Annotated in this window: 43 protein-coding genes (1 of these 43 only partly in view); 16 read left to right on the top strand and 27 right to left on the bottom strand. The window is 37.5% G+C overall.

Features of this window, described 5'->3' with window-relative positions; genetic code table 11:
• Nucleotides 1–619 precede the first annotated feature (619 nt).
• The gene (locus H6F39_RS04730) at nt 620–1,612 is read left to right on the top strand and encodes a folate-binding protein YgfZ (RefSeq protein WP_190396313.1); all 993 of its coding nucleotides are present in this window, start codon (nt 620–622) and stop codon (nt 1,610–1,612) included.
• Between the two features lie 79 nt (nt 1,613–1,691).
• Here the strand turns inward: H6F39_RS04730 and H6F39_RS04725 are convergent, their stop codons facing one another.
• From H6F39_RS04725 to speY, 8 genes are all read right to left on the bottom strand, one after another.
• The gene (locus H6F39_RS04725; protein WP_190371782.1) at nt 1,692–2,276 is read right to left on the bottom strand and encodes a DUF5331 domain-containing protein; all 585 of its coding nucleotides are present in this window, start codon (nt 2,274–2,276) and stop codon (nt 1,692–1,694) included.
• A gap of 318 nt (nt 2,277–2,594) precedes the next feature.
• Nucleotides 2,595–3,569 (bottom strand): cysteine synthase A, encoded by a 975-nt coding sequence (locus H6F39_RS04720; RefSeq protein WP_137906941.1) that lies wholly within the window; start codon nt 3,567–3,569, stop codon nt 2,595–2,597.
• A 253-nt stretch (nt 3,570–3,822) separates the two neighbouring features.
• Nucleotides 3,823–4,410 (bottom strand): Crp/Fnr family transcriptional regulator, encoded by a 588-nt coding sequence (locus H6F39_RS04715; protein ID WP_137906942.1) that lies wholly within the window; start codon nt 4,408–4,410, stop codon nt 3,823–3,825.
• A 107-nt stretch (nt 4,411–4,517) separates the two neighbouring features.
• Nucleotides 4,518–6,374, bottom strand: a complete 1,857-nt coding sequence (locus tag H6F39_RS04710; RefSeq protein WP_190371783.1) for an ABC transporter ATP-binding protein — start codon at nt 6,372–6,374, stop codon at nt 4,518–4,520.
• A gap of 20 nt (nt 6,375–6,394) precedes the next feature.
• Nucleotides 6,395–8,575, bottom strand: coding sequence for a tetratricopeptide repeat protein (locus tag H6F39_RS04705; protein WP_137906944.1), 2,181 nt, complete (start codon nt 8,573–8,575; stop codon nt 6,395–6,397).
• A gap of 477 nt (nt 8,576–9,052) precedes the next feature.
• Complete coding sequence (gene psb34 / locus H6F39_RS04700; protein WP_137906945.1) at nt 9,053–9,232, bottom strand: photosystem II assembly protein Psb34; 180 nt, start codon at nt 9,230–9,232, stop codon at nt 9,053–9,055.
• Nucleotides 9,233–9,330: 98 nt separating this feature from the next.
• The gene (locus H6F39_RS04695; protein ID WP_190396312.1) at nt 9,331–10,524 is read right to left on the bottom strand and encodes an RNA-guided endonuclease TnpB family protein; all 1,194 of its coding nucleotides are present in this window, start codon (nt 10,522–10,524) and stop codon (nt 9,331–9,333) included.
• Nucleotides 10,525–10,978: 454 nt separating this feature from the next.
• Nucleotides 10,979–12,127, bottom strand: coding sequence for a deoxyhypusine synthase (gene speY / locus H6F39_RS04690; protein ID WP_190371785.1), 1,149 nt, complete (start codon nt 12,125–12,127; stop codon nt 10,979–10,981).
• A 186-nt stretch (nt 12,128–12,313) separates the two neighbouring features.
• Here speY and H6F39_RS04685 point away from each other — a divergent pair, with 186 nt between their 5' ends.
• The 3 genes from H6F39_RS04685 (at nt 12,314) to cobO (ending at nt 13,815) form a co-directional block, all read left to right on the top strand.
• Complete coding sequence (locus tag H6F39_RS04685; RefSeq protein WP_137906947.1) at nt 12,314–12,679, top strand: DUF433 domain-containing protein; 366 nt, start codon at nt 12,314–12,316, stop codon at nt 12,677–12,679.
• Nucleotides 12,673–13,029 (top strand): DUF433 domain-containing protein, encoded by a 357-nt coding sequence (locus tag H6F39_RS04680; RefSeq protein WP_236097062.1) that lies wholly within the window; start codon nt 12,673–12,675, stop codon nt 13,027–13,029. Before H6F39_RS04685 ends, H6F39_RS04680 begins: the two co-directional genes overlap by 7 nt.
• A 108-nt stretch (nt 13,030–13,137) precedes the next feature.
• The gene (cobO, locus tag H6F39_RS04675) at nt 13,138–13,815 is read left to right on the top strand and encodes a cob(I)yrinic acid a,c-diamide adenosyltransferase (RefSeq protein ID WP_137906948.1); all 678 of its coding nucleotides are present in this window, start codon (nt 13,138–13,140) and stop codon (nt 13,813–13,815) included.
• A gap of 83 nt (nt 13,816–13,898) precedes the next feature.
• Here cobO and H6F39_RS04670 read toward each other — a convergent pair whose 3' ends face one another.
• The 4 genes from H6F39_RS04670 to H6F39_RS04655 form a co-directional block, all read right to left on the bottom strand.
• Entirely contained in the window at nt 13,899–14,606 is a 708-nt protein-coding gene (locus H6F39_RS04670; RefSeq protein WP_190371787.1) for a hypothetical protein, read from the bottom strand.
• Between the two features lie 487 nt (nt 14,607–15,093).
• Nucleotides 15,094–16,077 (bottom strand): RNA polymerase sigma factor, RpoD/SigA family, encoded by a 984-nt coding sequence (locus H6F39_RS04665; RefSeq protein WP_137906950.1) that lies wholly within the window; start codon nt 16,075–16,077, stop codon nt 15,094–15,096.
• 574 nt (nt 16,078–16,651) lie between these two features.
• Nucleotides 16,652–18,382 carry an ATP-binding protein gene (locus H6F39_RS04660; RefSeq protein WP_190371813.1) on the bottom strand — a complete coding sequence of 577 codons (1,731 nt, stop codon included), beginning with the start codon at nt 18,380–18,382 and terminating at the stop codon, nt 16,652–16,654.
• Nucleotides 18,383–18,462: 80 nt separating this feature from the next.
• The gene (locus tag H6F39_RS04655) at nt 18,463–19,257 is read right to left on the bottom strand and encodes a glutathione S-transferase family protein (RefSeq protein WP_137906951.1); all 795 of its coding nucleotides are present in this window, start codon (nt 19,255–19,257) and stop codon (nt 18,463–18,465) included.
• 410 nt (nt 19,258–19,667) lie between these two features.
• Here H6F39_RS04655 and H6F39_RS04650 point away from each other — a divergent pair, with 410 nt between their 5' ends.
• Nucleotides 19,668–20,411, top strand: a complete 744-nt coding sequence (locus H6F39_RS04650; RefSeq protein WP_190396311.1) for a fasciclin domain-containing protein — start codon at nt 19,668–19,670, stop codon at nt 20,409–20,411.
• A 271-nt stretch (nt 20,412–20,682) separates the two neighbouring features.
• Here the strand turns inward: H6F39_RS04650 and H6F39_RS04645 are convergent, their stop codons facing one another.
• Nucleotides 20,683–21,234 carry a ferritin-like domain-containing protein gene (locus H6F39_RS04645; RefSeq protein ID WP_137906953.1) on the bottom strand — a complete coding sequence of 184 codons (552 nt, stop codon included), beginning with the start codon at nt 21,232–21,234 and terminating at the stop codon, nt 20,683–20,685.
• 353 nt (nt 21,235–21,587) lie between these two features.
• On the opposite strand from H6F39_RS04645, the gene H6F39_RS04640 reads away from it, so the two are divergent.
• Both H6F39_RS04640 and H6F39_RS04635 read left to right on the top strand, forming a co-directional pair.
• Nucleotides 21,588–22,268 carry a HEAT repeat domain-containing protein gene (locus H6F39_RS04640; RefSeq protein WP_137906954.1) on the top strand — a complete coding sequence of 227 codons (681 nt, stop codon included), beginning with the start codon at nt 21,588–21,590 and terminating at the stop codon, nt 22,266–22,268.
• Nucleotides 22,269–22,339: 71 nt separating this feature from the next.
• Nucleotides 22,340–22,906 carry a phycobiliprotein lyase gene (locus H6F39_RS04635; RefSeq protein ID WP_137906955.1) on the top strand — a complete coding sequence of 189 codons (567 nt, stop codon included), beginning with the start codon at nt 22,340–22,342 and terminating at the stop codon, nt 22,904–22,906.
• Nucleotides 22,907–23,043: 137 nt separating this feature from the next.
• Here the strand turns inward: H6F39_RS04635 and H6F39_RS04630 are convergent, their stop codons facing one another.
• Entirely contained in the window at nt 23,044–24,555 is a 1,512-nt protein-coding gene (locus H6F39_RS04630; RefSeq protein WP_190371789.1) for a site-2 protease family protein, read from the bottom strand.
• Between the two features lie 624 nt (nt 24,556–25,179).
• Nucleotides 25,180–26,412: a carboxyl-terminal processing protease CtpA gene (ctpA, locus tag H6F39_RS04625; RefSeq protein ID WP_137907033.1), complete on the bottom strand. Its 1,233-nt coding sequence runs from the start codon at nt 26,410–26,412 to the stop codon at nt 25,180–25,182.
• 128 nt (nt 26,413–26,540) lie between these two features.
• Here ctpA and H6F39_RS04620 point away from each other — a divergent pair, with 128 nt between their 5' ends.
• The 5 genes from H6F39_RS04620 (at nt 26,541) to H6F39_RS04600 (ending at nt 29,363) form a co-directional block, all read left to right on the top strand.
• On the top strand, nt 26,541–26,696 hold the full coding sequence (locus H6F39_RS04620) for a hypothetical protein (RefSeq protein WP_162501171.1): 156 nt from the start codon (nt 26,541–26,543) through the stop codon (nt 26,694–26,696).
• A gap of 109 nt (nt 26,697–26,805) precedes the next feature.
• Nucleotides 26,806–27,453 carry a cytochrome b6 gene (gene petB, locus H6F39_RS04615; protein WP_028083689.1) on the top strand — a complete coding sequence of 216 codons (648 nt, stop codon included), beginning with the start codon at nt 26,806–26,808 and terminating at the stop codon, nt 27,451–27,453.
• A gap of 173 nt (nt 27,454–27,626) precedes the next feature.
• Nucleotides 27,627–28,109 (top strand): cytochrome b6-f complex subunit IV, encoded by a 483-nt coding sequence (gene petD, locus H6F39_RS04610; RefSeq protein WP_028083690.1) that lies wholly within the window; start codon nt 27,627–27,629, stop codon nt 28,107–28,109.
• Nucleotides 28,110–28,409: 300 nt separating this feature from the next.
• On the top strand, nt 28,410–28,853 hold the full coding sequence (locus tag H6F39_RS04605) for an anti-sigma regulatory factor (protein WP_137906957.1): 444 nt from the start codon (nt 28,410–28,412) through the stop codon (nt 28,851–28,853).
• Nucleotides 28,854–28,991: 138 nt separating this feature from the next.
• On the top strand, nt 28,992–29,363 hold the full coding sequence (locus H6F39_RS04600) for a hypothetical protein (protein ID WP_137906958.1): 372 nt from the start codon (nt 28,992–28,994) through the stop codon (nt 29,361–29,363).
• Nucleotides 29,364–29,415: 52 nt separating this feature from the next.
• On the opposite strand, the gene rimI is transcribed toward H6F39_RS04600, so the two are convergent.
• A complete protein-coding gene (gene rimI, locus H6F39_RS04595) occupies nt 29,416–29,910 on the bottom strand; it encodes a ribosomal protein S18-alanine N-acetyltransferase (protein ID WP_190396310.1) in 495 nt (164 codons plus the stop codon).
• A gap of 139 nt (nt 29,911–30,049) precedes the next feature.
• On the opposite strand from rimI, the gene lysA reads away from it, so the two are divergent.
• The 3 genes from lysA (at nt 30,050) to H6F39_RS04580 (ending at nt 33,291) form a co-directional block, all read left to right on the top strand.
• Nucleotides 30,050–31,462 carry a diaminopimelate decarboxylase gene (gene lysA, locus H6F39_RS04590; RefSeq protein WP_137906960.1) on the top strand — a complete coding sequence of 471 codons (1,413 nt, stop codon included), beginning with the start codon at nt 30,050–30,052 and terminating at the stop codon, nt 31,460–31,462.
• Nucleotides 31,463–31,555: 93 nt separating this feature from the next.
• Complete coding sequence (cdaA, locus tag H6F39_RS04585) at nt 31,556–32,545, top strand: diadenylate cyclase CdaA (protein ID WP_168359988.1); 990 nt, start codon at nt 31,556–31,558, stop codon at nt 32,543–32,545.
• Complete coding sequence (locus H6F39_RS04580; RefSeq protein ID WP_137906961.1) at nt 32,542–33,291, top strand: isoprenyl transferase; 750 nt, start codon at nt 32,542–32,544, stop codon at nt 33,289–33,291. The genes cdaA and H6F39_RS04580 overlap by 4 nt, the downstream gene beginning before the upstream one ends.
• A 178-nt stretch (nt 33,292–33,469) precedes the next feature.
• Here H6F39_RS04580 and H6F39_RS04575 read toward each other — a convergent pair whose 3' ends face one another.
• From H6F39_RS04575 to dnaK, 9 genes are all read right to left on the bottom strand, one after another.
• Complete coding sequence (locus H6F39_RS04575; protein WP_137906962.1) at nt 33,470–33,736, bottom strand: DUF3143 domain-containing protein; 267 nt, start codon at nt 33,734–33,736, stop codon at nt 33,470–33,472.
• Between the two features lie 57 nt (nt 33,737–33,793).
• Nucleotides 33,794–34,240, bottom strand: coding sequence for a J domain-containing protein (locus H6F39_RS04570; RefSeq protein WP_137906963.1), 447 nt, complete (start codon nt 34,238–34,240; stop codon nt 33,794–33,796).
• Nucleotides 34,241–34,373: 133 nt separating this feature from the next.
• A complete protein-coding gene (locus H6F39_RS04565) occupies nt 34,374–35,009 on the bottom strand; it encodes a flagellar motor protein (RefSeq protein WP_190371790.1) in 636 nt (211 codons plus the stop codon).
• Nucleotides 35,010–35,101: 92 nt separating this feature from the next.
• Nucleotides 35,102–36,937 (bottom strand): hypothetical protein, encoded by a 1,836-nt coding sequence (locus tag H6F39_RS04560; protein WP_190396309.1) that lies wholly within the window; start codon nt 36,935–36,937, stop codon nt 35,102–35,104.
• A 143-nt stretch (nt 36,938–37,080) separates the two neighbouring features.
• Nucleotides 37,081–40,155: a tubulin-like doman-containing protein gene (locus H6F39_RS04555; RefSeq protein WP_137906966.1), complete on the bottom strand. Its 3,075-nt coding sequence runs from the start codon at nt 40,153–40,155 to the stop codon at nt 37,081–37,083.
• 17 nt (nt 40,156–40,172) lie between these two features.
• On the bottom strand, nt 40,173–41,321 hold the full coding sequence (locus H6F39_RS04550) for a VWA domain-containing protein (protein ID WP_190371792.1): 1,149 nt from the start codon (nt 41,319–41,321) through the stop codon (nt 40,173–40,175).
• A gap of 360 nt (nt 41,322–41,681) precedes the next feature.
• Nucleotides 41,682–42,506 (bottom strand): Uma2 family endonuclease, encoded by an 825-nt coding sequence (locus H6F39_RS04545; RefSeq protein ID WP_137906968.1) that lies wholly within the window; start codon nt 42,504–42,506, stop codon nt 41,682–41,684.
• Nucleotides 42,507–42,644: 138 nt separating this feature from the next.
• Nucleotides 42,645–43,637, bottom strand: coding sequence for a DnaJ C-terminal domain-containing protein (locus H6F39_RS04540; RefSeq protein ID WP_137906969.1), 993 nt, complete (start codon nt 43,635–43,637; stop codon nt 42,645–42,647).
• 134 nt (nt 43,638–43,771) lie between these two features.
• Complete coding sequence (dnaK, locus tag H6F39_RS04535; protein ID WP_190371793.1) at nt 43,772–45,832, bottom strand: molecular chaperone DnaK; 2,061 nt, start codon at nt 45,830–45,832, stop codon at nt 43,772–43,774.
• A gap of 349 nt (nt 45,833–46,181) precedes the next feature.
• Between dnaK and H6F39_RS04530 the strand changes: the two genes are divergently transcribed.
• Nucleotides 46,182–46,559 carry a hypothetical protein gene (locus H6F39_RS04530; protein WP_190371794.1) on the top strand — a complete coding sequence of 126 codons (378 nt, stop codon included), beginning with the start codon at nt 46,182–46,184 and terminating at the stop codon, nt 46,557–46,559.
• Between the two features lie 626 nt (nt 46,560–47,185).
• Here H6F39_RS04530 and H6F39_RS04525 read toward each other — a convergent pair.
• Nucleotides 47,186–47,410 carry a type II toxin-antitoxin system HicA family toxin gene (locus H6F39_RS04525; RefSeq protein ID WP_137906972.1) on the bottom strand — a complete coding sequence of 75 codons (225 nt, stop codon included), beginning with the start codon at nt 47,408–47,410 and terminating at the stop codon, nt 47,186–47,188.
• Between the two features lie 2 nt (nt 47,411–47,412).
• Nucleotides 47,413–47,444: the 3' portion of a type II toxin-antitoxin system HicB family antitoxin gene (locus H6F39_RS04520; RefSeq protein WP_137906973.1), read on the bottom strand. It continues 175 nt past the right edge of the window; only the last 32 of its 207 coding nucleotides appear in the window; its start codon lies off the right edge, out of view; the stop codon is at nt 47,413–47,415.

Genomic DNA, 47,444 nt, shown 5'->3' with positions numbered 1-47,444 from the left:
GATAAATAAAGATTTTTTAATGCCGCAAATTCTGCTTTAATATCTAATTGCCATTCTGGAAGTTCTTGAATGCGATAATCTAAATAATGTTGAGAAAATAAGGGTTTATTTGTATTTTTTGTATTTGTCATAATTGGAAATCGAAAAAATATATAGATGGGGATATTTTATCCTAGATATAACCCGCCCAAAAATAAACTTCCGGGCTAATAACCAAAGTCCGTTAAAAAGGACTAGAAATTTCTTTTATTCGTCTAAATACGACTATCGCTATTAGAGTCAGAATTAAATTAATTTTGATAGCGCAGTTATTTTAATTAAGTCCTATACTCAATTATATCGCCTCCAATTCTAACACAAATTAACACAAATTAACACAAATCCATGCTGGGCAACAAACAGGAAAAAAATCAAAGATATTTACAGCAATTTTCATTTATTTATGCCACAATCTAAATTAATCTACTTATTTGCGCCTTTGTGTCTTAGCGCGAAACTTTGATTAAAACGTGGTTCATTAACCTAAAAATGGCCGTAACTGCAACTTCTCTTGTTTGCGTCTGGATCATCTCTGGCTGAGACCAATTCATTTTTTTAACCAAACTAGACTGAGAAAATTATGTTAACATCTGCAATTAACAATCAAAATGCAAATCCTATCCAATTAATCAAAGAAGGTGTAGCTATAAGCGATCGCTCTCACTGGGGTCGTATCCGTGTTTCTGATGATGACAGATTACGCTTTTTACACAATCAAAGCACAAATAATTTTCAAGTCCTCAAACCCGGTCAGGGCTGCGATACTGTCATGGTGACATCTACAGCCCGGACGATTGATTTAGTCACTAGTTATGTATTAGATGATGCTGTTTTGCTCCTAGTTTCCCCTAACCGTCGTCAGCTAATCATGCAATGGTTAGATCGTTATATCTTCTTTGCAGATCAGGTCAAATTAACTGATATTACCGCAGAAACGGCAACTTTTACCCTGATGGGACCCCAAAGCCATGGTATTGTCGAAAAATTGGGAGCTGGTGATTTAATTGGTCAACCAGATGGTAATTTCATATCAATAGATGGAGTAATAGTTGCTGTTGGTAGCGGCTTGGCTACACCGGGATATACTCTAATTTTACCAGTCACAAAAAAAGAAATATTGTGGAATAAAATCCTGAGTTATGGTGCTGGAGAATTGAGCGATCGCGCCTGGGAAATGTTACGAATAGTACAAGGTCGTCCCGCTCCAGATGCCGAACTTACGGATGATTATAACCCCTTAGAAGTTGGTTTATGGCAGACAATTTCCTTTAACAAAGGTTGTTATATCGGCCAAGAAACCATTGCCAGATTGAATACATACAAAGGTGTAAAACAATACCTTTGGGGTATTCATCTCCATGGTGCGGCTGAACCAGGAACAATCATCACCATTGGCGACGAAAAAGTAGGTAAACTCACCAGCTATACAACCACCCCGGATGGTCATTTTGGACTAGGTTACATCAGAAGTAAAGCTGGTGGAGTTGGTTTAAAAGTGCAAATTGGGGAAACAGAGGGAGAAATAGTGGCTATTCCCTTTGTTTCTCACGAATATCCCTTGAATAACGGGTAATTAACCAACTTAATCCTAAATTCTCTATTGCAAGCTACACAGAATTATCAATGAATTAATCCTGATATTTTATACAGCTTTATCCATTTCCTCTACCCCGACAAAATTCATCTATCCAAGAAGGTAAACTACTGCTAGGATGAGACGTAGTAAAGAGAATATTTTGGCTGGGAATTTTGGAGATTTCAGTAGCTATTTGTTCCCTTTCCACGGGAACAGGTAGCCTAACTAAAGAATGATCATAAACTGGCGTGGCCACTGCAACCACTGAAACACCCGTATTCATTTTCAATAACACTTGTTTGCGTTCTTTAGCTACAGATAAATCTGTCAATGGGATACGAATAGGAGAGGTACTAACAATCTCATTTTTCGCTGTAGAACGCTGAGATTTCAAGCTATTTAATTCCTGTTCAGGATTGAAGTGTAAACCTAAAGCCGCAATTATTTGATCAGGATTATTATTTAAATCCAAAATAAAAGGCAGGATTTTTTTTAACTCTGATTCTAAAATAGATAAAGTGGCGATTATGTAACCCGAAGAAGGACGACGTATACCATCATAATCTTTCCAAATTCGCATTTTAACTAGCCAAGAACGATTTTGCTCATAATAACTCAGCCACTTAATTTTTAATGATTGACGTAGATGCTCAATATCCATTTATTCCCTCCTTTCTAATTTGCACCTGACAGAATTTATATATTTTCAGTAATTTTTATCCGTTCTATAAAACTTACCCAAAATTACCAGAGTCTATAGGACTTAGCCCTGAAGAATGTTCCCATAGCCTCTCAAACATAAGACTAAAATCCTGACTACGATCTCATATATTAAGCTGTTATGCAGCTAAATTGTACAATCCTAATCTGGCTAAATCTTCTGGTGCGGGCATCCTGCCCGCTATAATTATACAAGTTAAATGCAGTACAGATGATGCCAGTTGCGTAGTAATTCCGCCATTATGCAGCGCTAAAAATCTTAATTAATCATCAGTCCTTTACTTGCTAACCATTCACTATTAAATATGCGTGATTGATAGCGAGAACCACTATCACACAAGATAGTAACAATAGTATGTCCAGGTCCTAATTGTTTGGCTAAAGCCACAGCCGCAGCCACATTAATCCCTGTTGAACCACCCATTAATAAACCATCTTTTTTTAATAGTTGATAAACGACACGCAAGGCCTCTAAATCATCAATTTGGATAGCATCATCAATAGGCGCGCCTTCCATATTAGCTGTAATTCTGCTATTACCAATACCTTCAGTAATGGAATTACCTTCTATTTTGATTTCCCCGGTTTTGATATAACTGTATAGTCCACTACCCAAAGGGTCAGCAACCACACATTTAACGCCGGGATTTTGCTCTTTTAAGTACATAGCCACACCTGCATAAGTACCACCCGTACCAGTCGCCGCTACCCAGCCGTCTATTTTACCATCTGTCTGTTGCCAAATCTCTCTACCTGTGGTTTGATAATGGGCAAGACGATTAGCTAAATTGTCAAACTGATTAGCCCATAAGGCGTTTTCCATTTCTGCTGCAATTCTCCCAGATAGTTTGACGTAATTATGAGGATCTTTGTAAGGTACAGCAGGAACAGGACGAACTTCCGCACCCAAGGTAGTTAAAGCATCTATTTTTTCTTGAGATTGGGTGTTGGGAATAATAATCAAACATTTGTAACCCTTGACATTGCAGATATGCGCCAGTCCAATTCCCGTATTTCCCGCAGTCCCTTCGACTACTGTACCACCAGGTTTGAGCAGTCCTTTTTTTTCCGCATCTTCGATGATGTAAAGCGCAGCCCGATCTTTTACAGAACCACCAGGGTTTAGAAATTCCGCTTTGGCTAAGATATCACAACCTGTTTCTTCACTAAAACTGTTTAAGCGAATTAGTGGTGTGTTCCCAATTGTACCGACAAATCCATTTTTGGTATCCATATTGAATTTACTTGATTTCTTCCCAATTAAATTTTGACATTGATTGAGTGAGAGTTGGGGAAATAGAGTTTTTGATTTTATATAGGACTTCAGCAGGTGTCACAAAAAACTATATTTTTATATTTTTTTGTCTGTAGTCCGGGCTTTAACCCTGAGCATATTCCCCAAGTTACCCGCAAACACTTAGGAGATCATCCTATTTGTGTAAGTCCTTTCATACTGCAATCTCTAGTATTTGGGTAGATTGATCATTTTATATTTCATAATACCAAATATCTTCTTGTTTCACTATAATCCGGTGCTGAGAAAGTCTATTAATTAGTCCTTCCTGTTCTAATTGTCCTAATATACGAGTGATGGTTACACGAGTGGAATTGATCAGTATTGCTAAGTCTTCATGAGTTAAAGGCATATCAATTAATCTTCCTGCTTGTACTTCTGAACCAAATTTTTTTGATAACCATGCTAATAATCGTATCAACATGGTTTCTACTTTTTTGTGACTGCGAATTACCATTAATTCTTCCGCTTTTTGAATGTGATTAAGCAAAGTATTTGTCAGTTGCGTCCAATCCTCTACAGGTATAATAATCGCTTCTACCTTGCTTAAACACTCTATCTGATAAGGTTTCATTGTTGATAGCATTTCCCCAACTAGATCCCCCGGCCCCCATAATCCTAAAGCTACTGTCGTTCCATCTTCTAAATAAGTATAAGTTATGACAAATCCTGCTTCTATTTGCCATAAAGCATTCTTTTTACTCGGCAATAAAGATCGCCTGGTAAAATGTTGTTGGCTATTGTGAGTAGCTGTTTGCGCTAGACTTGTGTATAATGACATCAGTATCTATATTACTTTTCTCCGATACAGTAACCGTATTATAGATAGATATGGTAATAAAAAGCTATTGTCTAGAAATTTCTATAATTTCTATTTAATTGTTCCATTTAATTGTGCCGGTTTCTCACCCGTGCAGGACTACCTGTAGGAATTGCAGCAATTAATTTTTGCGTGTATTCTTCTTTTGGTTCAAGATAAATACTTTCAGATGTACCTGATTCTACAATTTTCCCTTGATTCATGACTAAAATGCGATCGCTCAAAAATTTCACTACACTTAAATCATGGGAAATAAAGATATAAGTGAGTTGAAAATCTTCTTGTAATTCTTTCAATAAGTTTAAAACCTGCGCTTGTACAGAAACGTCTAAAGCTGAAACTGACTCATCACAAATAATAAACTTAGGATTCAAAGCTAAAGCGCGGGCAATACAAACCCGTTGACGTTGACCACCGGAAAATTGATGAGGATATTTTTTCATATCATCCGCACTTAAACCCACCCTTACCAAAAGTTCCACTACCCTAGCTTGTTGCTGTTGTTTTGACTTACCCACACCATGAATTAACAGCGGTTCTATAATCGCTTCCCCAATTTTTATCCGGGGGTTGAGGGAACTAAAAGGATTTTGGAAAATAATTTGCATTTCCCGTCGTAAGTGCTGCAAAGTTTTCCCAGTTGAATGGGTAATATCTTGTCCATCAAATAATATTTTACCGCTCATGGGTTCGATTAGTCGCAGCAAGGTTCTACCCAAAGTAGTTTTACCACAACCCGATTCTCCCACCAATCCCAAGGTTTCTCCAGGAAAAACATCAAAGGAAACCCCATTTACAGCCTTATGGTAGCGTTTTGTTTCTCCAAATACTCCCCGCACAGGGAAACCTACCTCTAAGTTCCGCACGGTTAATAGCGGTTGTTTGGCACTAATATTTGCCAGTCTTTCCTGAAATTCTTTCTTAGTAATTTCCGCTGGTTTAACTGGTTCTTTAGCCTTAATTGTGACTTCTCCCCACTCATTTTTGACTACACTCATGTAGTCAGAAACAGTTAGGAGTTTGCGGGGACGATGGTTAAGGCTGGGACGACAAGCTACAAGTCCTTTAGTATAAGGATGTTGGGGGTGATTAAAAATTTGTGCGGCTGCTCCATATTCGACTATTTTACCTTGATACATTACCGCTACTTGGTCAGTAATTTCCGAAATTAATCCCAAGTCATGACTAATAAAAATCATAGCCATATTGCGACTTTTTTGTAATTCAGACAACAATTCTAAAATTGTTGCTTGTACAGTCACATCTAAAGCTGTAGTTGGTTCATCCGCAACTAACACAGAAGGATTACAAGAAATTGCCATAGCAATCATAACCCGTTGTAACTGCCCCCCTGACAATTGATGAGGGTAGCGATCTAGCATTGCTTCTTTATGCTGCTTTATTAATTGTGCTAATTTAAAACTGTCCAGTGCAGATAAATCATAATTAAGATACTGTTGTTGAATTTGCTCATCACTAGGTAAGAGTTTAACCTCTTGTAAACCAGCGATCGCAATTGCTTTGGCTTGAATTGCATTCACATTTTGATGACGCATAATTGCCTCTTGCAATTGAAACCCAATAGTATAAACTGGATTTAAAGAACTCATTGGTTCTTGAAAAATCATAGCAATATCACCACCTCGATAAAGCTGCATTTCTTGAGGTGGTAAAGCTAATAAATCCAGCGGTTGGCCATTGGTTGGAGAAAACCAAATTTCCCCCCCACTAGCTTTACCCGGATATGACAACAAACCCATAATTGCTAAAGCTGTCACTGACTTTCCACTTCCCGACTCTCCCACTATACCTAGAGTCTCACCCTGATGTAACCGAAAGCTAATACCATCTACGGCTTTAACCTTCCTGCTATCACTAATAAATTCAACTTGTAGATTACGAACCTCTAGCACTATTTCTTTCATATTATCAATTACCAAAAAATTTACAATTTACCTAAAATATCAGCTAATAAATATCCCGGAAGTTTAGACAAAGCTAAATTTTGTCCTTGAATGCCTAACTCATTATGGAAAGTCCGAATTATTTTAATAATGTGGTTGATGGTTATTTGATAATTTTCTGTTTGTTTACTAAATCCATTTAGGGCTTGTAAATGATTTTCTAAAGCAACTTCTAAATGTCGAGAAAGCATTTTTTTATCTCCATTAAAACCCACATTGGTAACTAAATAATAATTAGCTATTCCCAAAGTATTATGTGTCAACCACAAATCAAAACTTAAATTTATATTAGTTAATGAGTGAGCAGTATTCACAGCTTCTTCATAAGAATTAATACATAACTTAATAAATTTTTGTTGATCTTCCTTTGTTGTTGTCCGCTGATTTGCTAGATGCCAGTAAGCGATACCGAGATTATTTTGAGTAGCAGCATAAGCATGGGGTGAATTTGTTGATGTTCGATATTTTAGCACTTCAGTGTAAATCTGAATCGCTAATTGGAGATTTTCCGTTGGTTGTTCATATTGAGAAAGATTCCAATAAGCCGTACCAATGTTATTTTGAATCATCCCATATTTTAGGGGTTCATCTGTCGGTTGATAGTGAACAACGGCTAATTTATAAGCAGCGATCGCTTTTTTAATATGTTCTACAGGCCGATTATACTGCCCTAAATGCCAGTAAGCTGTACCTAAGTTATTCTGACAAGCAGCATATTTTAAAGGTTCTATTTCCTCCTGTCGGTAACGAAGTGCTTCATGGTAAGCCATAACCGCCAAATTCCAGTTTTCCACTGGTTCAGAAAACCTGGCCAAATCACCATAAGCCGCTCCCAAGTTATTTTGGATACGAGCATAAGTTTCTGGTTGAGTATCACCCGTAATTAGCTTCAGTGCTAATTTATAAAAATCTATACCTTGCTGAATATAAATTTTCGCTTCTTCTGAATTATCACGGATGCGGTGCAACATCCAATAAAGTGTCCCCAAATCATTCAAAATATCTGGAATTTGTGGAGAACTTTCATCATAGGTAACCGCTTCCTGATAAGCGAGAATTGCTATCATTAAGTTTTGGAGAGTTGCTTGTCCTTGCTCAATGCGCGAGCGATATAAATTACCCAAACTTTGATAAGCAATAGCGAAGCACTCACCAGGAATTGCTAACTCATTTCCCCTGGCATTTTCAATGTGTAATTGCTCAATTTCCCATAATATTTGTTGTGTTTGTCCGCTATCATCAGTATTTAGTGTTTCTTTGATTAATCCATGTAATTCCTGATTAATATGAGATAAAGAAGCAAAACTTTGCTCAGTGGTTATTTCAGAAGCTTGAGCAGGAGATTTTTCAGGTATTTGTGTTAGTAAATTTTCGTTTTTAGTTGCAGATAAATCTGGTTGATTTGTTTGTCTGATGTCTTTATAAATTTCCTCTTCATCAACAAATAAATCCTGCAAATTTTCCCCATCTAAACGGACAGAATCTGCGAAATCCTCTGCATAAACTCTATTATCTACAGTTGGTGTCGGTTCTCCGGCAAATATAAATACACCAGTTCGACAATGCCAAAATTTGGGTGCTGATTGCTGAATTGCCGATAACCAAGGACGAGAAACCCAAAATAACAAACTGGATTCTAAAAAACTACTCGATTCCTGACCCGATAGATATGCTTCACTTAGTCTGAGATAATTCAAGAATAACCGTTGTACTGCTACTGGTTCTTTAGTCAGCATTTCTACCCCCACAATCTGAAATCCTGGGGTTGGTAAAGGACGGCCAGAATTATTTTTTGAACCTCCCACAATGGGGGGTGGATAATTAACTAACCATTGATTTATTTGCGCTATGGGATTGGGATCACTGACATTTAATCGCCAAGTGACTAATCTTGGATAAGCTTGAGTGCTAAACTCTTCTCTATTCTCTTGCTGATAGAGGATATTTCCCACTGGATAAGCTAAGAGTGAGTGTAAACGCGCTGCTATGCGATTTCTTAACTTTAAATCGTCACATATAGCAAATAGAATTTGTCTACGCAAACCCAGGCTCAGGGACAGCTTTAGGCGTTGATAGACTTGCTGATTCTTAATATTTTTTGTGTGTAGAGTTTCATTCACGCTTCTATGTATTTGGCTTTGAGCCCTTTTTTCTGTATACATCCTGACTGAATAAATTCATTGAATATTAATGTCACATCTGACGATGTTGATTTTCACCAAGGACAGCAAGTATCTTCTTGCGGGTAATGTTAGCTAATGCCTCCGGCACGCTACCGGGAATGTCAATGTTTAAGATCCGTAAATATGCAAAGGATACCGATTTAACCCTAACAAGCCTGTCTAATCGTCTGGTTCTAGAGTAGAGAACCAGCTTCTTATCCTACTCCCTCGTAGGTCTTTAACTCTGGTCTTTAACCTAGTCAGTCAATCAGATGTGGGCGATTTTCCCCGCCTTTAGGTCTGGGGTTTCTAACTGAGATATTTTCTTTTTCAGGATTAATTAAGGTTTTCCGGCTAGATCGAAGTTAAAAAAATATAACTATACTTGCTATCGTTCCATCTTAACAAAAAATCAGGCTCTTTGTGAAAGCAAGAACCTGAGATCAAGAAAAGTTAAAATTTATAAAAGTTCTACAATCAACCGACATTGGAAACAGTAAAGGCCACAAAAACTACTCCCCCAACTAAAAGCGCCGCCGCAATTCCTAAGATAATATAATTACGCTTTTGAGCGTTCGTTGGCGGTTCCGCTTGATAAACCTTGGGTTCTTTGGGGAAATTATTAAGACGGCCGCCTTCTTCCGTTGTATAGGGCATAAAGTTATTCCTTGTTATCTTCTTTTACTTAATGTTACACAAATTTGACATTACTCTCTTGACGCTCCCTGCCCTATAGAGGGACGGGGATTCTTGTTTCAACGAGCAACCTTACCCAAACTTGTTACCAAGTCTGGGTAGAGGGTCGTCTCTCCACAAGCGTTAAAAGTTCCGGTGCGCCCCACCGTACTTAGATCATAGCCAGTTTGTTTTAGTGCTTTTGCTAGTATATTTATTGCAGCATTGTGGTCACGGTCAAGAATACACCCACATTTACAAACATGAGTTCTAACTGAAAGTGATTTTTTAACTATTTCTCCACAACTAGAACAATTTTGAGAAGTATATTGAGGTGCAACTGGTACAACCACACGCCCATAAACTTTACCAAAATATTCTAACCATTGAGTAAACAATGACCAACCAGCATCACTAATTGACTTGGCTAATTTGCTATTTTTAACCATATTTTTCACTTGCAGTTTTTCAAACGCCACTAAATCGTTAGATCTAACTACGCACAATGCTGTTTTCACAGCAAAGTCTTTACGTTGACGTGAAACTTGCAAATGTTTTCTACCAAGACGGTTAATAGCTTTTTTGCGATTATTAGAACCTTTCTTTTTGCGACTAACTTTTTTCTGTAATCGTTTTAAAGATTTTTCTGATTTCCGCAAATGCCTAGGATTATCAATTTTATCCCCTTGAGAATTAGTGTAGAAACTGTTAAGACCAACATCTAAACCAACGGTTTTACCTGTAGCATTGATGTCAATATTCCGTTCTGCATCTACACAAAACTGGATATAGTAACCGTCAGAACGTTTAACTATCCTAACTCTCTTTATTTGCTTAATCTGGTAAAAATGTAAATCCCAAGTTCCAATTAATTTCAACTGACCAATACCACATTTGTCTATGAAAGTAATGTGCTTACGGTAATCTAAAAGTTTCCATCCAGTCTTATATTCAACTGAACGGTTATTTTTTTGAAATCTGGGATAACCCTTCTTACCTGGAACTTTTGCCTTACAATTATCAAAAAATCTTTTAATTGCAAAAGCAGTTCTCTCGGCTGCACTCTGTCTAGCCATTGAGTTTAATTTATCAGCAAAATCAAATTCATTAGCTAGTACCGCAGTGTATTTATTTAGGTCGTAGGGTTTAACATTTTGATTGTCCATCCAAAAGCGCAAACACTTATTACGGATGAACTGAGTTATCCGTATAGCCTCATCAATTTTTTGATATTGCTGCTTTGTGCCTTTGGCTTTAAATTCAAAAACAATCATCTTTTATTCCCAATCCCGACCTATTTTGAGTATAATATACTTTAGGGAATTAGTCAATACCTAATGGTAAAAATGAAACTACCCTCTCTCACGATTAAGCTGCGATATCCCTTGGAGGGTGTTTAATTTTTACCCGCCTTACATCCCCACCCTGTAGAGGGATGGGGTATTACGGCGTTTTCTGATAAAAGTAGATAAATAGTTAAATAAGTTAAATGATTTAAAATTTCTGTCTCAGGACTTACGCAAAAAGAACTGAAAGTAGGGGTAATTCATGAATTACCCCTACGCAAGAATAAGGTGTTCAGCCACATCTTACGTAAGTTCTATGTCTATGATTTTCGATATTTGACCCACTAATAGACATCTGGAGGTAAAGGGACAATTCATAAATTTCCCCCGCCGGGTTTTTATGTCCCGGACATTTAATTTTCCCCAGATGTCTAGTAAAACTTTAACCTTTAATTAGTGTACCGCACGGATAAGTAGCCGTTTTTTGCTGACTAATCTCACTCACAGGCTGATCCTTAGCCGCTAAATAATCTTTTTGCAATGTATCTAATAAAGTTTGACGTTCATCATACAACCGCTTCAAGGAACGAGGTAGACATTGATTTAAGACATAAGCTGTCACCAAAGGTAAAGCAATTGTACTATCAGTATAACAAACAATGGCACTAGGTAATTCATCGGGATCAATTTTACCCCAACTCACAGCTTCAGCGGGAGTCGCCCCAGACAAACCACCAGTATCAGGACGTGCATCAGTAAACTGAACAAAGAAATCATGTCCCCGTTCTTCCAAACCTAACACCTCGTGTATTTGCGGTTGTGTTTGTAATAAAAAGTTTTTAGGACTACCACCACCAATAATTACCGCCGCACTTGTACCATCATTTTCTCGCGCTCCATAAACAATTGCTGCGGTTTCATTGACATCAATAGCCGGATCTATTACTAGCTTTGAACCTTCTAAAGCCAAAGCGGCCACATTCATACCGATAGAACTATCACCGGGAGAAGAAGTATAAATAGGTACACTATACTCATAAGCCGTCGCCAATAAACAGGAATTTTTCACCCCCAATTGCTGTTCTATTTCCCACACGCACTTACCCAGTAAATAATGAAATTCCGCCGTTCCCATCCGCTTTTGGAAAGGTTCGGCTTGGAGAACTTTACGGATAAAAGCGTCAGTTTCTAGCAGTACATCGTAACCAAAAATTATATCATAAATTCTGATTGTCCCTTCTTCCCGCAATTTGACATCATCTAAAAAAGGACTACCAGCAAATAGTTCAAAACCCAAACCATAATGCATATCATGATAAAGATTCGCACCCGTGCAAATCATCCAGTCAATAAAACCATTGCGAATTAAGGGCGCAAGAGCAGAAACCCCAAAACCTGCCGGTGTCATAGCCCCAGACAGGCTAACTCCTACGGTGACACCCTCTTGAAACACTTCCTTAGTCAGCAGTTGACAGGCTTCCCGCAACCGGGCTGAGTTGTAGGCGGTAAAATAAGTATCAATCAAGTCAACCACGCTAACATTGTTAGATATGGGAGTAGGTGCAATTTTCTTACCTTGTTTTTGTGACATTTTTGGGAAATCCTGAATACTAAATATGCCGAATATAATGTTATCGTATTTAAATGTACGGAATTTGCTAAAATATTTTGTAGCGATATGAGTTAGGGACAATCCTTAATGGCATACTCAAGGATTTATGCAGTTTTGTATTTCTATTATTTGCTATGATTAAAGACAACTAACTTGTTATTAATTATGGCACAAGCTTTAGTGAGTCTCTCTGAGGAAATTCCGTCCCAACCCGCACCATTGGAATTTACCACTGATGGTGTGATTGTGATTAGGATAGGTAAAACTCGCGTAACACTCGATACGGTAATTGCTGTTTTTAAACAAGGAACAACAGCAGAAGAAATTGCTTATCGTTATCCATCCCTTAAACTTGCTGATATTTATGCTACCATTGCCTTCTATCTCAATCATCAACAAGAAGTGGAAGTCTATTTACAACAAAGACAGCAACAAGCACAGGAAATTCGTAAAATAAATGAGGCCAGATTTGACCCCCAAGGGTTGCGTGATAGATTGCTGACGCGGAAAGCAGAACAAGAAGTATGTTGAAACTGCTTGCTGATGAGAATTTTGATAATACTATTGTGAGCGGATTGTTACGACGTAACCCAAATATTGATATTTCTACTTTAATTGTTAGCACACCAGATACTTGTGGTGGTTGTCCGCGAATTGCTGATACTCGCATTACTGTTCAGTATATTGTCAATGAAATTAAATCTGGTATGACCCCAGAAGAAATTATTGAAGATAAGCCTTATTTGACAATTGCAGGTATTTACACGGCGTTGGCTTATTATTATGCTAATAAGGAATCACTAAATATTGAATTTACTCAATATCAAGAAGAATGTCAACGACTCGAAGCAGAATATAAAACAAATTATTTCAGATCGTAGCTAACAGAATTTATGTGATTTCTAGTCTATCATAACTAATGAATTTGTCAAAACACAAAAATTATACTTCATGCTCTTAGTCTTAACAGTTATTTATCAACAGGGTTTATGAAAAGCGACACACCAGAAGAATTAAATCCAGATCCAGAAATTTCCCGTTTAATTGATGAGGTAATATCATCCTCACAAACTGATGAAAAATACCGTCAAAAAATGCAGCGACGGAAAGAAATTCAAGACCAAAGAATAGCTAAAGCCATACCCGAAAAAGGCTTAATTATCGTCAATACTGGTCATGGAAAAGGTAAAACTACAGCGGCTTTAGGAATGGTTTTGAGATCCCTTGGTCATGGACATAAAGTAGCCATAGTTCAATTTATTAAAGGGGCGTGGGAACCAGCAGAAAAACGCGCTTTTAGCCATTGGGAAAACCAACTAGAATTTCATGCAATGGGAGAAGGCTTTACATGGGAAACTCAAGATCGTGATCGGGATTTGGATAAAGCGGCTGCTGCTTGGGAAAAATCCTTAGAATTTATCAAAAATCCCGATTTTAAATTAGTGCTTTTAGATGAAATTAATATTGCTTTGAAAATGGGTTATTTACAAGTTGAACAAGTATTAGCAGGTTTAGCTCAAAAACCACCGGAAAAGCACGTAATTCTCACGGGAAGAGGCGCACCACCCGCATTAATTGAAAAGGCTGACTTAGTCACTGAAATGACATTAATTAAACATCCTTTTAAGGATCAAGGTGTAAAGGCACAAGCAGGAATTGAGTATTAAGAATTAATACCGTAATTTGTATTGGTGATAGATATTTGATGATATTAAATAATTAAATAATATATCTATCACCGATTTATTAATTACCTAAAACCATCGCTTCCCTGTTGACATATCTGTAAAATTTCCCTATCATTAGAACTTACATAACTCAACCGATGATAGTCTTTTAAAGTTACTGAATAAGGATAAGTTGTGAACTCATTTTCATTAATTTTAGGGATTGTACCTGTTGTCGCTACCCCTATTGTCCCGACTTCCCCAGGTAAAGTTCTCACCATCATAGCTAATTTTCCTGACTTAGCCAAACTACCCTGAAAACAAGTAAATTCAGATTGGGGAACATACAAAGCACCAATGATTTGATTTTGGCGTTTTTGAAAAACAATGTAACCCTCTTCTGATTTTCCATACAGATAAATACCATCTTGTTCTGGAAATTGGAGTTTTTCTTTTCTCCCTGATTTTATTGTATTTGTGGATAATTTTGTCGTATTTTTCCTGAATTTATTAGCAGATAATTGATAGGAATTAGCAGAATTATAAACTTGAGATTTTTCGGCTTTCTCCTGTTTTATTTCCCCAAGTCGTGATCTAATCAAATGTCCAGAATTAATCTCATTTTGATGATTATGTGATATATAATTAGTAGACAAAGTTACTGATGATAGTAGTTTTTGATGTTGTTGACTAGAATAAACAATACCTAAAACACCAACGGAAATAATCAAGCCAGTCAGGGGAAATTTTAGTTGGCTGGAAGTAATGAGTTTGGAAATATGATTAAGCATACGATTTCTCCTGTAACAAACTTAACCGTTGTTTTTTCGCCTCTTGGAATAATAACTAAATACTAATGATTAAAGATTCCCTCGAAAGTTTCATCTATATATTTTGACTTTAAATCATCAAAAAATCGCTATTTATAGAATTTTCGGGGATAATCTCAAATAATCATTATTTAATGAATTTACGCTTACTTTCATTAATTCATCCACTAGGGGGATGTAAAATTGAGCGAGATTTGAGACCTTTTTACTTTGTCATTGTCATTGTCTGTTTTTCAGTGATCAATAATACGTTTTATTTTTTTTATGACCATTTGAGAACAAATTATCCAAACATCTTGTGATCAAACCTTCTTCATTCCTTAACTTCTCAATAAATACAAGGACTAATTCACATATTGCCCGCAATACAAAAAAAATTACCCCCTGAGTTCAGGAGGCATATATCCAATTAGGATGATTGAAAACACGCTCTTGCGCGTTCATATTTCTAACTAGCAACGTATTCCTTAACATTAGCGCGGCGACGACGTAAATGTGCGAGGGCTTGATGCTCCAATTGACGCACTCGTTCCCGACTGAGGTTTAACCGTTCTCCAACTTTCGCTAAAGACATTTCATTTCCGTCTTCTAAACCAAAGCGTAAAGCTACAACTTGACGCTGTTGGAGTGTGAGTTCAGCCAGCAGGTTATTCAAGTCCTGACGGAGAAATTCCTGGGTGGTATAATACTCAGGGGAAGGACCATCATCTTCCAACATTTCTTGTAACTCAGTATCTTGGTTATCACCAACACGCACATCTAAAGAAACTGGTTGACGCGCCATATTCAGATATTCACGAATTTGAGCGGGTTCTAACTCCAATTCTTGAGCAATTTCGACTGGTGTTGGCGACCTTCCTAGTTTTTGCGCCAATTCCCGCTGAACTTTTTTAATTTTGTTCAATTTCTCAGTAATATGAATTGGTAAACGGATAGTCCGACCTTGTTGGGCGATCGCCCTGGTAATTGCTTGACGAATCCACCAGTAAGCATAGGTTGAGAACTTATAACCTCGTGTAGGATCAAATTTTTCTACACCTCGTTCTAACCCCAAAGTCCCTTCCTGAATTAAATCCAGAAATTCCATATTTCGCTTTTGATATTTTTTCGCAATAGCTACAACCAAGCGCAAATTGGCTTCAATCATTTTTTGCTTGGCTCGTCTACCTTGTACCATGAGATGATTTAATTCTGTTTCTGAATGGTTAACATGGGCAGCCCATTCTGCTAAACTGGGTTCATGATCAATTTCCTTGCGTAAAGCTTCCTTAGCTTCTAGTATTACCATCATTTGCTGTACTTGCTTACCGTAAACAATTTCCTGTTCACGGCTTAACAAAGGTACACGGCCAATTTCCCGTAGATAAGTCCGCACCATATCAGCCGTAAATTTAGCATTGATATTTTCTGTATGATTTTTAACGGTAGACATTGTTGTTTTTATCCTCTACTTTTTAAACATAATCAATATTTTTTTCAACCAAGGTAATTCCGGTAATTTTTAAGCTGACAACCTCACAATCTGATAATATATTCTGACAATATATATTACTGCTGATGGCAAGTTACCATTATTCATTACATTGATCAAGATATTACCAGGGCGTTACTATTGCAAGTAAGATTACAGATATTCCCACCTCCCCTTAATTTTGGACTCTTAGCAAGACATTTGTTTGGTCAGTTTCAAAAATTCTTCTTTTTTTATCTAGTATTTGTCTGAAAAAACAGAATCACTATGTGTCTACTTTCGTATCATATTCCCACCAAGAGCGTCAATGGTAAAGTTCACGAATAATAAATTTTGCAGTTACTCTAAGTCAAAATGTTGATGACAATTTTACCTTAACTTTCAAAAATTATGTGGCATATCCATGGTGACGCAAAAACCTCCCTTCAAGTTGCTTTCAAGTGGCCGGATAACCGAACTTGATTTATTTAGATTATGCAGGGATTTTATGAAGTTATCCGTTGTCCGTTGTCCGTTGTCCGCTGTTAATTTAACACTAAAAGCCTAAATCTGCTTTAGCTAATTCAGCAGCAGTGAATACTTCTTCATCTGACTTTTCTTCCCAAGCCATATCCCCAATTTCAGCGTAAAATGTGGTATCATAGGGACGGGTACGCACAACCACCGGCATAGGAACAGCGTGACCTAAAATCAAAGCCTGTTGTTTAGAGTCTAACTTAGCTAAGACCGAACGTAAACCCCCCCCACCGGATACACCCGTAAAAATAGCATCAATATCTTTCTCATCATTGAGCAAAGCCGTAATGCGAGTACCTATCTGGGACATAACTTCATTATCTATCCCTGATGGACGTTGATCAACTACCAAAAGTGTGACAAAATACTTCCGCAGTTCTCTAGCAATAGTTCCAAAAATCGTACTTTGGACAACTCCTGGGTCAAGAAAGCGGTGTGCTTCCTCTATTGTAATCATTAATGGTGTCGGCCGATCTAAAGGATTTTTACTTTGGAGAAATTTATCAGCTTTTCTGACATAATGCTCATGTATCCGTCTAGTGATCATATTTGTCACTAACATATATGAAAGCATATTTGACTGCGAACCAAATTCAATAACTACGTTTTTTCCCGCTTCTAAAGATTGAACTATATTTTTAACATAATTTTGCGGACAAGCACTACGCATATATTTTAAACTATCTAAACGTAATAGTTTACGCTGTAACGCCATAATTGAGCCTTTGTGTCCTCTTTTTTCTTCACAAAACATCTCAATATCTTCATTACTCATATTCAGCAATTGAATAATCCAAGATTTACCCAACTCGCTAAATAGAATATTAGCATTATCCAATGCCGCTTCTGAAAGTCCTAACTCACGATTACATAATTTAATATCTTCAACTTCTACCTGTTCATAACTAAGGTAGAGTTCTTGAGCGTCCCTAACACCTCGGCGTTTAGTCGAGTCTGGATCAAGGGTGTAAACTTCCACTTTTCCAGGAAATAACTGTTTTAAACCCTTCACAGTATTAACGTTTTTCCCTTCTGCGACTGCTTCCCAACCATATTCCGAGTGCATATCAAAAATCAAATTAACAGCCGCATTTTTACGAATCACACCAGCTAAAATTAAACGAGTGAGAAAAGATTTACCAGTACCAGATTTACCAAAAATACCATTACTCCGTTCCACAAAGCGATTCAAATCAATACAAATCGGCACATCCATATCTAATGGTTTACCGATAGAAAAGTTTTTACGTTGAGGATCATCTTCCCAACCAAAGACCTTACGAAAGTCGTCTTCGGTTGCTTCGTAAACTTGGCTAAAGTGACTAGGAATAGTTTTAACAGGTAATAATTCCATCGTCGTACTGGTTTGAGGTTGAAAGGATGCTAAACCCGTAAGCGATGGTATAAAAGAATTAGGGGATTTACCATTGGTGGAAAAAAAAGGTTCTTGAGATTCGGGGGTAAACATCAACATTGGTGCTAAGTTGATCATTCCATAAGTACCGCTACCGGCTAATACCTCGCGCAAAAAACTATCTTCCCAATTGGGAGGACTAGCAATAATGCGGTCATTTGCAGTTCCTAAAGATACATCTGTTAGGAGACAGAAAAAACGAGAGCGCACCCCCTCTACCACGAGAAATTTACCTACCCGCATATCTTCTACGGAAATATCTGGGTGTAATCTTACTTCTAACCCTCCGGTCAGAGAACCTTCAATAACTGAACCTAATGGCTGTCCCCAATTCATGTTAATTTTATTACTTATCCGTTTTGACATACCTCCTCTTCCTTTCATGAGAGAGGATTCCTTAACGCTTTACCAATTCCTTAATCAATGTTAATGTTTGTAGGTGCATTTCCCCCCGGTGGTGTAATTCCTGGTAATGGCTTTCTAAATTGTGAGTAAATGCGATCGCGCCAGGCGAAAAATGCTTCATAATCGGGATTATCAGCTATACTAGACAATCCTTTCCCTCTGAGAGATACTGGTAAATCTAAGTAAGCACCTTCAGGAAACTTTAAAAGCATTGACAAACTAGCTACTGCTAAATCTGCTAAAGTTGGCTCATCACCTGTTAAATAGGGACTATCTGCCAATAATTGGGTAATAATTTCCAAATCTTGTTTTAACCCAATAATAGCCGCATTTACCGCATCCGTTGTCAAACCCACCCCAAAACCTAGTACAGATAGAAAATCACCAGGAACACCTTCGACCAAATTTCTGAGAATATCTGGGGTTGAAACTGGTAACAAGGCCTTACGGAAATTTTGGTCTTGACTAATAGCTGCAAAAAATGCCTTTCTCCCCTTAACACCTATTGACTCATCTGCCCAATCCTCCAATAATAAAGTCAAAGCCCGTTTTTTGGGTTCTGTTGGTATCAGCGGACTATCTGGGTATGTTGAGTCTAAATACTTAGCGATTTCCGTAGAATCGAAAATATATCTATTGCCATCTTTTAACACTGGTAATTGTTTTTGTCCAGTCAGTCTAAATAATTCCAGTTGTCCAATTCCCGGTGCAACTTCGATTTTGCGGTACTCTAACCCCTTATAATCAAGGATGAGACGGACTTTTTCGGAAAATTGAGATAGTTCCCACTGATATAGTTCTAGCATACCGTATATTTTCCAACTCGTTTGGTTATCAACTTGATAATTATATCTTGAGTTTTGAGAATTTTTCCTATTAATTAATATTTTTTTGCTTGATTCGCTGTCACTAAAGTTGAAAAATATTCAGCTTTTTCTGTGAACAGCTACCGCTAATTATATCATATCTTCTTGATTAATGAGATATTTTTCAGAAAAATACCCTTCAATTACAAATACAGGACTTATCTCTACATCTTGATAAGTCCCAAAATATTCAGAAATTGACTATGATCAATCCCAAAGGCTGGGTTTTTTTTATAACATAAGTTGATCGAATTTTTTAAAATCACATTTGCAGATAAATTGTATTTTCTAGTTGGCAAAACATTATAAGTCTTGATATAACTTGTAAGCAGTCAAGACAAAAAAAATTTATGAAGAGCAATTACGGCAAATTCGGCAAATTCAGCAAATTCAGCAAATTCAAATTATTAGCATTAGCCAAAATCCTTGGTATCATGGGATTAACCAGCACTAGTCTTTTGATGAGTATAGCATCTGAAGCAAAAGAAGTGTCTAATACCAAACCAAGTATTTTCAATGAACCGCTTTATAACCGTGGTAAACAACCAAGTGTTACCATACCTGTCACAAAACCCACCCAGCCAGCAACTGAAATTCCCACTGTTAAACCCACCCAGCCAGCAACTGAAATTCCCACTGTTAAACCCACCCCAACAACACCCATAACAGAAATCAAAGAAACCAGGAACTTAATAGTGTTAGCGAACGCCAATGGCTCATTTAAAACCCTCATTAAAGCTTTAACAGCAGCGGGACTCATAGATACTTTACAAGGGGAGGGTCCTTTTACTATTTTTGCTCCTACAGATGCAGCATTTGCGAAACTACCACAAGATGCAGTACGAGATTTGTTAAAGCCAGAAAATAAAGAAATATTGCTACAGGTTTTAACCTATCACGTAGTATCCGGTAAAGTACTCTCCAGTGATTTGAAATCTGGAGAATTGAAGAGCTTACAAGGAGATCCTATTTCTATTAAAGTTAATAGTAATGGAGTAGAAGTAAATGACGCAAAGGTAACTAAAGCAGATATTCAAGGTAGCAACGGCGTTATTCATCAAATTGATAATTTGATTCTCCCTCCCAGTATATAGATTTTTGGATTTTTGGCGTTGCTGATTTGATGTATGAAAATGATTTTTGATCATACCTAAACCCTTGCAGAAACGTTCCATGGAACATATCTACACTTAAATTCATACTTGCTTTGAGAAACGCCAGATTTTTGTTATTTAATTTGTGAAAATCTCAAGGTTAAAATTCCCAATTGATCTAAAAAAAAGAGGATTTTACTTAACAGCAAAACCCAGGTTAAATATTATATATAATATCTAACCTGGGTTGTTTCAAAACCTAGTAATCAGACTAACGAGCTTTAGCGTTAGACTTTACTTCAGGTGTTTTTACTTCTTGAAGTAACTGCATTATCAATTGATCAAGCTTTTGCGCTACCTGTTCCTCTTGGTGTAAGTTTTGCTCTAACAATTCGACAACTTGATTTTGTCCCATTTGTTCCGCAACTTTAATCAAACGACGATAACAAGAAATTTCCATTTGTTCAATCTTGCTATGCCATTCTGCCAGTCCTAAGTCTACAATTTTGGGATTATCGGCTGCTAAAAGTGTAAATTTCTGACATTCACTAATTAAACCAGACGCAACATCACAGGTAATTCGTTGTGGTTTTTCTCCTAAAATATTTAACACCTGTTCTAAGTTTTTAATGTGCTGTTCAGTTTCTTGAATATGTGGCTCAATTACCGTCTTCAACTTATTATTTTGACAACATTGCCACATCATTTGCTGGGCTTCTAAGAAGCGATTTTCAGCATCAAACATGGTGTTTATCTCATAGATAAACTTCTGTTGCAAATTGGTGATTTTATTTGTAATTGGACGCTCGCTAAGTTGAACCATGATTATTCTCCTGATGAGATGAAACTAAACTGCATTTACCAGCCGTTTGATTAACTCTACTTCTACTTTCATTTATTCTCTTCTAACTAAAGACACAGTATAGGTCTGAAATATAATTTGGTTATTTAAATTATTTAAACTATCAGATCAAACTTGGGGAATAGGTCTATAATTTGTGTGATTAATTTGATCATTATTAATCAAGTTTTGCAAATATTTCCATATTTTAAAATACAAAGTAGAGTGCAAAAAGTAAGTGTAATCACTAAAATCACCAAAATCACCAAAATCACGGTTTAAACTTCCCCAATTGCGTTAAAGTAAAGATAAATTAAGAAAATGCTGTCAAAAAAATGGCTACTCTAAGTTTAGAATTAATTTCGACTCAGTTAGAAAGTCCCAATTTGCGCGATCGCATGATAGCTCTCGCTAGTTTACGTCATGTATCCGCTGATGATGCTGTACCTTTGATTAAAAAGGTTTTAGATGATGATTCCCTGCAAATGCGTTCCATGGCCATTTTTGCTCTAGGTATCAAAAAAACACCAGAGTGTTATTCTATTCTGGTGAAAATCCTGGAAACAGATCCAGATTATGGTATCCGTGCTGATGCGGCTGGAGCTTTAGGATATCTTGAAGATAACAGAGCCGTGGAGGTCTTATCACGAGCATTTTATGAAGATACAGATTGGTTAGTTAGGTTTAGTGCGGCTGTAGCTTTAGGTAATATTAAAGACCCCCGCGCCCATGATATTCTCATCCAGGCTCTAAATAGTACAGAAATAGTCATTCAACAAGCTGCTATTTCTGCTTTGGGAGAAATCCGAGATGTAGATTCTGTAACACATATTCTCCGTTTTGCTCAATCAGAAGATTGGTTAGTGCGTCAACGTCTCGCTGAAGCTTTAGGAAATTTACCCACACCTCAAAGTGTCTCAGCTTTAAAATATCTAGCAAAAGATAGTCATCACAACGTTGCTGAAGCGGCCAGGATTTCTCTGCAACAACTTGAGAAAACCAACAACCTGAGTTGAAATTAAAGTCTCTTCCTAGTTTTTAATAATAAAAGAGATTGTTAAAATTATGATGCGGGGTAACTTTATTTATGAACGTTGAAGAATTTTTTGAATTAAGTGCTGGAAAATGGTTTTCTCACCGCACTAGTCACCATTTAGCGTTTAAACAGTCAGAAGACGGTAAATCAGACATCCTCATTGAGATGTTAGCCGCTGATCATCCTGAAGTGATTAAACTGTGTCAACAGTATGAAATTGAGCCGCATACAGCCTCCTGTGGAGCCCGTGTCACCTGGAATGGGACAATGGAATGGGACGAGGAAAAACACGAGGGTTCGACGGTTTTAGCCACGGTTCCCAATGCAGATAACCCAAATGAAGGTAAATTACTGCGAGAAATGGGTTATGCGGAAAAAGCCCCCGTTGCTGGTAGCTATAAAATCGGTGATGATGGTGCTTTGACGCTGATTACTGAGTATGAAACTATGTGGTCTGAAGAGAGACTATGGTTTGCTAGTCCTAATTTGCGGATGCGAGTAAGTGTATTAAAGCGTTTTGGTGGTTTCAGTATGGCTTCCTTTACTTCTGAAATCCGTATGGGTAGTACAGATGCTTCTAAAAAGGCTACAGAAGCCGCTAATTCGCTAAAATCCTAAACTACAATATTGAGGCTGGTAATTGGTAATTGGTAATTGGTAATTGGTAATTGGTAATTGGTAATTGGTAATTGGTAATTGGTAATTGCCTTTTGCCTTTTGCTTTTTACCTTTTGATACTTTAAGTTTAATTTTTGTTAAATCTGCAATAAATTAGCCAAGAATTGGGGTAATGGTAACACAATCAACAACAATAAAACCATTGACATTAATCCCATAAAATCCCGTTTATTATCTAATTCAGTAACATCATTTAAAGCAGGTTCATCAGTTAAGGGAATGAATAATAAAATAATTGCCCACAATAAAAATTCCTCTCTAAGGAGCGAAAGTATTAGTAATGATAATCTGGCAACTTGGCCAATAATAACAGCAGTACGTTGTCCAAACATGGCATGAACAATGTGACCTCCATCTAATTGTCCGACCGGCATTAAATTTAAAGCCGTGACAATTAATCCTAAAAAACCTGCTACTGCAACTGGATGTAAATCAATAGCTGATTTTACAGTTAACTCACTTCCTAAAGCTAATTTGGAGAGTAAAGCTAATAAAATCGAATATTTAGGATTAAGTGCATTGGGGTTTAACATTCCGGTTTTTTCCGGTAAATCTACTATTTCTGAATTAGCTAAACCCCAGATTAATAAAGGTATAGTTACAATAAATCCTGCCAAAGGTCCAGCAATACTCACATCAAATAAAGCCTTACGGTGAGGTATGGGACTTCGCATTGTGATAAAAGCACCGAATGTTCCCAAGAAAAAAGGTACAGGAATAAAATAAGGTAATGTAGCGCGAATTTTATAGAATCTCGCTGTTAAATAATGTCCTAATTCATGAGTAGCTAAAATAGTCATTAAACCTAAAGCATAAGGTAAACCCTGAAAAAATAATGTGAAATCAGATTCTATTTGTGTGACTTGAAAACCCGCAATTTTCAAACCGACAAAAGTAGTACTAACTAAGGTTGCTATTAACAATACCAATGCTAACCCCGGTTGAGTAATATTTTCTGAATCTCGTTGGTTATTTTGTTTAGCTGCTTGAGAATTAGGAACTAAAACAAAGAAGGGTTTACCATTCATTCCTTCTTGAAATATAACTAAAAAGCGATCGCCAAATTCCTTTTCAATATTAGCCTTAATTTGTGCGTAAGCTGCACTAGCCATAGTTCGCAACTGTCCTCGACAAATAATTGCTTGGGGACGATATTCGATTTTTTGGATAAAATATACAGACCAGGGAAAACAAGTTCGCAATTGCGCTTCTTCTGCTAAGTCAATAGGACGAACTGGTGGTTTTTCTATTGTAGAATTAGGATAATTATTAGGATAATTATTAAGATAATTATTATTTGCTTGTTCTTGATTTTCTTGAGATTGATTTTCTCGATTTATAGGTAATTGTCTCCCTGAATTAAACAATACCCAGTACAACAATAAACAAATCACTGAGACCGAAATAATTAGGGCTGAGGGAGGTGCTTGTTTGACACCATATATCAGAGTCCAAGCAGTAGATATAAATGCTGGTGTCATTAAAACCAGCCACAATAACCACACAGGGGTTCTTGTAGCCCGTGCGACACTGTGTTGCATTAATAGATAAGTTAACAACCCCAGAACGAGGAAAAACCAGAATGTCATATTATGTTCACTATGTTTGATAGAATACCTTACCTGTAATTTCTATTAAAGATTCTGATGCTTAATTCCAGAACAAAAAGCTTATTTATTCCCCTTAACCGTCACCAATCTTACTGATAGATTCACTCTCAATGTCACAACACAAATAATTTAAACACTGGACTATTCTCCAGGGTCTTCTTATTTATACTATCGTAAATTTGACAGTATTTTATTTTTTGGATTATTTTTTGGATTATTTTTTGGAGAGGATTTATTTGCTAACCAATAAGACAAACCTTTATCAGCAAGCACTTCTAAAACTTTTCATTTTTTTATGCGAGACTGTACAGAATCATCAAATCCATTAATTCACATTAATTCATTAGTATTTATTTGTGTTCATCTGCGTTCATCTGCGTTCAATTATTCTTGAAGACTTATTTGATCGAGTTTCATCATAATTTAGTATGACGTGAATTAACAGATGAGGACTAAAGTCTGATCAGTATTCAGAACCTTAGTCCTCTCTTGCAGAAGCTACCCGAATAAAATATCGCCTCTCATCCCAACCATAAACAAAAAAGGATAATAAGGATAATAAGGATAATTTTGCGTCACATTTGGGTAAGTTTTGGAAAAATATCAATTACTTAAAAGTGCCATAGCTGCTTGATATTGAGCGTCTTTCACTGTACCAATTTGTTCGCGGTTGATAGGTTCTTGGGGAATAATTTGATCAGGCTTAATTCCCAATTTGTTAATATCTCGATGGTTAGGAGTTTCATATTTAGCAATTGTCACCGCTAAACCAGAACCGTCGGATAATTCAAACAGAGATTGAATTAAACCCTTACCAAAAGTCCTTTCCCCGACCAATTGAGCGCGATGATTGTCTTGTAATGCACCAGCTAAAATTTCGCTGGCGCTGGCCGTTCCCTGATTGACTAGAATGACTAAAGGATCTTCTGTCAAGGCCGGACCCCAGGCTTCATAACTTCCTTGAATGCCTTGGCGGTTGGCAGTATAAACGATTGTACCAGAATCCAACCATAAACGAGCGACTTCAATTCCAGCCTGTAAAAGTCCACCGGGATTATTTCTTAAATCAAGAATATAGGCGGAGGCGCCTTTTTCTTCTAAAATAGAAATAGCCTGTGCCAACTCCCTAACAGCATTAGCACTAAATTGACTTAAACGGACATAGCCAATCTTGCTTCCTGTAGGGGAAAATCGTAAATCAAATATAACAGGATTAAGAGCAATGCGATCGCGTACCAATACAACTTCCTGATCCCTTTCTCCTTCTCTACCAATTAAAAGCGTGATAACGCTTCCCAATGGTCCACGCATTCGCGCTGCCGCTTCATCAAGAGAGAGATTCTCTGTAGATAAACCTTCAATTTTCAAAATGCGATCGCGCGGTCTTAAACCTGCTTTATCGGCTGGAGAATTTTCAATAGGTGTAATAACTTCCAAAATACCAGTTTGGGGATTGAGAGCGATTTGTAATCCCACACCTGTAAGCTCTCCAGAAGTGCTAACCTTTAAACTGCGATACTTTTCAGGTTCAAGAAAACGGGTAAAAGGATCATCCAGACTTTGGAGCATATCCTGAATTGTGGCATAAGCGGCTTCATGGTTGAAAAAATGATTTTTTAGTGCTTTTTGTCGGACATCAAGCCAGCTTTGATGATTAAAAGTGCCATCTAAATAAGAGCGGTTAACAATTCGCCATACTTCATAAACTAACTTCTGTTCTGGAGTCAAAGCCGAAGCCGGGGGAATATAGCCACCAAACACCAAAGCAAAAAGCAATAATAGTAAACATCCTAGCCGCCAAACCCGTTTGTGAATGAATCCTAATTTCAGTTCCATGTCAGACTCAAATTCCCTAAAACTTTCTGTAATGCTCACTTGTTGATGAAATCTATCTCTCGACTATGTTACTTTTTTTATAGAAGAAGTGCATTATTCTCATAAAGTTGCTAGTCCAACTGAATGAGATGTCCATTCTTCCTGAACTAACGATAAAATCTTTTTTGGGGTCAACATTGTCATTGTCAGCCCATAAAGACGAGAGACAGGAAGAAACACTCAAACATAGGGTGAGTTACACCCTTGACGCTCGTGGACAAGTAGAAGCCAATTCTCTTGAGTAAAACGAGAAGCGAACCCTCTAACTCAGGTTAGTTGAATAGTCGCTCATGACTAAGCTTCGCATAACAAAACTTATCAACCGCAATCTATTTTTTAGGAACTTAGGATTGTATGGCCAACGTTTATGACTGGTTTGAGGAACGCTTGGATCTCCAAGAGATTGCTGATGATATTACCACCAAATACGTTCCTCCCCACGTTAACATTTTTTACTGTTTAGGTGGAATTACCTTAGTTTGTTTCCTGATCCAGTTTGCGACTGGATTTGCGATGACATTCTACTACAAACCTACAGTTACCGAAGCTTTTTCCTCTGTAGAGTACATCATGAATGAAGTCAACTTCGGTTGGTTAATTCGCTCCATTCACCGCTGGTCAGCCAGTATGATGGTATTGATGATGATTCTCCACACATTCCGCGTTTATTTAACCGGTGGCTTCAAAAAGCCCCGGGAATTGACCTGGGTAAGTGGTGTCATTCTTGCAGTTATCACCGTTTCCTTCGGTGTAACAGGCTACTCTTTACCTTGGGATCAAGTTGGTTACTGGGCTGTAAAAATTGTTAGCGGTGTACCAGAAGCAATTCCCGTAGTCGGCGTTTTTATCTCCGATTTATTACGTGGTGGTTCTAGTGTTGGTCAAGCTACACTCACCCGCTACTATAGCGCCCACACCTTCATTCTTCCTTGGCTAATTGCTGTCTTCATGTTGTTCCACTTCTTGATGATTCGCAAACAAGGTATTTCAGGACCATTGTAATCACTTTGTCATCAAAGTTATTAGCCAACAGCTATAACTTGTGTTTCCAGATCATCGGAGTTTGTTTTAAACTAAAAGAAAACAACTTGATATCGGAAATCACAAGCTAGTTCTATAGCTAATAGCTTTCGCTAATGCTTTAACTTCACTTCAGCCGGAGAGCGCATTTAAAAATGTCAACGCAAAAAAAACCGGATCTGAGCGATCCTAAATTGAGAGCCAAACTTGCCCAAGGCATGGGTCATAATTATTATGGTGAACCCGCTTGGCCTAATGATCTGCTGTATATATTTCCTGTCGTCATTATGGGTTCTTTTGCCTGTATTGTCTCTTTAGCTGTTTTAGATCCAGCTATGACGGGTGAACCAGCTAATCCTTTTGCTACTCCTTTGGAAATTTTACCAGAGTGGTACTTATATCCTGTATTCCAAATTTTACGCTCATTACCTAGTAAACTATTAGGTGTATTAGCAATGGCTTCTGTACCCTTGGGACTAATTCTTGTTCCTTTCTTGGAAAATGTGAACAAGTTCCAAAACCCCTTCCGTCGTCCTGTAGCAACAACTGTATTTCTGTTTGGTACTCTTGTGACTCTGTGGCTAGGTATTGGCGCTGCACTCCCATTAGATAAATCCTTAACTTTAGGATTGTTCTAAGGTAGTTACAGTCAAACATAAACCTGATCACGTCTGTGGTTTTCAAGGGTGTATAAAAGACAATATCTGAAAAACAAATAACACTAGGTCTTTGATGACCTATTGTTATTGATATTGATATTTCAAAATATATGCTCTTGAAGACCAACAGGCGTTAACTAATATAGAATTGGAGCGGGGGAATCTTGAGATTAGTGATCACGAGGGAGTCAAAACCAAAATATCCCCAATCTCAAATCACCCGCCAATTTTCCCCAGTCTAAAGTATTATCCACTTATTTTTTATTCAAATTAGGGTCAATGCTTGGCATAGTGCAGCAGGACCATCGGACTGTGAGGAGCGATCTTAAACTCCTAAACGAAGTGCAACAATGGTTTGAAGAATTTTGTCACCAATATTTACCGAAATATGGCTGGTCAGACAGTCAAATTTATCGTCTTAACCTAGCTTTAGCAGAAGGTTTTACCAACGCTGTTCGTCATGCTCATCATTCTTTACCACCGGAAACAGCTATAGAAATTCAAGTCAGTCTATGGATTAATAGACTGGAAATGAGAATTTGGGATTATGGAAAACCATTTAATCCTGATGTGATCACTGAACCAGTACCGGGTACTCTACAAGTAGGTGGGTATGGATGGTTTTTACTCCGACGTTTGGCTGATAAAGTCGTCTATGAGCGTGATAAAGATACAAGAAATTGTTTGTTAATTGTCAAATATTGTTTGGATGAATCACACTAATATGGTCTGATCGGAATTAAAAAGTTAAAATGAACGGGTACACTAAGTATTTAGTTTATGAATAAATCCTATTTTTGCCATTTTCCATCAGCAAAAAATAAACTCGCTATCCTAGAGTCAGCAGCACAAATTTGAGACATGAGCTTTAAAAACTTGCAATTCAACTTTGAAAAAATCCGCCCCTGGCTGACCCTGTTAGCAATTACCTGGTTATTAGCATCATTGGGTTTGGGCTGGTTAGTTAATTCTTTAGTAATTATTTTTGGCTTATTGTTATTTTTACCCGTAGCAGCATTTTTCGGATTTCGCTGGTGGTTACAAAAGAATCTAGTTAGTGGTCAGTGTCCTGTATGTGGACATGAATTAACAGGTTTAAATAATAGTCAAACACAGTGTACTAACTGTGGAGAGCGATTATCAGTTAAAAACAGTCAATTTCAACGTTTTACACCAGAAGGGACAATTGATGTGACAGCGGTGGAAGTCCAAGCCCAATCATTGGAAGATTAGTCAGTGGTCAGTGGTCTGGTGGCATCTAAAACGGTGAATTAATTAGACTGGTTCATTGATCCAGCCTTTTGAGAAAATGTGGCTGCTGTAGTTCAGAAAGCCAAAGAATTAAAGCATCTTCATTGTTGTCCTTGTAATAACCCCGTCGTCGTCCCGCAGTTTTGAACCCAAACTTTTGATACATGGAAATAGCGACGTGGTTAGAATCACGAACTTCGAGGGTGGCTCGCTCTAAACCAAGATCAGCAGCAGTCCGCAGTAGAGAATATAATATAGCTTTTCCCAGCCCTTGACCATGATACAGGGGATGAACCGCCAAAATTGTAATGTGTGCTTCCTCTAAAATTGACCAAAAACAGCCCATTCCCAAGAGTTCAGAGTCATTAAAAGGTGAAAATAAACCCAGAAAATGACTGTTAGGACTTTCTAATTCGCGCAGGTAGCCTTCCATAGTCCACAAACCTTGGAAACAGGCTTGATCCAGTTCTAGTAACGCAGTTAAATTGTCTCTAGTCAAAGGTTGAATTTTTAAGTCTGATGAAATCACGATTTTTGAGGATTAAGGAAGTTTAATTACCAATTATCAATGATCAATTACCTATTAACCATTGCCAAGGAGAGGGTAAACTGGGAAGGAGAACTTATGCTCATTCTCTGAATTTTCACAAACACGATTTTAATTAATTATGGTATTGACTTACCCCGTCGAGGTTCAACTTTCTGGCCGTCAATATTTACAGCCAATAAGTAGCAATGGTGCTGACATTTCCCCTAACCAACAACTTTTACCCTTGACAGCCAGAGTTAATCATGATGATAACCTGGAAATCGGTGGCTGTGACGTAACAACCCTAGTGGAGCAATATGGTTCACCTTTATATATTTTAGATGAGGAAACTCTGCGGACGGCTTGTAGACAATATCGGAATACCTTTAAAGAATACTATAAAGGAGAATCTCAGGTACTTTATGCTTCTAAGGCCTGGAATTGTTTAGCGGTTTGTGCCATTGTGGCCTCAGAAGGGTTAGGAATTGATGTAGTATCCGGTGGGGAACTTTATACTGCGCTGAATGCGGGTATGAATCCCGATAAAATATACTTACATGGCAATAATAAGTCTGATGATGAGTTAGTTTTAGCAATTGAGTCTGGTTGTACTATTGTTGCAGATAACTGGCATGAATTATATAGGTTGGTGAAGATAGGAGGGGAGCAAACAGAAAATTCTACCGCCGCGCCGATTCGGATTATGCTACGCTTGACTCCGGGGATAGAATGCCATACTCACGAATATATTCGTACCGGACACTTAGATAGTAAATTTGGTTTTGATCCCAGTGATTTACAGGAAGTGTTTGCTTTTGTGAGTAAACAAGCTAGTTTAAACTGTGTTGGTTTACACGCTCATATTGGTTCACAAATCTTTGAACGTCAACCACATAGAGATTTAGCGGCTGTGATGGTGCAGTGGTTAAGGGATGCAGCTAAACACGGCTTGACAATTACAGAATTAAATGTTGGTGGTGGTTTAGGGATTAAATATATAGAATCTGATGATCCACCAAGCATTGAAGAATGGTCAAAAGCGATTTGTGAGGTAGTGCAAACGGCTTGTATATCGGAAAATCTGCCTTTGCCAAAATTACTCTGTGAACCTGGGCGATCGCTTATTGCCACGGCTTGTGTTACTGCTTATACTGTTGGGTCTAGTAAGATTATTCCCGAAATTCGCACTTATGTAGCGATTGATGGCGGAATGTCAGATAATCCTCGTCCTATCACCTATCAATCAGTTTATCGGGCGGTAGTTGCCAATAAAATGTCTGTTCCCTGCACCGAAACAGTCACATTAGCGGGTAAACATTGCGAATCAGGGGATATTCTGATTAAAAATGCCCAACTGCCAAAAACTGAAGCAAATGATATTCTGGTCGTTATGGGAACAGGTGCATACAATTACAGTATGGCATCTAATTACAATCGTCTTCCCCGACCGGCAGCGGTGGTGGTGGCCAATGGCGAAGCAAATTTAATTTTGCAGCGCGAAACTTATCAAGACTTGATTCGACAAGATTGCCTACCAGAACGACTGAAATAGCCCGTAGTCAGTGGTCAGTGGTCAGTGGTTTAAAAATCACAACTGATAACTGACTACGGACAAATGACAAATGACTATAAGAATCCAGATGTCATGAGAGATTGGTGGAAGCAATGGCTGATAAACCTGGGAGATTGGTCACAGTCCTTGCTCCTTGGGACTCTGGATATGATGTTAGTGCTGGCACTAACATACATGATCCTAGTGATTATTAGTGAACGGCGCACGTTATGGATGGTACGAGGATTTATAATTTTAATGCTCTGTTCGGCACTGAGTAGTAAATTAGGATTACCCCTGCTAAATTTTGTCCTAGAAAAATTGGTGATTGGCTGTGCTGTGGCTATGGCTGTAGCGCTACAATCAGAGTTTCGCCGTTTTTTAGAACAATTGGGACGTGGTGAATTTTGGCAGTGTTTTGTGAATAACACCAGTGCAATTCCTAAGTCAGATAGTGTAATTGATGAAATTGTGGATGCGGTTAAAGAATTGTCGAAAAATCGAATTGGCGCCTTACTAATTTTAGAAACTACAGGACCTATTGAAGAACAAGATTTTTCTGTTCCGGGAGTAAAGCTAAATGCTGAGGTTTCTAAAGAACTGATCCAAACTATTTTCCAACCCAAAACCCTGCTACACGATGGAGCGACGTTAATTCGTGGTTCACGTATTGTATCATCAGGAATAATTTTACCACTTTCAGGACGCACCGCCTCGCGCCAGTTGGGAACACGCCACCGGGCAGCAATGGGAATTACCGAAAGAGTTGAAAACTGTATTTGTGTCGTTGTATCTGAAGAAACGGGTTCTATTTCCTTAGCGGAAAGAGGAACTCTATATAGACCACTAACTATTAAAAAGCTCAAAGAGTCTTTAGAGGCTCGATTTTCCCCAACTGTAGATCGGGAAGCTCATGCACCTGGTATTTTAAGTTTAGTTCGTCAGCTTGGTGGTCAGTCACTACAATTAATTTCTCGATTAGTTAGATTACCTTGTCTGATCTATGAGGGGCTACACCAACGACACGCTACGCGTAGTTCACTTCCCGGCAGGGATACGACCGCTTCTGAAGATAAAAAATGATAACACAACAAACTGAATTGCAATATTTACCCCCTGATTTAAAACAAGAATTACTACCCCGGCACGTTGCGGTAATTATGGATGGTAATGGACGATGGGCAAAACGCCAAGGTTTACCCCGAATTGTCGGTCATAAAGCTGGTGTCAATGCTCTTAAGGATTTGCTGCACTGTTGTAAGGATTGGGGGATTAAAGCACTAACGGCCTATGCTTTTTCGACGGAGAACTGGAAAAGACCACAGGAAGAGGTGGAATTTTTAATGACTCTATTCCAGCGGGTTTTACGTCAAGAATTGCGGGAAATGGTAGAGGAAAATGTGCAAATTCAGTTTGTGGGTGATTTATCGGCTTTACCAAAGGCACTTCAGATGGAAATTTCCCGTTCTATGGCAGAAACTAAGGATAATCGTAGTATTCTGTTGACAATAGCTACTAATTATGGCGGTAGACAGGAAATTTTACAAGCTTGTGTGGCGATCGCTCAAAAGGTGAAAGAAGGTTTATTAAAGCCTGAAGAAATTTCTGAAGAAGTATTTGAAAGTCACTTATATACAGCAGGAATAGGAGATCCAGATTTATTAATTCGTACCAGTGGGGAAATGCGACTGTCAAATTTCTTACTTTGGCAAATGGCTTATGGAGAAATTTATATTAGTGATGCTCTCTGGCCGGATTTTAACCGCAGTGAGTTTCATCGGGCTTTATCTGCTTACCAACAGCGGGAGCGACGGTTTGGGAAAGTCTGACAATTTTGGATTGTAAATTGGTGATTTTAGATTGACAATAAATCCTCAAATCCCGAAATCCCAAAATCCTCAAATCCTCAAATCCCGAAATCCCAAAATCCCGAAATCCCGAAATCCCGAAATCCCAAAATCCTAAAATCTAAAATCTAAAATCTAAAATCTAAAATCTAAAATTAGATTACGGACCAGAAAAAACCGCTGCTTCGATATCTTCCCGACTCAGAGAATACTTAAAGGAACGTTGAATATCTTGATTATTTTCTCCAGATTGGAGATACCGGACTGTAATTTGTTCAGTGTCTAACCAAATTTCCGCTTCCCAACTAGATCGTTGTATATGCCAACAATGTAGCTGAGTTTCATCTTGATGACAACCTTGGTTTTTTAACCACTGTTCAATTTGTGGTAAAGGATGACTATATAAGGGTGTATTGGAGGGAAGCATAAGCAATTTAAAATTATGGAAAAATTATTGTTTAGTCGAGGAGCGGGAGGTGGTTGTTCAGAGGATTACTTCTCCACGAAGAACAGCAATAGCGATCGCTAATAGCATACAACCAACAATGGTCAATCCCAAAATAAATAATACAAATATTTCCCCAGAAGACAGGGGACGATCTGTGGCATCTAAATAACCTGATTTTGACCAATCATAGCCACGAGACACAGGACGGTTTAAATCAGTTGGGGTTTGAATGACACCAAAACGCGAATAGCCAATTTTTAAATCATAGCTTAAGCGTCGTTCGGGATTACTGAGGGTAGCGTAGGCCTCATTAATTTGCTGAAATTTAGTAGTAGCAAGATTAGCAGGTAATTCCGTCGTATCAGGGTGATAAATTTTGCTTAATTCTCTATAAGCGCGACGAATATCAATTACTGATGCTGAGGGATGTAGCCCTAGCAGGGAGTAATAAGTAGTATTGCTAAAAAAGTGGGACTTCCCCATTTTGGTTTACGGTTTTTTGAGTCAGTTTGCTCAAATTCAGTTTTTTATATTCTAAATCTTTTGTCAATTGAGGAAGACAGAGGAAGAAAGAATAATATATAACAAAACTAGTATTTGTTATGTATCATCTAAATTATCTAACCTCTTGTACTTCTCCCAAGCGGGTAAAACGGATTTCAATTCGTCGTCGGGTAACATCATCTTGACGCGCTATTGCTGCAAATTGTCCATTTGGTAATATTAATTGTGCCGCAGAATAGGCCCGAAACGATAATCCAGATAGTCTATTTTCTTTTGTTTGGATATCACGCAGCGCCTTGACAACCGATAAAGCCCGCATTAATCCTAAATCAGCATTAGAACCTGCTCGTAAGTTTCCTACCGGTATATTACCACTAACTACATTTTCTAAATTGACATCCAAATTACTAGTTATTTGAGCATTAGCTTGTCCGTCTGTGTGTCCGATTATTTCTACTACATTAATCCCATATTCTTTAGTTCTAGCTTCTATTTCTGGTACTATTTGCTTCAAGATATAATTCGACATTTGTTGAGAAATTTCAGCGCTACCAGAAGCAAATCTATAAGCACCTTCATCTTTTATAACTATGATTGGTGGTGTATCTATATTATTAATTTCTGATATGATAATGGTTAAAAACAAAAATAAAACCAATATCATAAACGCATTAGACATTAAATCAGTAAATGCTGTCCAAACGTTTAGGTCTTCATTATATTCTGTGTAGCGTGAACGACGAGCCATAATTGCAATGTTTTTTTTGTAAATTTGTTAGTCAACTTAAACAGTAGGGTGTGTTAGCGCCAGCGTAACGCACCTCATGTATCAGTATTTGTCTAATCAAGTTTTTGTTGATATTCCTCAAGATTCCTGATTAATAGTTCCAAACCTTTAATATTAGCCTCAAAACCCTTCTTGTTGATATTAGTTTGTCTGTCAATTCCTTCAATAATGGTATTACTGACATTTTGATATTCAGAAATTAGTTGATAATTATTATTCTCTAATAATTTCATCAGTTTTTGATTATTAGCATCTATTTGATTAGATGCTATACTAATAGTATTATTTACATCATTTGTATATGTTTTCACAGTTTTTAACAACTGCTCAATAGTTGTGATTAATTTATCAAAACTATTAACTTTATCGCTCACTCTTTGATCTAAATCATCCAGTTTACTAACCGCTTTTTCATAACTATTAGCTCCTTGCTGAAGTCCGGGAATAATTTCAGTTAAAAGATTTTGGTTATTTTGATGTAAATCTAATACCTGAATTGAAGTTTGGTTCATAGCTTTTATCTCTTCAGCTAAACTAATTAAACTCTGACTAGAATTTTCAGTTTCCGTTGTAACTTTGCTAATTAATTCCGTTGTATAAGTTTTCACATTTTCTAATAACTGAGTCATAGCTGTGATTAATTGATCAAAATTATTGAACTTATCTCCCACTCTTTGATCTAAATCATCCAGTTTATTAACTGCTTTTTCGTAACTATTAGCTCCTGCATGAAGTTGGGGGATAATTTCACTAAGAAGATTTTGGTTATTTTGATGTAAATCTAATACCTCAATTGAAGTTTGGTTCATAGATTTTATTTCTTCTCCTAAATTAATTAAACTCTGACTAGAATTTTCTATTTCAATTAAGGCATTTATAATCAATTCCGTTGTTGCTGCTAAACTTGTAGCTGACTCAGAAAATTTTTGTTGTGTATTACTCAAATCTACAACAGCTAATGATAATTTGAGAGGAAACTCACTTTTATTAAAAGTTTCAGCAGACTGTTTAAATATTTGAGATGTTGTATTTAATTCTGTCATGGAATGTTTAAATTCATTAGCAGCACTAGATATAGTTCCAGCAGCAGCATCAAATTTTTCATAAACTTGTGTAGCTAACTCCATAGTTTTTTGATTCCCGTCAGCAATTTGTTTTGCGACTTTTCCCATAGATTGTTCTACAGCTTCGCGGACTATTTTACCAAAATTTGTTAAAAATTCATCCTGCTGGGATACCATTCTATTAACTATTTTATCAAGACGGGTATCACCCTGTACCTCAGGAAAATATACATTATCTAGATAATCTTCTAAAGAACTAATTAAGCGATATTTAGCAAGTCCACTATTAAATATAAAGTTGGCTACTGTTACCAAAGCACTGAAAAATAGTCCTGTTAAACTCGTAGTAAACGCAATACTCATTCCCTCCAATGGTTTTTGTAATTCAGAGACTAAATTATTAATATCACTAGGATTAGTTTGATTAATTGTTTGACTGAGAGTAGATAAATTAATAGTGATACCTAAAAAAGTTCCCAGTAACCCAAAAGCTAAGAGTAAATTTGGCAAAATGCGACATAAATAATCTATTTGTTCACAGGTAAATCTAAATCCCTTAATTGTTTCCTGACTATAAATCTGGTCTATTAATGCTGCTGTATTTACCTGTTCTAATTGTTTACTAGCTTCTTCAAATCTAGCTTCTAATGTTTGGATAATTTTCGGTTGTCCTTCCGCTGATCCTGTTTTGATTAATCTTTGAACTTTGTTCGTCAAATCTATTAAATAGCGGTAAAGATATCTGCGAAGAATAATAGTAACCACAGATGGAATAACAACCAGAAAAACAGTGATGACAATTAAGTAAAGTGGTATTGGTGGCATAAAAATGACCCTTGGTAGTTGTAGAAAGATTGTTAAAACTGGTATAATAATCCAGACTTCTAATATTAATTTATCACTGATTGAACTCATCAAAAAAGAAGTCCGGGATCTGGCTTATTTAGCTGAATACTTACATATAAATCTTATTCTCGTCTCACAATTTTTGTAATTTTGCTAATGCTGAGTTTTTGTTCTATTCTCTTCCAAAAACGATTTATGACTCCCTCTCTGACTTTAGGCTGCTTATTGTCTGGTGAGGTATATACAGTTTGAATATAGGGAAAATTGGGAGCATTTTCGGGAATTTTTTTCAGCTTCTCAGGAAATTGGCGCAGTTTGGGTAAATATTCATTTTCCCATAAGTTTGGATTATTTTCCATTTCTAAAATTGTATTATCTAAAATTTGCTCCAAGGTATCAGTCATGTTGTGGTTATTGGCTAAATCTTCCAAAGCTTCCATCCAATTTGTACTCAAAATAGCAGTATAATAAATATCTTGGAAAGAGTCATAATATTGAAACTCTAACTTTTGAGTATTATGATTTTCTGCTAATAATTCCATCGCTAGACAAGGATAAAAAATATCTTCTATTTTTTCAATTGTTTTAGCATCAGGTGGAATAATATCAGGAAAGGGTATGTGAGAATCATTATGCAAAAAGGATGTACCAGAATTTTGTTCTCGCAAATATGGGTTTCTCATTTTTTCTAAAGTAATAATTAATCTCAAGGGAAACCCAGCATACTCATTCACAATTAGGATTTCATCATCTGCTTGTATTGCTTTTAAAACATTTGTGGTAACTCCTAAATCCTGTATTAATAACTCTTTAAAATCTCTCACTTCTGATTCATCTGTATCTTTATATCCTATTAATTTGCTACTCTTAGCATCTTCGTCTCGGAAATAAGGATCATTCAAATTCAAACGCAAAAGTGGTTGAGCTTCCTGTATAATTTGCGCTAAACGAGTTGAACGCGCACCTAATGAGTATTTTTGCATGAAGCGTTTAATTACGGAATTGACGATATTTCTACCACGAAAAGCAAATAAACTATCAACTTTCAAGTCAATTTCTTGTTTTAGTTGAGAGTGGGTAGTCCGTTCCATATTTAGGAAAAATGCTAAAGATTCTCCTTTACCTGTTGTTTCAGTGAGTGTTGAACTTGCTAATACTAATTGGGGACGACTATCATTTTCTGGTATCATTATTTGATAGCAAAGTTCTATATCTTCAGTATCAAAAATTGCCTCTCCACTCATTTCATCAAAATTTAACTGTTTTAATTCTCTTTCCTCTTTTTCATAAGCACTTTGTAAATCTTCTACCAAACTACTGAAAGCTGCGACTTGTTTTTCTTTTTCTTGAACTTGCTTTTGTAATTGACTGACAATTTTCAAAGTTTCTTGCAACACGGTTAAGTCAAAATTATGTCTGAAAATTTTGCAAACTTCTTGTATAAATTTTTTACATTCGTCTTGAAACTGTATGTTTTTGAAATTAAGAAAGGGAATAGCTAGTTTATTTTGTAATTCTTCAATTGTTTGTTCTGCATTATCCCATTTTTTTTCTACATCTTCTAATCGCTTCATTCCTCCAAAATCAGTAATTGATTCTTGTAAATCTCGTTGATATTTATGTAATTCATGTCGCAGAGAATCTAACCAATTGTGTGTATTTTTAATAGAGAAATTAGGATCTACTGGTGTGAGTAATTGCATCACATAATCATCAATATTCCCATTAAGTTCTTTGGTAATCTTGGGAGTAGTTTGCATTAATTTTGTCAACCAATAACCGCGACTGCTTTCTGTTTCTCCTGGTTGCACTGTGCGAAATTGTTTATAAAATTCTGTTGCTAATTGCTGACGGATATTAGTGCGGTCATCTTTGTTTTTACATTCATCAATTAACCGGGATAATTTATTTTGCCAAGTTTTGAGACTATTACTAAAGGTCTTATTAGATTCTTCTACAGACTCCGCTAATTTATTAGTTAAACCATCTCGTTTGCCTAAGTCATTATGCCAATTATATTGAATCAAAAATTGCTCAAGTAAGTTAATAGGATCTGGACTTTGACCCTTGCCATTTAACCAAAATTTGACCAAATTTGAACTAACTTTTGTTAAGGCAATCTGGATAATAGTATCACGAGGAAAATAAATGGCAGAAAGTCCAAATGTTAAGTATCTTTGGCTATTAGGACGTGGATGTATATCAGACTTAATCATTTGTTGAAGAAAATTATCTCGATTACCTTTAATGGCTGAAGATAATTCACCAGAAAATTCTAGACCAATTTTATGGGCAATTACATTACATAACTTACCTTGAGTAAGAATTTCATATTCACTCCCTGTTTTATGAGATAGCAAATAAGTATAATCAAAAGGTGGACGTTTTTCTCGAATTATTGATAAATTTTCAGTATCATAACAAGCAGTAAATTCCGTACCAGGGTTGCTATAATAATTTAATTCTTTTAATGCAGCATAAGTATTAGCACTCATGCTAGGAGTATTGCCATACAATTCTGGACTAATCACTAAATAACCCAAAATTTGAGCACCGTCTTCACCATAAAGACTTCTAAGACTATAAGCAACATCTAAAAACATCCCGCTTCCCGTGCCACCACAAAGAGAACCGACAACGAAAATACTTACTCCTGGCTCTATTTTTAAACCTGATTTCAACATTTTTGATTCATATCCTCTCGTCCGTCTCTCTGCGGTTTCAATGGCTGTTTTAATTGTTTGGTAGTTGTGGAAAAAAGCCAATCTTCCCACAGGTCTAATCCCTTTTGCCCCTTCTTCCACTGCTTTAATATTTCGCAATAGTTGGGGAGGAAACCAGATCCCAATATGGTCATAAGGTCCGTAATTACTATATTCCGAACGCCGTTCTAGTCCTTCTACAAACATGGTGACATCTCTTGATGACATGGTAGCACTGACTTTTTCAGATTGTTTAAAACTTAAGTCAACACCATGATAGGTACTCCCTGTTCTAATCCCTGTGACTTGGGTGGCTGCTTTATCTGTGTCAATGTGAACAAAACTGACAACTGGTAAATTATTTAAGTCTCCATAACGGTCAACAATTAACCGTCTAATTCGCATTAATACATCTCTACCAGTTCCCCCTAAACCGATGCAAATTGTGCGATTAATGCCTCTATATTGGGTTTCTTTTGCAGATGCTTGAGTCATAGTTTTTCCCCTGAATACTATTTTTCAATTTTAACATTTATTTGGTAATCACGCTGGCGTGAATCTGGACAATTTAGCGTAAATCTAGAATTAGTTATGAGAGTCTTTGATGTAATTTTTTTGTTGTTTAGTTGAATGTTTCCCTCTGGTGTTGGGACTACATATAGTTTTTCTCCTTGACGTTGTAAATGGCCTCTAATTTCTCCTCCTGGACAGTCAATGGAATCGTCACAGCTAGGATCATCTTCACCTATGGCGATTTTTTTCTTATTTGGTAGTATACATAATTTTTCTTCATCTTCTGTATTATCTTCAAAGGTGATTCGCAATTTCCATTTTTTTTGTAATCTGGCAAATTTGCATAGACTCCAAACACTAGCAGCTATTAATAATAATAAAATTAAACTGGGAAACCATAGCTGTTTGAGTAAATAAGGATTAACTAAACAGGTTTCTTGACCTCCGGGGGCTGGTGTACAAAATTCTTGAATTGTCGGGTTAATGTCTACTACAGATAGTTGATAATCTTTACTGGATTGTGTTACAATTGTGAGCGATCGCTGTTTTAAAGGTAAAGTCTCAATCCATTTTTGTCTTTCTTGGCTTTCCGGTGATGTTGCTATTCTCAAAGGACTATCAGCAGGGGTTTCTGTCCAAATCTGAGAATTAATTCCCGGTTGAGTAAACAAAGGTGCGTCAGTAATCCAAACAACGGACTGGGGTTTAATTAATTGATTTTTAGAAACTCGATTTTGATTAATTTGTGCGATACCTTGATAAATAGTTAATTCTGCTTTTTGAATATCTGTACCATAGCGGTTAGGGTCGGAACTAAAAGGTATTTTTGCTAATACTTTATCAATATTTTCTGTATTTTTCTGTCCAAAATATATAGGTGTTCCCAAGGGATTTTCTACAGATATGACATCATCAAAAACCAAATTTTGAGCGAAGGGAACAACATAAACAGAATCACCGGTTTTCAGACTGTCTGTAATTATTTGACGTAAACGAATCCGGCCTTGATCATTAAAACCGACACTTTCAGTGACATCAATAGCTAAAATAACATCACGTTTACCCCCAGTCAACAGGGATACCAACTGTAAGCCATTTTTCTGTATATCAGTCAGTGGTTGTCCGGGACTAATTTTTGTCAAAGTCACAAACCCTATAGCCTATTTAAATAGTGTATATGTCAATATTATTGCACAACTAGTCAAGAAGTTTAGTCAACTATATAAAAGGATGTTTTAAAAATTGTCAGTATTTAAGTTGTTTTTGATTTTGTTATCAATAGACCTATTGCACAATTGTTTCTGTGGTAGGATAGGAGGCTTTAGGTTTTATGTATCTTTGGTGTTCTTTGCGATCGTAAAGAACACCATAGCCGTGTAACTCTAACTTTTATCTAAAATTAACACAAACCTCAATCGTAACATAAAATTAATTTTGCACTCTTGTCTAATATGTGTTGAAATGTTGGGTTTCCTTGGGTCAACCCAACCTACACAAACTGTATTATCTCATAAAATGTCAGGGTCAATATTCAATTCTCTGAGTTTGGCTGCTAAACGTTCTGCACGTTGAGTTTGTTGTTCTGCGAGTTGGCTTGCTTGTTCTGCGAGTTGAGTTTGTTGTTCTGCGAGTTGAGTTTGTTGTTCTGCGAGTTGAGTTTGTTGTTCTGCGAGTTGGGTTGCTTCTTCTGCGAGTTGAGTTTGTTGTTCTGCGAGTTGAGTTTGTTGTACTCCATACTCTTCGGGTGTTAGCATTAACTCTCCTTCTGGCATAAAATAACGCAATTTACCGTCATGGACACCCAAATATAAATTTAGCTGCTGACTCCATAATAAACCTTGAGGATTGGGTTCTATAGGTTGATATGTTCCACCAAACAAGATAAAACCAGCAAATTCTAAACTTTGCGGATTAAACCAAAAATATTCAGGTGTGCGGAAAATATCTTGATAAATTTGTTTTTTTAACCCTTTATCAGTGGAAGCAGTAGAGGGAGAAAGCAATTCTATAATTAGATTAGGATATTTACCACCTTCCTCCCAGACTACCCAACTATTGCGATCGCAGTTTTCTGTGTCCAGCACTAGGAAAAAATCTGGACCACGAAAATCTTTGGTTTTAATTTGCCGAGGACTGTAATAAATAGTCATGTTCCCGGCAACAAAATAATTATTAATTTTATTAATATCTCGCCACCACCAATTGAGACATTGGATTAGCAGTAGCATTTGTTGTAGATGTAAAGATGATTCCAATGGGGGTTCGTCACTTTCTAGATTACTGGGAGGAAATATTACATCTAAACCGGGTTCAATCTTTTGGGTGACGGTCATAGCTGCAAGTTAGTTAGGAATGGGATCTATATCCAGGATAACAGATCCAGGAGTCTAACATTCTCTACCCACTCTGCATCTGAGCCATTTGTGGAGAAATTGATTTCTTTTGTTTTGTGGTAGTTTGTTTTGTTTTATTTAAATTAAATCAGCGCGAGGTTTAAAAGTTTCTATTTCTCTTAATTTCTCATACAGTTCCCGTTCTTGAGGACTAATATTTTTGGGAGTTAATATCTGAATTTCCACTAATTGATCACCACGTTGTCCATTTTCAACAGGGTAGCCTTTATTACCAAGACGGAATCTTTGTCCAGACCTCACACCTGGGGGAATAGTCATTTTCACTGGACCATCAAGGGTAGGTGCTTCAACTTGTCCGCCCAATGTCGCCTCACTGGGAGTTACAGGTACTTGGCAGAAGATATTAGCACCTTCTAGCTTAAACAAAGGATGAGGATCTACGGTAATTTTTAAGTATAAATCACCACCACTAATTCCTTGATTTCGCAAGCGGATAGTTTGACCCGTCACCATAGCTGGGGGCATAGTCACTTCGAGCGATCGCCCATCTTCTAAACGTATTCTTTCATTACCACCTTGATAAGCTTTTTCCAGAGGTAAGGTTAATCTAGCTTCAATATCTCGACGGTTAGCACGAGGGGGAGTATTAACCGTATATGCAACTTTAGTTCTAGGACTGCGAAAGGGGTCGCTAGTGGTGGTATTTTCCGAACTGCTTTTCGGTTCTTTACGGTTGCTAACACCAATTACCTGATTCACAAAACTTTCAAAATCGCTAAATTGGCTGGGGTCTACATCTTGACTAGAACGGTCATTAGTGCGGTTATTCCAACCTTTGGACTTGGGAGTTTGTTTATTACCAGCAAAACCGTTTTGTTGCCAATAGCGGCTAAATTGATCATATTGCGATCGCCTGCTAGAATCGGAAAGGATTTCATAAGCCTCACCAATGGTTTTAAATTTTTCCTCTGCTTCCTTATTGCCAGGATTGAGGTCGGGGTGATATTGTCTAGCTAAACGACGATAAACCTTTTTAATTTCTTCGCTGGAAGCATCTTTAGAAACTCCTAAAATCTCGTAATAATCCCGAAAATTTTGCAAATTTTGCATAATCTGTTATTTAAATGTTAGTTGTCAGTGGTCAGTGGTCAGTGGTCAGATGTGCTTATACTTGTTACTGTCCCTACAAATATGAAAAATTAGATTTTAGATCAAAGATACCGAGTCCAAAATCCAAAATCAGCTTATAGCCAATCATCATCATCATCCCAATTATCTTGGTAACTGGGGCGTTTAGTGCGGGTGGGACGACTTTCATAATTGGGAGAACGATTTTCTCTCCCATTATCTCTGTTAACACCTCGGTTAGATGAATTTCTTTCCCGATAATTATCTCTATAATTATCTCTGTAAACATCTCGTTCCGGTTCTTTTTCACCAGCAAAGATGTCACGGATAGCACCGAATAGATCATCATCTTCATCTTCAGCATAATACTGACGGACTTCTCTATTCAGTTCATAAAGAGCATCTTGTAAATCAGCATAAGCCTGATCAATACCCCGATCTTCATCAGCTTGTAAACTTTCCCGTAAATTGCGACAAATATTATCAATGCGTTGACGACGGTTACGAGCGAATTGCATTCCCATTTCTAACGCTAGTTCGCGTAATTGCCGTTCTGCTTGTAATATTAAAGCTTCAGACCGGGTACGTTTTTCAACTCGTTCTTTCCGTTGTCTATCAACATTGGCGTATTTTTGAGCATCCTGAATCATTCTATTAACTTCGGACTCGCTTAAAGTAGAAGCGCCTTGAATGGTGATGCTTTGTTCCCTGCCCGTAGTACGATCTAAGGCTGTTACCTGCAAAATACCATTAGCATCAATATCAAAAGATACTTGAACTTGGGGAATACCTCTTGGTGCTGGGGGGATACCATAAAGTTTAAACCGTCCCAAAGACTTGTTATCTGTGGCCATGTCCCTTTCACCCTGAACCACGTTAATTTCTACGCTGTTTTGATTATTTTCCGAAGTAGAAAAGATGTCAGAACGACGAACTGGGATCGTTGTATTCCTCGGTATAAGTTTTTTCATAACACCGCCAATGGTTTCCAAACCCAAAGATAGGGGTGTAACATCTAATAGCAAAACATCCTTAGTTTCACCAGCGAGAATACTGCCCTGAATAGCCGCACCGACAGCGACAACTTCATCAGGATTGACGTTTTCGCTCGGTTCGATGCCAATTAAGTCTTGAACTAGCTGTTTTACCATAGGCATCCTAGTAGAACCACCGACCAAAACAACTTCCTCAATATCTACCGGAGAGAGTCCGGCATCCTTTAATGCCCGCTTTACTGGTGTTCTTAATCTACCTAACAAGTCTACACATAAACCCTCAAATTGCGATCGCGTCAAGCGGCTTTCTAGGTGTTTTGGACCATCCTCCGTGGCAGTAATAAAAGGTAAATTAATATCAGTGACGCTGACTGCGGAAAGTTCTATTTTAGCCTTTTCTGCGGCTTCCATTAGTCTTTGCAACGCTTGGCGATCGCGTCTTAGGTCTACCCCTTCTGCTTCTAAAAACTGTTCCGCCAACCAATCAACCACTTTTCTATCAAAATCATTACCACCGAGTTGAGTATCTCCACTAGTAGCCTTAACCTCAAATACGCCGTCTCCCACTTCCAGAATGGATACATCAAAAGTTCCCCCACCCAAATCAAAAACGAGGATAGTTTCCATATCACCTCGATCTAATCCGTAAGCCAAAGCTGCGGCTGTGGGTTCATTGAGAATGCGTAAAACATCTAAACCTGCAATTCTACCCGCGTCACGGGTAGCTTGACGCTGAGAATCATTAAAATAAGCAGGAACAGTAATCACAGCCCCAGTAACAGGTTCACCCAAATAACGACTAGCATCATCAGCTAATTTTTTCAACACCATGGCCGAAATTTCTTCCGGGGAAAATTCCTTATTCAGCCGAGGACAAGCAACTTTAATATTGCCAATTTCATCTTTACGGATAGTGTAAGGAACACGCTTAGAATCCGGGTTTAATTCCCCATATTTGCGCCCAATAAAGCGTTTTACCGCAAAAAAGGTATTTTGGGGATTAAGGACGGTTTGCCGTCTAGCCATTTGCCCTACAACCCTTTCACCTTCTTTACTAAAGCCAACGACGGAGGGGGTTGTTCGCATTCCTTCTGCATTGGCAATCACCACCGGCTTGCCACCCTCCATGACGGCGACTACTGAGTTGGTTGTCCCCAAGTCGATGCCAACTACCTTGCCCATGCGTTACTCGTCTCCCGTTGCGTGTTTTGTAGATTTATTATGATATAATAAGGCTGATTTTGGTTTAGTGCTAAATCAAGTCAACAATCCAATAATATAATAGTCATCATTAAATCAGGAATTAGAGGCATTTTAGCAACAGCATTGCTACTTGCTAAACTAGGATAGCATTTAGAAAGAGGCAAGAGGTAAGAGGCAAGAGGTAATTACACTTATTGCGATTACGATTATGGCTTATGATGGACTGGTATCTCGTAATTATCTCGCAAACTGTCATTGATTTTCACCCAAGTTCCGTCTGTGCGCCCGCAAAAACTATGAATAATAAATAGTTAAAATATGGGTGCATGTGTGTGATATAAAATTAGTAGTAGAAGATTTCATCATAGATAGTTGTATGGGAAAATTTACTCTATCTCGTCTTTTGCCTTTAGTTGTTGGTAGTGCTGCTGCTGGTGTCCTTGCTTTAATGTCTCCTGCTAAGGCGGTGGTATTAACTGTAAATGGAACTCCATACGATGTGACAACCATTCAAGGAACTTATCTTGACAATCAAGACAGGATCAAGAGTACTCCTTGGTGGGACGATCAAAACGCAGCCTACCAGGTTGTTACTGATTACTTATATTTGTTTCTACCACAACCAGAGTTCCCCACACAACAACTACCTGTTTCTACCAAATTCGCCTATTCCGCCTTCTATGACGACTATAACTATTCAAACTAACCCTATTATCCTTTTCCTTAGGGGCGTACTGGGCGTACGTTTATTTTATGATCGTAGACCTAAGATGCGCCCCCCCACCCCCGTCCCTCCGTCCCTTTTGACTTCAACGGGGGTAGTATCATTCCCGCAGTGGCACTTTCGTCTTGGCCGCAAGATGGAAAGCTAGAAAAAGCATAGCATCAAAAACCCGCACTGCCAACCCTGATGTAGCGGTTCCCTAGGATAAATTTTTCCACATCCTCGGACAGCGGTTTTGGATACCTGGCACTCCACCAAAAACGGCAGGGACAATTGTTGAGGTGACGTTTTGTGTTTAGTCCCGACCTTGGGCGTTGCTAATTGTTGATGCCTAAACTCGTCAAAAACCGACTCCCCTGTTGCTACATTTTTCTTGTTTATTTTTTGGTGGTTTATATCGCTGGCAAAAACCTTTGTAGCGTTTGGCACAATCATCTAAAGAGTTACCTAACTCCAAAAAAGCTGTATAAATTAAACTCACGATTATTACAACGAGTCGTAACGTGGTAACAAAAACCATCCACTAATTGACGAAGAGAACGAGACAACATATAAATTAATTCCCATAAAATCAATAGTCAATGCTACAAGCAATCTATACCATATATTTAAACAGCGGCAATAAATTCTTCTACTGTTAACCCAGCAGTTCGTATCAGTCCACGTAAAGTCCCTTTTGCCACCTCATGATGATCAGGAACAGACAAAGTTACCATTTCACCTTCTTTGACCAAAATTATATGACTTGCACTTTGGCGTGCAAATCGCCAGCCCAGCTTTTCAAAAGTACGAACTACTTCTTGTCCACTCAGAACAGGTAATTTTGATGCCATAACTATACTAAGACTTCTACTTGTTTAGTTTCAA

The organism is Dolichospermum sp. FACHB-1250, from assembly GCF_014696335.1.
GTDB lineage: Bacteria > Cyanobacteriota > Cyanobacteriia > Cyanobacteriales > Nostocaceae > Dolichospermum > Dolichospermum planctonicum.
Note: the sequence above shows the minus strand (reverse complement) of the source record. Positions and strands in the feature narration are given on the sequence as shown.

Excerpts from the sequence above, each read along its gene's own strand:
- lysA (WP_137906960.1), top strand. The coding sequence starts at position 30,050 with ATGGTATTGACTTACCCCGTCGAGGTTCAACTTTCTGGCCGTCAATAT.
- H6F39_RS04545 (WP_137906968.1), bottom strand. The coding sequence starts at position 42,506 with ATGACCGTCACCCAAAAGATTGAACCCGGTTTAGATGTAATATTTCCT.
- H6F39_RS04605 (WP_137906957.1), top strand. The coding sequence starts at position 28,410 with ATGCTTGGCATAGTGCAGCAGGACCATCGGACTGTGAGGAGCGATCTT.
- H6F39_RS04580 (WP_137906961.1), top strand. The coding sequence starts at position 32,542 with ATGATAACACAACAAACTGAATTGCAATATTTACCCCCTGATTTAAAA.
- H6F39_RS04620 (WP_162501171.1), top strand. The coding sequence starts at position 26,541 with ATGTCCATTCTTCCTGAACTAACGATAAAATCTTTTTTGGGGTCAACA.
- H6F39_RS04730 (WP_190396313.1), top strand. The coding sequence starts at position 620 with ATGTTAACATCTGCAATTAACAATCAAAATGCAAATCCTATCCAATTA.
- H6F39_RS04555 (WP_137906966.1), bottom strand. The coding sequence starts at position 40,155 with ATGACTCAAGCATCTGCAAAAGAAACCCAATATAGAGGCATTAATCGC.
- H6F39_RS04725 (WP_190371782.1), bottom strand. The coding sequence starts at position 2,276 with ATGGATATTGAGCATCTACGTCAATCATTAAAAATTAAGTGGCTGAGT.
- H6F39_RS04655 (WP_137906951.1), bottom strand. The coding sequence starts at position 19,257 with ATGCTAGAACTATATCAGTGGGAACTATCTCAATTTTCCGAAAAAGTC.
- H6F39_RS04705 (WP_137906944.1), bottom strand. The coding sequence starts at position 8,575 with ATGTATACAGAAAAAAGGGCTCAAAGCCAAATACATAGAAGCGTGAAT.
- psb34 (WP_137906945.1), bottom strand. The coding sequence starts at position 9,232 with ATGCCCTATACAACGGAAGAAGGCGGCCGTCTTAATAATTTCCCCAAA.
- H6F39_RS04630 (WP_190371789.1), bottom strand. The coding sequence starts at position 24,555 with ATGACATTCTGGTTTTTCCTCGTTCTGGGGTTGTTAACTTATCTATTA.
- H6F39_RS04720 (WP_137906941.1), bottom strand. The coding sequence starts at position 3,569 with ATGGATACCAAAAATGGATTTGTCGGTACAATTGGGAACACACCACTA.
- H6F39_RS04715 (WP_137906942.1), bottom strand. The coding sequence starts at position 4,410 with ATGTCATTATACACAAGTCTAGCGCAAACAGCTACTCACAATAGCCAA.
- H6F39_RS04575 (WP_137906962.1), bottom strand. The coding sequence starts at position 33,736 with ATGCTTCCCTCCAATACACCCTTATATAGTCATCCTTTACCACAAATT.
- cobO (WP_137906948.1), top strand. The coding sequence starts at position 13,138 with ATGAAAAGCGACACACCAGAAGAATTAAATCCAGATCCAGAAATTTCC.
- H6F39_RS04570 (WP_137906963.1), bottom strand. The coding sequence starts at position 34,240 with ATGGGGAAGTCCCACTTTTTTAGCAATACTACTTATTACTCCCTGCTA.
- H6F39_RS04645 (WP_137906953.1), bottom strand. The coding sequence starts at position 21,234 with ATGGTTCAACTTAGCGAGCGTCCAATTACAAATAAAATCACCAATTTG.
- petD (WP_028083690.1), top strand. The coding sequence starts at position 27,627 with ATGTCAACGCAAAAAAAACCGGATCTGAGCGATCCTAAATTGAGAGCC.
- H6F39_RS04695 (WP_190396312.1), bottom strand. The coding sequence starts at position 10,524 with ATGATTGTTTTTGAATTTAAAGCCAAAGGCACAAAGCAGCAATATCAA.
- speY (WP_190371785.1), bottom strand. The coding sequence starts at position 12,127 with ATGTCACAAAAACAAGGTAAGAAAATTGCACCTACTCCCATATCTAAC.
- H6F39_RS04665 (WP_137906950.1), bottom strand. The coding sequence starts at position 16,077 with ATGTCTACCGTTAAAAATCATACAGAAAATATCAATGCTAAATTTACG.
- H6F39_RS04565 (WP_190371790.1), bottom strand. The coding sequence starts at position 35,009 with ATGGCTCGTCGTTCACGCTACACAGAATATAATGAAGACCTAAACGTT.
- H6F39_RS04650 (WP_190396311.1), top strand. The coding sequence starts at position 19,668 with ATGAAGAGCAATTACGGCAAATTCGGCAAATTCAGCAAATTCAGCAAA.
- H6F39_RS04680 (WP_236097062.1), top strand. The coding sequence starts at position 12,673 with ATGTTGAAACTGCTTGCTGATGAGAATTTTGATAATACTATTGTGAGC.
- H6F39_RS04670 (WP_190371787.1), bottom strand. The coding sequence starts at position 14,606 with ATGCTTAATCATATTTCCAAACTCATTACTTCCAGCCAACTAAAATTT.
- ctpA (WP_137907033.1), bottom strand. The coding sequence starts at position 26,412 with ATGGAACTGAAATTAGGATTCATTCACAAACGGGTTTGGCGGCTAGGA.
- cdaA (WP_168359988.1), top strand. The coding sequence starts at position 31,556 with ATGAGAGATTGGTGGAAGCAATGGCTGATAAACCTGGGAGATTGGTCA.
- H6F39_RS04600 (WP_137906958.1), top strand. The coding sequence starts at position 28,992 with ATGAGCTTTAAAAACTTGCAATTCAACTTTGAAAAAATCCGCCCCTGG.
- dnaK (WP_190371793.1), bottom strand. The coding sequence starts at position 45,832 with ATGGGCAAGGTAGTTGGCATCGACTTGGGGACAACCAACTCAGTAGTC.
- H6F39_RS04525 (WP_137906972.1), bottom strand. The coding sequence starts at position 47,410 with ATGGCATCAAAATTACCTGTTCTGAGTGGACAAGAAGTAGTTCGTACT.
- H6F39_RS04635 (WP_137906955.1), top strand. The coding sequence starts at position 22,340 with ATGAACGTTGAAGAATTTTTTGAATTAAGTGCTGGAAAATGGTTTTCT.
- H6F39_RS04685 (WP_137906947.1), top strand. The coding sequence starts at position 12,314 with ATGGCACAAGCTTTAGTGAGTCTCTCTGAGGAAATTCCGTCCCAACCC.
- H6F39_RS04640 (WP_137906954.1), top strand. The coding sequence starts at position 21,588 with ATGGCTACTCTAAGTTTAGAATTAATTTCGACTCAGTTAGAAAGTCCC.
- H6F39_RS04660 (WP_190371813.1), bottom strand. The coding sequence starts at position 18,382 with ATGAATTGGGGACAGCCATTAGGTTCAGTTATTGAAGGTTCTCTGACC.
- H6F39_RS04560 (WP_190396309.1), bottom strand. The coding sequence starts at position 36,937 with ATGCCACCAATACCACTTTACTTAATTGTCATCACTGTTTTTCTGGTT.
- H6F39_RS04540 (WP_137906969.1), bottom strand. The coding sequence starts at position 43,637 with ATGCAAAATTTGCAAAATTTTCGGGATTATTACGAGATTTTAGGAGTT.
- H6F39_RS04710 (WP_190371783.1), bottom strand. The coding sequence starts at position 6,374 with ATGAAAGAAATAGTGCTAGAGGTTCGTAATCTACAAGTTGAATTTATT.
- petB (WP_028083689.1), top strand. The coding sequence starts at position 26,806 with ATGGCCAACGTTTATGACTGGTTTGAGGAACGCTTGGATCTCCAAGAG.